General features: G+C 39.5%; 52 protein-coding genes (2 of these 52 cut by a window edge). 1 reads left to right on the forward strand and 51 read right to left on the reverse strand.

Annotated features, from left to right (window positions below; all coding sequences use genetic code 11):
* The 22 genes from M3226_RS09325 to M3226_RS09430 all read right to left on the reverse strand — a co-directional run.
* Window positions 1–764 carry the 5' portion of an FAD-binding protein gene (locus M3226_RS09325; RefSeq protein ID WP_251564653.1) on the reverse strand. Its footprint begins 658 nt before the window's first position, so only the first 764 of its 1,422 coding nucleotides appear in the window; it begins with the start codon at window positions 762–764; the stop codon falls past the left edge of the window.
* 26 nt (window positions 765–790) lie between these two features.
* A complete protein-coding gene (locus M3226_RS09330) occupies window positions 791–1,678 on the reverse strand; it encodes an isocitrate lyase/PEP mutase family protein (RefSeq protein WP_251564655.1) in 888 nt (295 codons plus the stop codon).
* A 203-nt stretch (window positions 1,679–1,881) separates the two neighbouring features.
* Window positions 1,882–3,231 carry an MmgE/PrpD family protein gene (locus M3226_RS09335; protein WP_251564658.1) on the reverse strand — a complete coding sequence of 450 codons (1,350 nt, stop codon included), beginning with the start codon at window positions 3,229–3,231 and terminating at the stop codon, window positions 1,882–1,884.
* A 102-nt stretch (window positions 3,232–3,333) separates the two neighbouring features.
* Entirely contained in the window at window positions 3,334–4,122 is a 789-nt protein-coding gene (locus M3226_RS09340; RefSeq protein ID WP_251564660.1) for an ABC transporter ATP-binding protein, read from the reverse strand.
* A gap of 252 nt (window positions 4,123–4,374) precedes the next feature.
* On the reverse strand, window positions 4,375–5,244 hold the full coding sequence (locus M3226_RS09345) for an FAD synthetase family protein (protein ID WP_251564662.1): 870 nt from the start codon (window positions 5,242–5,244) through the stop codon (window positions 4,375–4,377).
* Window positions 5,245–5,276: 32 nt separating this feature from the next.
* Complete coding sequence (locus tag M3226_RS09350) at window positions 5,277–6,449, reverse strand: acyl-CoA dehydrogenase family protein (protein WP_251564664.1); 1,173 nt, start codon at window positions 6,447–6,449, stop codon at window positions 5,277–5,279.
* A 56-nt stretch (window positions 6,450–6,505) separates the two neighbouring features.
* Window positions 6,506–8,005, reverse strand: coding sequence for an FAD-dependent tricarballylate dehydrogenase TcuA (gene tcuA, locus M3226_RS09355; protein ID WP_251564666.1), 1,500 nt, complete (start codon window positions 8,003–8,005; stop codon window positions 6,506–6,508).
* Window positions 8,006–8,064: 59 nt separating this feature from the next.
* Complete coding sequence (locus M3226_RS09360) at window positions 8,065–9,018, reverse strand: VOC family protein (RefSeq protein ID WP_251564668.1); 954 nt, start codon at window positions 9,016–9,018, stop codon at window positions 8,065–8,067.
* Window positions 9,019–9,032: 14 nt separating this feature from the next.
* On the reverse strand, window positions 9,033–9,872 hold the full coding sequence (locus tag M3226_RS09365) for an alpha/beta fold hydrolase (RefSeq protein ID WP_251564670.1): 840 nt from the start codon (window positions 9,870–9,872) through the stop codon (window positions 9,033–9,035).
* A 215-nt stretch (window positions 9,873–10,087) separates the two neighbouring features.
* On the reverse strand, window positions 10,088–11,404 hold the full coding sequence (locus M3226_RS09370; RefSeq protein WP_251564673.1) for an MFS transporter: 1,317 nt from the start codon (window positions 11,402–11,404) through the stop codon (window positions 10,088–10,090).
* Between the two features lie 193 nt (window positions 11,405–11,597).
* Window positions 11,598–13,454 carry a XylR N-terminal domain-containing protein gene (locus tag M3226_RS09375; protein WP_251564675.1) on the reverse strand — a complete coding sequence of 619 codons (1,857 nt, stop codon included), beginning with the start codon at window positions 13,452–13,454 and terminating at the stop codon, window positions 11,598–11,600.
* 262 nt (window positions 13,455–13,716) lie between these two features.
* Complete coding sequence (locus tag M3226_RS09380) at window positions 13,717–14,199, reverse strand: flavin reductase family protein (protein WP_251564677.1); 483 nt, start codon at window positions 14,197–14,199, stop codon at window positions 13,717–13,719.
* A 46-nt stretch (window positions 14,200–14,245) separates the two neighbouring features.
* Window positions 14,246–15,199: a VOC family protein gene (locus M3226_RS09385; protein WP_251564680.1), complete on the reverse strand. Its 954-nt coding sequence runs from the start codon at window positions 15,197–15,199 to the stop codon at window positions 14,246–14,248.
* 93 nt (window positions 15,200–15,292) lie between these two features.
* A complete protein-coding gene (locus M3226_RS09390; protein WP_251564683.1) occupies window positions 15,293–16,486 on the reverse strand; it encodes an acyl-CoA dehydrogenase family protein in 1,194 nt (397 codons plus the stop codon).
* Between the two features lie 33 nt (window positions 16,487–16,519).
* Window positions 16,520–17,173: a GntR family transcriptional regulator gene (locus M3226_RS09395; protein WP_251564684.1), complete on the reverse strand. Its 654-nt coding sequence runs from the start codon at window positions 17,171–17,173 to the stop codon at window positions 16,520–16,522.
* 120 nt (window positions 17,174–17,293) lie between these two features.
* Window positions 17,294–18,139, reverse strand: coding sequence for an alpha/beta fold hydrolase (locus M3226_RS09400; protein ID WP_251564686.1), 846 nt, complete (start codon window positions 18,137–18,139; stop codon window positions 17,294–17,296).
* A 275-nt stretch (window positions 18,140–18,414) separates the two neighbouring features.
* Window positions 18,415–19,614 (reverse strand): MFS transporter, encoded by a 1,200-nt coding sequence (locus M3226_RS09405; RefSeq protein WP_251564688.1) that lies wholly within the window; start codon window positions 19,612–19,614, stop codon window positions 18,415–18,417.
* Window positions 19,615–20,032: 418 nt separating this feature from the next.
* The gene (locus M3226_RS09410) at window positions 20,033–20,497 is read right to left on the reverse strand and encodes a flavin reductase family protein (RefSeq protein WP_251564690.1); all 465 of its coding nucleotides are present in this window, start codon (window positions 20,495–20,497) and stop codon (window positions 20,033–20,035) included.
* Window positions 20,498–20,512: 15 nt separating this feature from the next.
* Window positions 20,513–20,800: a hypothetical protein gene (locus M3226_RS09415; protein WP_251564692.1), complete on the reverse strand. Its 288-nt coding sequence runs from the start codon at window positions 20,798–20,800 to the stop codon at window positions 20,513–20,515.
* Window positions 20,801–20,811: 11 nt separating this feature from the next.
* A complete protein-coding gene (locus tag M3226_RS09420; RefSeq protein WP_251564694.1) occupies window positions 20,812–22,236 on the reverse strand; it encodes a radical SAM protein in 1,425 nt (474 codons plus the stop codon).
* Complete coding sequence (locus tag M3226_RS09425) at window positions 22,229–22,972, reverse strand: prolipoprotein diacylglyceryl transferase (protein ID WP_251564696.1); 744 nt, start codon at window positions 22,970–22,972, stop codon at window positions 22,229–22,231. The genes M3226_RS09420 and M3226_RS09425 overlap by 8 nt, the downstream gene beginning before the upstream one ends.
* A gap of 65 nt (window positions 22,973–23,037) precedes the next feature.
* Window positions 23,038–23,691: a serine/threonine protein kinase gene (locus M3226_RS09430; protein WP_251564698.1), complete on the reverse strand. Its 654-nt coding sequence runs from the start codon at window positions 23,689–23,691 to the stop codon at window positions 23,038–23,040.
* 173 nt (window positions 23,692–23,864) lie between these two features.
* Between M3226_RS09430 and M3226_RS09435 the strand changes: the two genes are divergently transcribed.
* Window positions 23,865–24,416, forward strand: a complete 552-nt coding sequence (locus M3226_RS09435; RefSeq protein WP_251564699.1) for a GNAT family N-acetyltransferase — start codon at window positions 23,865–23,867, stop codon at window positions 24,414–24,416.
* Window positions 24,417–24,427: 11 nt separating this feature from the next.
* On the opposite strand, the gene M3226_RS09440 is transcribed toward M3226_RS09435, so the two are convergent.
* The 29 genes from M3226_RS09440 to dapG form a co-directional block, all read right to left on the reverse strand.
* Window positions 24,428–24,628: a hypothetical protein gene (locus M3226_RS09440; protein ID WP_251564701.1), complete on the reverse strand. Its 201-nt coding sequence runs from the start codon at window positions 24,626–24,628 to the stop codon at window positions 24,428–24,430.
* A 149-nt stretch (window positions 24,629–24,777) separates the two neighbouring features.
* Window positions 24,778–25,323: an outer spore coat protein CotE gene (locus M3226_RS09445; RefSeq protein WP_251564703.1), complete on the reverse strand. Its 546-nt coding sequence runs from the start codon at window positions 25,321–25,323 to the stop codon at window positions 24,778–24,780.
* Window positions 25,324–25,796: 473 nt separating this feature from the next.
* A complete protein-coding gene (locus M3226_RS09450) occupies window positions 25,797–26,252 on the reverse strand; it encodes a RicAFT regulatory complex protein RicA family protein (RefSeq protein WP_098528648.1) in 456 nt (151 codons plus the stop codon).
* 1 nt (window position 26,253) lies between these two features.
* Window positions 26,254–27,798, reverse strand: coding sequence for a tRNA (N6-isopentenyl adenosine(37)-C2)-methylthiotransferase MiaB (gene miaB, locus M3226_RS09455; protein WP_251564705.1), 1,545 nt, complete (start codon window positions 27,796–27,798; stop codon window positions 26,254–26,256).
* Window positions 27,799–28,075: 277 nt separating this feature from the next.
* The gene (locus M3226_RS09460; protein ID WP_098528650.1) at window positions 28,076–28,942 is read right to left on the reverse strand and encodes a 2-oxoacid:ferredoxin oxidoreductase subunit beta; all 867 of its coding nucleotides are present in this window, start codon (window positions 28,940–28,942) and stop codon (window positions 28,076–28,078) included.
* Window positions 28,943–30,679, reverse strand: a complete 1,737-nt coding sequence (locus M3226_RS09465) for a 2-oxoacid:acceptor oxidoreductase subunit alpha (RefSeq protein WP_251564706.1) — start codon at window positions 30,677–30,679, stop codon at window positions 28,943–28,945.
* A 456-nt stretch (window positions 30,680–31,135) separates the two neighbouring features.
* Window positions 31,136–31,396, reverse strand: a complete 261-nt coding sequence (gene spoVS, locus M3226_RS09470) for a stage V sporulation protein SpoVS (RefSeq protein ID WP_003211281.1) — start codon at window positions 31,394–31,396, stop codon at window positions 31,136–31,138.
* A gap of 358 nt (window positions 31,397–31,754) precedes the next feature.
* Window positions 31,755–32,552 carry a TIGR00282 family metallophosphoesterase gene (locus M3226_RS09475; protein WP_251564708.1) on the reverse strand — a complete coding sequence of 266 codons (798 nt, stop codon included), beginning with the start codon at window positions 32,550–32,552 and terminating at the stop codon, window positions 31,755–31,757.
* Between the two features lie 200 nt (window positions 32,553–32,752).
* Window positions 32,753–34,312 (reverse strand): ribonuclease Y, encoded by a 1,560-nt coding sequence (gene rny, locus M3226_RS09480; protein WP_098528653.1) that lies wholly within the window; start codon window positions 34,310–34,312, stop codon window positions 32,753–32,755.
* 321 nt (window positions 34,313–34,633) lie between these two features.
* Window positions 34,634–35,674, reverse strand: coding sequence for a recombinase RecA (gene recA, locus M3226_RS09485; RefSeq protein WP_251564710.1), 1,041 nt, complete (start codon window positions 35,672–35,674; stop codon window positions 34,634–34,636).
* A gap of 566 nt (window positions 35,675–36,240) precedes the next feature.
* A complete protein-coding gene (locus tag M3226_RS09490) occupies window positions 36,241–37,497 on the reverse strand; it encodes a competence/damage-inducible protein A (protein ID WP_251564713.1) in 1,257 nt (418 codons plus the stop codon).
* A 35-nt stretch (window positions 37,498–37,532) separates the two neighbouring features.
* Window positions 37,533–38,117, reverse strand: a complete 585-nt coding sequence (gene pgsA / locus M3226_RS09495) for a CDP-diacylglycerol--glycerol-3-phosphate 3-phosphatidyltransferase (RefSeq protein ID WP_251564714.1) — start codon at window positions 38,115–38,117, stop codon at window positions 37,533–37,535.
* Between the two features lie 53 nt (window positions 38,118–38,170).
* On the reverse strand, window positions 38,171–39,076 hold the full coding sequence (locus M3226_RS09500; protein WP_251564716.1) for a helix-turn-helix domain-containing protein: 906 nt from the start codon (window positions 39,074–39,076) through the stop codon (window positions 38,171–38,173).
* An 11-nt stretch (window positions 39,077–39,087) separates the two neighbouring features.
* On the reverse strand, window positions 39,088–39,879 hold the full coding sequence (locus M3226_RS09505; protein WP_098528658.1) for a DUF3388 domain-containing protein: 792 nt from the start codon (window positions 39,877–39,879) through the stop codon (window positions 39,088–39,090).
* A gap of 195 nt (window positions 39,880–40,074) precedes the next feature.
* The gene (locus M3226_RS09510; protein ID WP_098528659.1) at window positions 40,075–40,326 is read right to left on the reverse strand and encodes a DUF3243 domain-containing protein; all 252 of its coding nucleotides are present in this window, start codon (window positions 40,324–40,326) and stop codon (window positions 40,075–40,077) included.
* Window positions 40,327–40,409: 83 nt separating this feature from the next.
* Window positions 40,410–41,132, reverse strand: a complete 723-nt coding sequence (gene ymfI, locus M3226_RS09515) for an elongation factor P 5-aminopentanone reductase (RefSeq protein ID WP_251564718.1) — start codon at window positions 41,130–41,132, stop codon at window positions 40,410–40,412.
* 225 nt (window positions 41,133–41,357) lie between these two features.
* The gene (yfmH, locus tag M3226_RS09520) at window positions 41,358–42,650 is read right to left on the reverse strand and encodes an EF-P 5-aminopentanol modification-associated protein YfmH (RefSeq protein ID WP_251564719.1); all 1,293 of its coding nucleotides are present in this window, start codon (window positions 42,648–42,650) and stop codon (window positions 41,358–41,360) included.
* Complete coding sequence (gene yfmF / locus M3226_RS09525) at window positions 42,650–43,930, reverse strand: EF-P 5-aminopentanol modification-associated protein YfmF (RefSeq protein ID WP_251564722.1); 1,281 nt, start codon at window positions 43,928–43,930, stop codon at window positions 42,650–42,652. Before yfmF ends, yfmH begins: the two co-directional genes overlap by 1 nt.
* A gap of 286 nt (window positions 43,931–44,216) precedes the next feature.
* Window positions 44,217–45,176, reverse strand: a complete 960-nt coding sequence (locus tag M3226_RS09530; protein WP_251564725.1) for an ABC transporter permease — start codon at window positions 45,174–45,176, stop codon at window positions 44,217–44,219.
* A 1-nt stretch (window position 45,177) separates the two neighbouring features.
* A complete protein-coding gene (locus M3226_RS09535) occupies window positions 45,178–46,224 on the reverse strand; it encodes an ABC transporter permease (protein WP_251564727.1) in 1,047 nt (348 codons plus the stop codon).
* On the reverse strand, window positions 46,217–47,752 hold the full coding sequence (locus M3226_RS09540; protein ID WP_251564730.1) for an ABC transporter ATP-binding protein: 1,536 nt from the start codon (window positions 47,750–47,752) through the stop codon (window positions 46,217–46,219). Before M3226_RS09540 ends, M3226_RS09535 begins: the two co-directional genes overlap by 8 nt.
* A gap of 200 nt (window positions 47,753–47,952) precedes the next feature.
* Window positions 47,953–49,029 (reverse strand): BMP family lipoprotein, encoded by a 1,077-nt coding sequence (locus tag M3226_RS09545; RefSeq protein ID WP_251564732.1) that lies wholly within the window; start codon window positions 49,027–49,029, stop codon window positions 47,953–47,955.
* A gap of 88 nt (window positions 49,030–49,117) precedes the next feature.
* A complete protein-coding gene (locus M3226_RS09550; protein ID WP_251564734.1) occupies window positions 49,118–49,843 on the reverse strand; it encodes a GntR family transcriptional regulator in 726 nt (241 codons plus the stop codon).
* 358 nt (window positions 49,844–50,201) lie between these two features.
* Window positions 50,202–52,565 (reverse strand): DNA translocase FtsK, encoded by a 2,364-nt coding sequence (locus M3226_RS09555; protein WP_251564737.1) that lies wholly within the window; start codon window positions 52,563–52,565, stop codon window positions 50,202–50,204.
* A gap of 116 nt (window positions 52,566–52,681) precedes the next feature.
* Window positions 52,682–52,918 (reverse strand): YlzJ-like family protein, encoded by a 237-nt coding sequence (locus M3226_RS09560; RefSeq protein ID WP_251564740.1) that lies wholly within the window; start codon window positions 52,916–52,918, stop codon window positions 52,682–52,684.
* A complete protein-coding gene (locus M3226_RS09565) occupies window positions 52,915–53,667 on the reverse strand; it encodes a ClpP family protease (RefSeq protein WP_251564742.1) in 753 nt (250 codons plus the stop codon). Before M3226_RS09565 ends, M3226_RS09560 begins: the two co-directional genes overlap by 4 nt.
* Window positions 53,668–53,927: 260 nt before the next feature.
* Complete coding sequence (locus M3226_RS09570) at window positions 53,928–55,595, reverse strand: ribonuclease J (protein ID WP_251564745.1); 1,668 nt, start codon at window positions 55,593–55,595, stop codon at window positions 53,928–53,930.
* 233 nt (window positions 55,596–55,828) lie between these two features.
* The gene (gene dapA, locus M3226_RS09575) at window positions 55,829–56,701 is read right to left on the reverse strand and encodes a 4-hydroxy-tetrahydrodipicolinate synthase (RefSeq protein ID WP_251564747.1); all 873 of its coding nucleotides are present in this window, start codon (window positions 56,699–56,701) and stop codon (window positions 55,829–55,831) included.
* An 84-nt stretch (window positions 56,702–56,785) separates the two neighbouring features.
* A protein-coding gene (gene dapG, locus M3226_RS09580) for an aspartate kinase (RefSeq protein ID WP_251564750.1) crosses the window boundary here: on the reverse strand, window positions 56,786–57,671 show its 3' portion. It continues 350 nt past the right edge of the window; only the last 886 of its 1,236 coding nucleotides appear in the window; its start codon lies beyond the right edge, outside the window; the stop codon is at window positions 56,786–56,788.

Here is a 57,671-nt window from a genome sequence, read left to right on the forward strand (position 1 = left end):
TCCCGCTTACTTCTTGGGTCGACTGGTTCAGCATGGAACGAATCAAACTGGCCAGCTGTTTTGGCCCCGATTGCCATCGCCATCCGAATGCCTTCCCCCTTATTGAATAATCCGCCCTCGGCAACTGTCCGAATCTTATGGGCATCTCTGCCAACATATTGGGCCATCATCTCCTGATTTCCCTGGAATCCACCGGATGCTAATACAACTGCTCCGACTGTTAATTGAAGGGATGTCCCGCCTTTTACACGAATCATTAACCCATTGACAGCACCTTCATCATCAAGAAGTAATTTCCAGGCAGTAGCTTCGTAAATAATTTCAACACCGAGTCCACCAGCACGGCGGGCTAAGGTGTCAACAATCGCCCGACCGCCGCCCACAGGCAATAATCGCGGCTTTGATGCGGTTAAAAACATCGTTGGCAGGTAGTCGAATTCAACCCCTTTTTCCTCTACCCACCGTAGTGTACTGCCGGCATTTTGGGCGAGAGTTTCTATGTACTCCCGATCGGAATAGTTGTCTGAGAAAGCCAGCATATCTTCTACGAAGTTGTCGGCTACTTCATCGAGATTTTTCATCCGCATATAAGAGGCAGTCCAACGGGAGTTTCCGCCCCTATGATCATAATCAGCTCGTTCCAGGATGGCGATTTTTAAGTTTTTATTGGATTTCTTCGCCGTTTCTGCAGCAGATAAAGCTGCTGAGGTCCCAGCCACTCCACATCCAATTACTACAATGTCATAATCTACTTCTCTCACCACTTCAAGTTCCTCCTCTAAATAAGTTTTTACTTGTTAATTAATGACTGATTTTCAGAATACTTGTTTTCCCATTCTTTAATTTGGTTGAGTTTAAAGAGGGATTGGCGCTCTTCCCATGTACAGATCAACTCGTGAACATTCTCTTGTGAACCCTCTGCTTTTAAGATTTTCAGGGACTCCGTAATACCCTTAATCGCTGAACGAAGAACGGTATTGGCGCAAAGCATGATCTTAAAGCCAATCTCTTCCGCTTCTTTTAAAGAAACGAGCGGGGTTTTACCGCCCTCTACTAGATTAATGATCTGTGGGATGCCTGTTAAAGAACTGGTTATTTGCCTAAGTTGTTCGATTGTTGTAGGCGCTTCCACAAAAATGATGTCGGCACCAGCATCCTTATAGGCATGCGCCCTTTCTATTGCATCATCAATCCCATTAACAGCTAAAGCATCTGTTCTAGCAATGATGGCTAGATTTTCGTCATGTCTTGTGTCCACTGCTGCCTTGATCTTTCCTATCATTTCTCCCTTTGATATGACATCTTTTCCGTTGAAATGGCCACATTTCTTCGGCGACACCTGGTCTTCCATTTGAATAGCCGCAACACCTGCTCGTTCAAACTCACGAACTGTCCGCATAACATTAATGGCATTGCCAAACCCTGTATCGGCATCCACAACAATCGGAACTGTTGTCACATCTGCCATTCGGGCAACGATATCGACCACTTCTTTTAAGGAAGTCAAACCGACGTCCGCCCATCCTAATTGGGCATTGGAAATGCCGGCGCCAGTCGCATAAATGGCGTGAAACCCGATTTCTTCTATTAATCTAGCTGACATCGCGTCATACGCACCCGGCACGATAAATGATCCCCTTTGTTTCAAAAGTTCCTGGAACTTTTTTGTTTTATTCATTTATTGGGTCTCCTTTTTTATTAATGCATATTTAAATTTTAGAAAATTAAAACATTAATTACAAAGGTAAAAATCATTGAACTTTTGGCAATTTTCCAATAATTTTTATCAGTCTTTCTTTAGAAAATCAATTTAATAGTTTTTGAAAATGGTGAAAAATTATTAAAAAGTGGTAAATTGTTTCTTACTGATTAATTTCCAAATTAATGGTGAATGAGAGGTAATTTATTTAATAAGTCATAATCAAGACTATTACTTATCGTTTTCCATACCTCTTCAGGATCATCTATGTTTGCAAATAAACAACAATCAATAAATTTATTCTTAACTTCATCAAAAGTCACTATAGGAAGGCAACGTTCTATATGTCTTTTAGTTCCTTGAGCAGTTATTATCTTAATATCACCTTGAGGAAGCCCAAGAGTATTAGGTTGTGTATTTTCAATCCTTACAAGCTTTGACAATTCTAATACTTGCGAATCCATAAGCGCCTTATCTGTTAAATTATTCAAATTGACATTTCCATGTACAAATGTAAATGCAACCATAAAAGGGATACTAAATTTAGCATCTTGTAATGTTTTGGGGTGGCAACGCTCCGGCATTGGATGACATAACATACTTGCCGTTTCATTTACTCCGATTACAAGGTTTTCGATTTGATTGTGTTTTACTTCATTACGAAGGACTAGCGTCGATTTTATGTAAGGGTGTGAATAACGACAGCTAGGGAAAAGTTTTATTGATGTATCTGAAAATGCCCACGTTTCAGTATCTAATAATATTTTTCGTTGACCTTCGCTTAGATTTTTTCCAAAATAGTTTCGAAAAAGACCTGTTTTACCATCCAAGCTACTCGCTGGAGCCGACACTCCCTCTCGAGCCAAAAATGCTGCTTGAACACCTCCCATAGATGCAAAGGCAGGATAAATCGACCTAGCTTTAGAACCTACACCAACTCCTGGCTCTTTTCCACCAGCTAATTGCATGTAAGCTAGACCCAAGGCATGAACTAATTTAGAATCATCTAACCCAAGAACAAGACCGGCAGTGATTGCGGCACCAAGATAACCAAAAAGTTGACTTAAAAACCATTTGGAATCAACGCCTGTACCTCTAGGTTCAATCGCATATCCAAGCCGGCAAATTAACTCATTTCCTAGTCCTACCGCAGTGACAAGATCCGTAGTTCTAGAATCTTCAATGTCAGCAGCAGCTAATGCAGACGCTAAAATAATTGGAGTAGGATGTATTCTCGCTAAATCATTTATATCGTCAAAATCTAGTGCATGTGCCAAAGCAGTATTGGAAAATGCTGCATAGGCAGGAGGTAATTGATGTCCACTTCCAATTACTCGGCCAGCGCCACCTTCTACTCCCACAGATATCCCAGATATCGATTGTAAGGCTATAGGTGCTCCTTTATGAGCCGCCAATGAGATTCCTATAGTATCAGAAATATGAAGTATTACCTTTTTACGGACTTCCTCTGGCAAACCACGTTTTTGTCTTTGGCGAATGGCATTAATAATATCAAAGCTCAATGATGACAAATATAAGCCCTCCCAAATATTTCTCAAAATAGTTTTCCAAATAAAAAATCCTTCCTGCTTTCATATCTAAGGGAGTAGATGAAAACTTTAATTTCAGTATTATTAAGTTGCGATCTGCTCCTTTTTTGGTTCTTGAACTAATAAACAAGCTGTCAAACTGTTAATGGACGTTTGTAATAAAGCAGGCTCAATACTTTTGCATTTTTCCATCGCCACTGGACAACGAGTATGAAAATGGCAGCCTTGTGGGGGGTTTGAAGGACTTGGCAAGTCTCCCTGTAAGATAATTCGTTCTCTTTCTCTCATTTCTGGATTAGGTTGAGGTACAGCCGAGAACAGTGCTTTAGTATAGGGATGACGTGGAGATTCAAATAATTCCTCTGTCTTGGCATATTCAATAATTCTTCCGAGATACATCACAGCAATTTTATCACTAATATGTTTAACAGCTTGGATTCCATGAGCAATAAAAATATAAGATAATCCAAAATCTTGTTGAATTTCTTTTAATAGATTTAAGATTTGAGCTTTGGGCACGTCCAGCGCTGAAACCGGCTCATCACAAACAATCAGTTTTGGCCTTAAAGCAAGCGCACGTGCAATCCCAATTCTTTGCCTTTGTCCACCGGAGAATTCAATAGGGTACCGAGTGCCATGGTAGGAAGCGAGCCCAACTCTTTCGAGTAATTCATCCACCCTTTTCTTAATTTCTTTTTTTGAGCCAATTTTATGCAGAAAAAGCGGTTCAGCAATAATATTGGCTACTGTCATTCTTGGATTCAATGACGAGTAGGGATCTTGAAAAATCATTTGTAGATTTTTTCCTAATTCCTTTTTGTTTTTGTAATCACTTAATCTTTTTACATCAAATAGGATTTCACCACTGGACATTCTCTTGTAAAAAAAAGAATCCTCTGAACCCGAAAAACTTCAGCAGGAAAATCGCTTGTTGAGAATCGAAAATGAGTACCTAAAAAAGCCAAAAGCCTTAATACAGTTCCCTCGATACCGATAAAAGCAATCGTAAGTAGTCACTGAATTAAGGCGGAAATATCGGTTGTCTGAAATCTTAAACATTGCCGTTCTACCTAAATGTAAAAGTCTAACGCGTTATGCAGATGCTGCCGTAAATTCTTATCAATATCATCCATTCCATACAAAATTGAATTTCGAAGAATGTAACCAATCCCTATCGCAAATAGTATCTCTTTTATCTTCCGTTAACCGCTGGTGCCAAGTAAGCGAAACCGCTGTATCACTATTCAGGAATAGTTCCAAAACATTTAGTAGCGGGATCATTTCGTTTTCACCTGTCACAAGTACCTCTATTTCTTGTGAATGACATCCACTTGTTAACGTAACAGCATATTTGCCCTGCCCTGGCAGGGTATAGTAAGGTTTAACTTTTAACGCACTTCCGTCCCATTCACAGCCAACTTCATAAAAACGTCCTAAAAAGTCAGGTAAATCTTCCACATTTCCCTTTGATAATTTTTCTCTAATGCTTGTTGAGCTAATTTTCTCTCCGCGGCATTCAACTTTATTTACTTTCGTAACTTCAAGGATTCCGCCTGAATCTCTTTTCAATCGATCCATATTCCCTTCACCACGAAAGCCATACGTATAATCAAAACCTGCAACTGCATGGACGACACCGAGATCGAGTAAATATTTAGCAGCAAACTTTTCTGGCGACAGCGATGCGAACTCCCGATCGAATTCAACAATATAAAAAATATCGACACCAAGTTCAGAGAACAGTTTCTCTTTATCAGGTAACGGCATTAGATATTCTACTTTTGTTTTCCCATTCGATAAAACGGTTTTGGGATGTGGAAAGAAACTCATTACCGTTAAGAGTAGATTTTCCTCTTTTGCCTTCCTAAAAGCTGTTTGAATGACTTTACGGTGGCCGATATGAATACCATCAAAAAATCCTAGCGCCATGATACTTGATTTTGCTTTTTGCTGCCAGTGCATCAGATTATCGGGATTCAAATAAATCGTTTCCATGCAGGTGCCTCCTTCTTATTTCACATTAAGCTTTACCCATTAATCGATACGTCAAAGCCAAATTGTGTCTTTCCAAACGCTTCAACCGAGTCTTCGTAGAGATTGGATCGATGTGTACATACTGCCAAAAGATCGCGTATGAACATTTCGATCGGATCTCCTTTGAACATCGAAAATCCGCCAAGTGTCAACAAAACTTTCACCGCAATGTCCGCTACGTTTTTCGTGATTTTTGCCCTAATTGCAGCAAATTCACCACGTTTATCTTCTTTTCCCATTTCATAGTTTTCTAATAAAGAAATATATTTTTCTAATAGACCTTCTGATTCGTAATATTTAATCGTTAATTCTGCTAATACCCCCTGATGACGGGAATCTTTAGCAGAATTTCCTCCTAATCGAACCCGCTTTTCCGTCCGTTTCTTAAATTCCTCTAGTAAACGCTCCGCTCCGCCTAGCGCGACCATAGGGAATCCGATACAAAAGGATGAGAAAAATGGAACATCATAAAGAGGATAGTCTTTATCATAACCTTCAGGAGGTCTGCCTGTACGATCTGCAACAGTAAGTCGTATAAGATGGTGCTTTGGAACGTAGACATTATCTACAATTACCTGGTTGCTTCCTGTCCCCCTAAGGCCTAACGTATCCCAATTTTCCACTATTTGCACATCAGATACCGGTAATGTCAGCATGCATAGTTCATTCTCTTCATTGCCGTCTATTTTTATTTTCACTGCAAGAGACACCCAGTCGCTATATAAGATACCACTTACAAAACTATACTTACCGGTGATCCGAAAACCATCCCCATCCTTTTCCACTTTGCCTATAGGAGCAAAAATATCTGCAATTAACCCACCCTGTTTAATAACTTCTTCTGCTCCCTTTTTCGTCATAAAAGCTACTAAACTATTATGAATGGAATAAAGAAAAGTTAACCAAGCAGCAGAAGTATTATATCTTCCAACGGTGCGGATAACCTGGGAATACTCTCTTAAATTTACTTGAGGCTCTCCATATTTTTTCGGCAGTAATAACTTGGATAATCGAGCTTCTTTCATCGCATCAATGACATTTTTTGAAACGGTTTTATTCTGATCTGCTTCGAGCGCCTCCGATTCTGCAATTTGTCCAACCTTTTCTGCCCCTTTTAATAACAAGCTCAAATCAATTTTGTTTTCATCCAATAAATTGCTTACCATATTTCGCACCCCTTTTTAATGTTATCTCATAAAAAGAAAACAACTAATCTTTACTGTTAAACCATCTCTTCTTTTCCTAAATGGACAAATCGTGCAGCATTTTCGCCTGCAATTTTCCCAAAAACAGCGCCTGCCATTAAGCCTGCACCACCAGGATAATTAAAGTAGAATAAGCCGCCCACTAGCTCACCGGCCGCATATAACCCTGGAATCGATTGATATAAAACGTCCTGCACTTCTCCGTTCAAATTTATTTTCAACCCGCCAAAAGTAAAGGTGATACCGCATGTAACAGCGTAGGCTTCAAACGGGCCTTCATCCAGGGTATTTGCCCAATTGGATTTCCTAACCGCCAGCCCTTCTGTACACCTGCCATCCTTGATATTAGGATTAAACGGAATATCAGCCCGGACCGCCTCATTGTACTCCTTCACTGTTTGTAAAAATCCTTCCGGGTCTACCCCGTCAAGTTTCTTGGCCAACTCCTCCAATGTATCTGCTTTCACTTTTGTTACTTGTTTGCCACGATATTCGTCCCGTAATAGACCGGACACCTTTTGATCGAAAATCTGCCAGGCAAATTGGCCAGGCTGTTCTAGAATCAGCTTGCCGTATTTTGCATACGTATAGTTTCGAAAGTCTGCACCTTCATCAACAAAGCGTTTGCCTTCAGCATTTACGATAATGCCAAATGGATAGCTTAGCCTTTGAAAGCCTTCCGTGAATTCCGGCAGGTACCGGTCCCCGCCAACCGAATGGCACCCTGACCAGTTTCCACTGGCAATGGCACCGATATTTAATGCCATTTGAATTCCTTCTCCGGTATTAAAACGGCTGCCTCGTGCATGAGCTAAGTCCCATTTCGGTCCTAAATACCGTGTCCGCATTTCCGGATTGGCATGGAAGCCCCCTGAAGCCAAGATCACTGCTTTGGTGCGCACTTCCGAAGTTCTTCCTTTATATTTAAATATAACCCCATGAACTCCATCATCATCATGAATAAGTTTGGTCGCCATGGCATCGAATAATACATGTACACCTAGTCGCGTGGCTTCCTCATGCAGTGACCCGACTAAACCTGGACCACCGCCCACCGATTCAGCAATCATACCGCCCCAAAATTTGAATTTACCATCCACTTTAAATGCTTGTCGGCCATAAATCGGCACAAATCGTACCTTATGGGATACCAGCCATTTCATCGTTTCAAAACTATTGCCGGTTAGGAGTGACGCGAGCTCTGGATCGGTACGGTATTCCGTCATTCGGCACATATCATCAAAAAATTCCTCTTCCGGATAGGACCCGAAGTCTGTGATGGCAAAATCTTCTGCAGTTAGATCAGGCATGATTTGTTGTAAGTCTTCATTGCCGTCATAAGCAAACCGAATGGAACCATGGGTGAAGGTGCTGTTTCCGCCTTTTTCGGATTCAGGTGCCTTTTCCAGCACCATAACCGAAGCGCCGTTTTCTCGTGCGGATATGGCAGCACACATAGCAGCATTTCCTGCTCCAATAACCACTATATCTGTTTCATATTTTCGTATTTCAGTCACAGACCTCTCCCTTTCTTTTAAAAAAGCTGACTCAATATGGTGATGAGTCAGCACTTTATTTAAGCTTCAATGGTTGGCTTATTCATTTCCTTATCCATCACAGAATCACCCCAGTAGGTATTACCAATCGAGTGCTCTTCTTCTGTCCACACAACCGGCTCCCAATCGGGCTCAAATATTAGATAGGAACCGCTAAACAATTCCACTCGGCAGCCGCTGCCAGGATCCATTACATAGAGATAAAAAGCTTGAGATACACCATGCTTTCCAGGTCCGATAAAATTAATCCCATTTTCTTTTAAAATATCAGCAGCTCTTAAAATGTCTTGGGCGTTATCATGCCAATACGAAATATGATGTAGCTGATTTGGAGTTTGCGCCTGTGGTCTTGAAATGACAGCAATATCATGAACCAAAGGAGTGACACTCATCCAGCCTGCAACGATTTTATCATTATTGTATTTAACGTATTCACGAAGCTTAAAGCCTAACTGGCTTCCCAAGTAGTCAATAATTTCACCAACATCCATCGAAGTAGCAATATTGACATGGTCAAACCTTCTAGGTGAGCAGCCGCGGGCCCAAGCTTTATAGGTCTGGTTTTTCAAGACGGATCGTCTCTTTTCATCCGCTTTTGGCTTTTCAACGTCATAATAGATTTCGAAAGAATGCTGACTTGGCAGTTTAAAACGGATTGCCTGTCCTTGTCCCGTCTCTTCACCTACTTCAATCCATCTAACTTCTGTACCTGCCTTTTCTAAAAGCTGGGCAAATCCTTCGACATCCTCAGGCCGTTTCGTTCTCCAGGCGATGTGGTCGATATAACCACGATCACCTGCTGTTAATGATAGTGAGTGATGCTCAAAATCCCCCCAAGCCCTCATGTAGTAAGTCCCGTTTTTTTCTTCGGTAACTTCTAAACCAATAACATCTCGGAAAAACCACAATGACTTTTCAAGATCAGGTGTCACAAGAGCAACATGCCCCAATTTCGCAATCTCTGGTAAACTCATCCCCTATACCCCCTTTAGATTTTGCTAGAAAAATAATCTTGGATTAACTGATTAAAGCTTTCCTTCTGTTCTATTTGCGTCCAATGACCAGTCTGGCCATAGACATGGAGCTGGACGTTTGGCAAATAGGATAGCAGATAATAGCTTGACTCAATCGAGCAAACCATATCGTCTCTTCCGTGTACTAATAAAATAGGGTGTTGAATTCGTTTTAAAGCCGTAACAGGTACCGGAACAGCAGCAGTTGCAAAGATGGCATCATTAGAGCGTTGAATTTCCGGCCGCATAGCTGTTTCATAACGGGTTTCGGCAAGTGCATCAATTTCGGGTGCTAGTTTTTCAGCATCATAGACAAACCAACTCATAATTTGGCGCATTTTCTTTTCCGATGGATTATCATAGAATCCTTTCGCACGGGCAAGCTCAGTACTAAGTTTGGTATTAGGTGTCCCGCCCGGTCCCATTAATACAACCCTACAAAACCGTTCCGGGTGTTCTAAAAGTAATTCAAGGGCAATCGAACAGCCTAATGAATTCCCAACAACATGGGCCTTTTCAATTCCAAGTTCGTCCAACAGTTCAATCATTTGATTGACCCATAGATCGGTCCAGCCCTGCCGGTTCTTTGGCAGCGTTTCGGGGTGGCTGCTGTTTCCGAAACCAAGGAGGTCCGGGGCAAGGCAATCATATTGCTCCCTGCACGCATTTAATGCATAACGCCAGTTAGCCCATGCAAACACACCTGGCCCAGATCCATGTAAAAATAAAATCACGTCAGCGTTTCCTTCCCCTGTACGATTAAGAAAGGTTTCAAAGTTTTTGGTTTTAATGATGTTTTGCTTTATTTGTTCCAATTAAATTCTCCCCTCTTTGAATAAAGAGTCGTGAAACCCCTTACATCAATTTGTAATCTGGTTCTTAATTAAATTCTAGAAAATTGAATAGTTTAATTCTAGAGAAAAAATCTTTTGATTTAGTTCAATTTTTAGCTAGTTTTTATTGGTTTTAGTCTATAGCTGTCCGAAAAAATAATGGTTTTACACCGACTTCACCAATCAAGATGATCCTATTAATTTGGTACTTCTGTTACACTGTCGTCAATTATATCTGTCTTGTTCTTTGGAATTAATTTAAGAGTTGTAAGAGTAATCAAGCTGATGAGAAGGAAGCCTGCAATAATGAACATTGCTTGAGTAAAATTGAAAATACCCATAATCATAGGCCCTACGAATCCCCCTAATGAGGAAAGAGTGCTTACTAACGCAATGCCAACCGGTGCCGTTGCTTCTGAGAAGAAGAATGTAATATAGGCATAAAAAGTGCCGGAAATCCCATATAGTCCTGCAGAGGTAATTGAAAGCATTAAAACCATTAGTGGAACGGTTGATACGAATGCACAGCCTAAGAACCCGAGCATAGCAATCGTCACACACGCTCCCAAATGCCATTTATGTGAATTGGTTCTATCAGCGTTCCAGCCGGTAAAAAGGATCGATGGAATAGCTATAATAGATGGTATCATGGCTAACCAGCCAATCTGCATATTGGTCGTGGAAGAAGCGGATAAAGATTTAATAATAGTTGGCATCCAATACGATAAAGCATTCACGGCAATAAAACCAGCAATATTAAATAAAGCTAACTTCCAAACTTTCGAGTCCTTTATCATGTCAAGATGAGAGGTTTTATTTAATTTCGAACTTAAGGCTCTCTCCTTTTCCAGCTCCCCATTAAGCCAAGATTTTTCCGTTTGTGTTAACCATTTTGCATTGGCAGGTTTATTGGACAGGTAAAATAGAACCACAATCCCCAAAATAACGGCGGGAATTCCTTCCATAATAAACATCCATCTCCAGCCTGCCAAACCAGCCCACGAAATGGTGTCCATAATCCAAGTTGATAGTGGTGCTCCAATTAACGCACTTAATGGCAAGGCGACGAAAAATAACGCGGTTGCTCGCCCCCTCTCCCGACTTCGAAACCAATAAGTTAAGTAAAGGACGATTCCAGGAACAAAGCCTGCCTCGGCTGCTCCCAGTAGAAAGCGTAAAATGTATAAGTGAGTGGCGGATTGAATAAACCCTGTTAAGATCACCACTATTCCCCATGAAATCATAATTCTTGAGATCCACAATCTTGCTCCTACTTTGTGCATAATTAAATTACTCGGTACTTCAAAGATAAAATAGCTGATAAAGAATAAGCCTGACAACAAGCCAAATGCCTCTGAAGTTAATGCCAAGTCAGCATTCATTTCTAAGGCGGCATACCCCATATTAACCCTGTCCAAGAAAGCGACAACATATAAAACTAAAATAAACGGTAAAATTCTCCTCATTGTTTTCTTAACAGTACTTTTTTCAATAGTTTGAACTTGATTTAACATATTTTCCCCCCTTTTTAGTATTGAAAGCCCTTACATTTACTAATTTTAGAAAACTCAATTATTTAAATCTAGAATAAACATTATTTAACTTTTAGGAGTTTTTAGGCAGTTTATATTGGAAATGATTTTCCGGTAGTTTTTATTGGTTTTTAAAACAAAAAAGCACTCCTGATAGTGGAATGCTTAGCATAGCTTATATCTCCAGTTCTCCTAATGCAAGTAGTGAATCTAAAATTAACTGCAAATGATAGCTTTGCGATGAATCACGTAAATCCTTTTGGAGCAGGCTCTCAATTTTATTAATTCGATACATTAAGCCACTCATGGATAATGCCAAGTCATCCATGGTTTGCTGCAGCTTACCTCCGTTCGATAAAAAAACATAGAGGGTTTTAACTAATTCCTTTTGCTTTGCTTCACCTAGCTTAAAGAGCGGTCCTAATTCTTGTTTGGCTATTTTTTTAATTCCGCTCACATTTTTGGAATTAATCAACACTCCGACAATCCCTAAGTCTTTAAAATGAATAATTTTCCTTCCAGTTGCCATCCTTAAGGCAATCAATGATTCCTCTAAATTTTCCAACACACCTTCAATATCATCGGTTTTATCACTAATCCCAAACTTATATTCATAGGTTGAATGAGTCGTTTCAACATGCTTAATAATTTTACCTAAATGACTTAACAGTTTAGCTGACTCAGGGATTAGCATGATAATTTGACTCTCATATTGAGCAATCAATACCTTATACCCCTGGATATCTAAATACTTTGCAATAGTCTCGAGAATTTGCTCGTATTGATCTTTCCTTATATCTTCCTTATTTCCTTTATTCTTAATGTCTAATGCGGCCACATAAAAGGGCTCTGCTAAATTGATCCCCATATACCTGCCACGATGAATAATCTCTTCTCTGTTTGAATATTGGCCCTTTAGTATTTGTTCCAAAAAGTAACCCTTCATTTTTTCAACGGCTTCAAAGCTGGTTTTTTCATTCAAAAGATACAAGGATGCCGCATTGGCAACCCGTTCAATGAACATAATGTTGTTCTCGATACTATTGTCAAAGCCCTTTGGGTATAGGAATGTACAATAACCGATTACCTTCTTTTGGACAATTATGGGCGAAAGAAGACGCTCCTGGTTTTCCGTTTTTAATCGTGTTGTTTCATTGAATAATGGGAGAGCTGTATTGTTTTTCCTATTCTTTCGAATCAAGCTTTCTTTTAATTCCTTACTCAATCGGCTGTATTCTTCTTGATTGATACCTGAAAAGACAATTTTTTGAAAGCCTAAATCTTCAATCGAGATCGGAATCTTTAATAGTTTAAATGTTGCATCTGCTATATCTTGTAGATTATTGCCATTTGAAATACTTTCCGTTAATTTTTTGTGAAATCTGCTAACCTTTTCAACAAGCTTTCGCTGTTCTAATAGTTGCTCATAGGTGTACTCTAATTCTTCAATGATATTAATTTCTTTATAAAATTTTAGCTCTTCTTGAATCTCAATGCCCCAATCATCTTGAAGTCTAGCTTCAAAACAACATTCAGCATCTCCTTTGGCAATACAGCATATTTCTTTTACAATGACACTTTTTTTACAAACCGTTGACATATAACCACTTGCATATCCTGTTAACGTGTGACAGGCAGGAATATCTGATTCACCATGATGTTTAAGGTGCTCGTTAGCCTCAAAGGAGTCAATCCATTTTCCTCTACCAAGAATTGATTTTATAGTGTTAGAATCACTCATTTCGATAATTCGTTCCGACTGAATATCTTTAATATGTCCTGTATTTAAATGGAGGATGGAAGCTTGTTGAAGGAGCTCATTAATATTTGCAGTTTGTTTCATAGCTTCCTCTGCATCCGTAACCCCAAGACTCCAGCCGTAACGAAGTAGAAAGCTCTTAGCTCTAGTAGTTCCTAGATTTTCAATGATTCCTTTACGTAAAAGTCCAAATGCGGAAGAAGTGGTGATAATTTTTTTAGCTTCTCCTTCATTGGCACTTAGTTCCAGTAAATTTGCCATATTCCCCTTCATGGCCTCACCCCTTTATACCAAGACTATTTAGGTGAAAAGAAAAGCGCAAGCGCCCTGGTCAGCGGCGTATGGCCTGGAGCGCTCCAACTGAGATAAAGGAAACACGAAGAGCGTTAGCGATTCGATGTTGACTTATCGTAGGGCGGAGGGCGAAGGGCACTAGCCGCTAGGGCGCTGGAGCTGGACAAGTTTCAGAGCAAATTTTATACTTTATCTTGAAATAAAGACTCCTTTTCTTTTAAACAAGGAGTCTTCTACTTTGTTATTTTAGATTAACAACTTTGTCTTCAGCTAATGAACGATAACGGCCGCTGTAAAAAATAAGTGGTTCTACATCTTCGAGCTGGATATCTGTTACCTTGCCGATAAAAAGTGTATGATCACCCTCAACATGTTCTGCTGTAACGTCACAAGCGATTTGGGCAACGGCACCCGCTAATACAGGCTTCCCATCCAGGCGGTCAAAAACAACCTCTCGATGGTCCTTCAGCTGGCCGGCAAATATCATGGAAAGTTCTTGTTGGTCCGCCGCTAAGATATTTACAGAAAACGTTTTGCTCTGCTTCATTTTTTCGAGAATCCGTGCTTTTTCCCCAATTGAAACCACAACCAGCTTCGGGTCCAGCGAGACAGACATGAAGGCGTTAGCTGTCATTCCATGTACATCCCCATCCACATCAGTGGCAATAACTGTAACACCAGTTGCAAATTTCCCCATGGCTGTACGAAATTGACGATCATCCATTCTATAGTCCCCTTTCTATCCTATCACTTTTATACTTGTAAAAAATTTATGCTTCAATCGTTGGGTTGTTTTCTGGCTTATTGTCCATTTGGTCGCCCCAGAACGTAAAACCGATGTCCATCTCATCTAATGTCCATTCAATCGGCTCCCAATCAGGTTCAAAGATTAAGTAACCGTTTGTAAACATTTCCACTCGTAAACCGCTGCCCGGATCAATAGCGTAGATATACATGGCTTGTGAAATTCCATGCTTACCAGGTCCTTTAAAGAAAATCCCATTCTCTTTTAAAATATCTGCTGCTCTTAATAGGTCCTGAGAATTATCGAGCCAATAAGAAATATGATGTATTTGGTGTGTGGTTGGTGAAAATGGATCATGACTGACGGCAATATCATGAACGAGTGGTGTCACACTTAACCAAGCCCCAATTAAAGAATCATCTGGTGCTTTTACGTATTCACGCATTTTAAAGCCTAATTTCTCTTTTAAGTAATCTGAAATAACATTTGCCTTAAGAGAAGATAAAAGGTTGACGTGGTCGATTCGTCTTGGCGAAACTCCGCGTGCCCAAGACTTATAAGTCTGATTCTTCAATACAGAGCGCTTAGATGGTTCTGCCAGCGTTTTTTCCATATCATAATAAATCTCAAACCGGTGTTCACTCGGTAATTGGAATCGGATGGCTCTGCCTTGACCTGCCTCAACTCCGGCCTCGATCCAGGTTACTTCTGTACCCGCCTCTATTAATAGATTAGCGAATCCTTCTACATCCTCTGGGCGTTTAGTTCTCCAGGCGATATGGTCAAGATGATTTTTCTCTCCTGCTGTAACTGAAAGGGTATGGTGTTCAAAATCTCCCCATGCCCGTAAATAATGGGTCCCGTCTACTACTTCTGTTTCTTCCAACCCAATTACTTCCTTATAGAACCACAGTGACTTCTCTAAATCTTCCGTAACCAATGCGACATGCCCTAACTTAGCAATCTCTGGTACACTCATTTTGAATCCTCCTAAACTATTAATTGATAGGAAAGCCCTTACATTTTTCAGAAAAAGTTAATTAGCACCTTGCGAATTCTCACTACACTAAAGTTATACAAAATAAGTGTTAGGTTCCTGTCCGCACAGTACCCTGCCATAGGTTTCGATTAAACTGGATGGGGTGATAAAGCCGTGTAAATGCATGGTCAGAAAATCCCGATAAACCCTTTGCAGCATGTTCGTTTCATAGGTGAACATAGAGCCTACTCCGGCAACAAGGAGATCAATAGCTTCTTTACATAATTGGTTCACATAACCAAAGTCTGCTTTCACTTTTACAATTTCAGCTTTATCCATGATGATTCCTCGGTCTGCATATTCATCAATCTTGTCAACAGCCCGGTAAAGATGAAGTTCAGCCGAATCAATTTTAAGCTGTGCTTGCGCAACCTGAAGATGAGTAATCGGTGCTTCGTTTTGCTTATTATAGAAGGTATTCCCAATTCCGGCCTTTGGAAGTCTTTCCATATATAAATCCATGGCCGCCTGGGCAAGGCCTAATGCCGGAGCAACGATGGATAATGTTAGAGACGGCACAAAGGAAGAACGGTATAGTGCAACATCCTTAAGCGGTTCAACTAAATAATGACCTTTACTAGCCAATCGATCTAACGAAACACGATGCTCAGGGACAAATACATTCTGAATCCTGCAGCTATTACTTCCTGAGCCTTTAAGACCCATTACATACCAGTCATCAAGTACTTCTAACTCATCCCGTGGAATGACCATAATCGCCATCTCAACACCGCCGTTATCATCCGCGATTGGGAACCCAAAATAGCACCAGTCGGCGTGTGGACTGCCCGAAACAAACGGCCATTGTGCTTCTTCAATAAAATAGCCGCCATCCACTTTTTTAATATTACATTTGATGGGTTTAAAGTTACCAGCCAGCACAACATCTTTTCCTGGAGGATAAATTTCGCTTAGAGCCTTTTCACCAAACGTATAAGATATCATATAATCCCTAATATTACTCAATGCACAAAACCAGCCTGCTGATCCATTTCCTCTTGAAATTTCCGTAACAACCTCTGTATAGGTTCTCATATTCGTTTGATAACCGCCAAATAGATGGGGACGTAAAACTTTTAATGTGCCTTTATTTTTCATTTCTTCGATAACAGCTGGGGGTAACGTATTGGTTTTCTCAATTTCCTCACTATGCTCTCGTAATGTTGGGATCAGGGACCGAGCATTTTCCACCAATTCTCTCTTAATATCTAATACACTTTGCTCCATAAACTGTACCTCCTAGATTAGTGGTTTTTTGGACTAGTTTAGGACACGCAGGTTTAAATTGATGTCCTGATATTTTTCACCAACTAGCTGGGCTACCCGGCGCATATGTTTTTCCATTAAATTTTTAGCAAGCTTGCTATCTTTTTCTTTAAGATAATAGAAAATCATCCAATGCTCGATTTGTGATTGTTGTCTACGTTCTTTTGTGAATAAGTCCTCTGGGTTTCCAACAAAATTGAGATAATCCCAAAGTTGCTTTGCCAAGTTGAAGGTATAAGTTAACTTAGAGGCTTCATAAATTGTGCGGTGAAAATCAATGTTGAGGCTGCTATACTCGTCAGCAGTCAAATCGGGAATATCCATTCTTTCTAGAATAGACTCCATATCAGTAATGTCCTTTTGAGTTAATAGAATTGCTGCCTGCTCAGTCATTAAAGCATCAAGGTTCGCACAGACTAGCAGACGTTCGATTACTTCTTCAGGGTTAGGTCTTTTCACAAAGACCCCAACTTGGGGAATGATGGTGAGAAAGCCTTCTTGTTCTAGCTTTGATAGTGCCTTATGAACCGGTGTCCGGCTCATTTTTAATGTTTCAGCGATTTCGTTGACATTTACAGCTTTATCCGGCTCTAATATCCCTTCGATAATTAATCTTTTTATATAACGGTAAGCCTTTTCTATTTTCATCACATACACCTACTATTTTCCAAGAATTTAGTTACCCCTATATTATTGTAATTCCTTTGTGAAGTCTATCATCATCTAATCTATTAATGATAGGGGCCAACGGTGTATGGAATACTTACTTTAAATTTCCCCGTTGAAAAAATCCGATGTTAATTTAATAAATCTTTCTTTTTGCTCTACCTGTGCCCAATGACCGCAACGTTTAAAAATGTGAAGTTGTGCATTTGGCAAATAATCCATTACATAAAGACTGCTTTCTAGTGGGACAAATCTGTCACCATGTCCGTGGATTAGTAATATTGAATGGTCCATTTGTTTTAATGCAGAAGGCGGGATTAGCATATCTGAAAGATGCGACTTGGTGAAATTTTCCTCGTATGATCTGCGTACTTCCGGTTTTAGGAACGTTTCTAATCGCTCCGCCACGATTGCGTCGAGTTCATCTTCAAGCACGCTCTTATCATATAAGAACCAGCTTAATAAGTTTTTAAATGCCACCGGGTTTGGATCCTTATGGAAGTTTGCTAGTTTGGCAAGCTCTGGAGTTGGTTCCGTTAAGCCGCCACCGGCACCCATTAGGACCACACGATCAAATCGATCTGGAGCGTACATGAGGAGATTAAGGGCAATAACACCTCCAAGGGAATTTCCAACCAAGTGAGCTTTTTGGACCTCTAAGGAATCCATTAAAGCTAAAACCTGCTGTACCCGCTCACTCATCCATTCAGCACCATTTTTTGGATATTCCTTCGGATGATCGGTCTCACCAAATCCGTATAGGTCAGGTGCGACGACATGATACCTTTCCTTGTAATGGGGCAGTACATGTTTCCAGTTTGTGTTTGCACTTGCACCTGGTCCGCTGCCATGAAGAAAAATAATCGTTTGAGAAGCGTTTTCACCACCCTCATGGATATAAGTTAGATAGTTTCCAGTCTGAATCTTCTTGGTTTCAACAAATGTCATTCTTTTACCTCCTTTACCGGAATCATTATCATTTAGCTGTAACTAAAATTTTAGCATTAGATTTTTTTACTGTTTTTAGGTTAAATATCCCTAAATAAAGCGCTTTCTCTAATTAACTATAATTTTACCTTCATACACATTTACTTGTCAATAAATTCTAAATATTTTATTTTTTAACCCTTCTACTGATTTAAAGTAAAAAATTAAAGCTAAAATAATGAAAAAGAAATTATTTCATCATTTTAGCTTTATTCTTACAACTTTGGTTTTTAAGTTTACTGCCCGATTGTAACCTCTAAATCCCGTTTTGGAGCTCTTACTGTCAATGCCCAGATTAACGCCAAAACAATTAAGCCAATCGCACTTACCGCTAATGGGAATCGGCCAATTCCTTGATTAAACAGGTTTTGAACTACTTGGAACCCAAATGGTCCAAGGATTCCACCCAGTCCTTGACCGACAACGACTAAACCAGCACCGGATGTGGCTCCAGTTGGTGTGAGCTCGGTAACCTTTGTAAATACTCCCGGCAAACCAACACCCATTGCAAAACCACCAACTAAACTTCCAGCAAAAATAACTGGTAAGGAAGGAGAGAAATAACAGATTGCCATACCAATCCCTGTCACTAAAACAGCAATCGGCAAGTAATAATTAGGCAACTTATGTTTGATTTTCCCAAAAACTAACCCTGCCAGCAGTGTTCCAAACGTGAAAACTGAAATAGCCAAGCCCGCCTCCGTTGCACTTCCTAATTGATCGGCTTGTATCACAACAGAGATATTAGTCACGTATCCAAATATTAATGCGGAGTATAAAACCTGTCCTAGACATACCCAGTATATTGCTTTTGGTAATTTCACTTTGAGATGGCCTTCATTTCCTGCTAAATCTACCTGCTGTTTCTTTTCAGGCTCAGGCAGATATAGAATGGTTACAGCCAATATCCAAATTGGGAAAAGATAAGTTAAAAATCCATATTGCCAGCCATAAGCATCTGCTAAAATTCCACCAACTAATTGGAAAAAGATTGCTCCAATGCAAGCTATCGTTGAGGTTCCAAATCCAATTAAGAAGTCTCTTTCTCTGCCATCAAAGAAATCAGTAATAACGTCTACTGATAATGGCATGGTAATCCCTACACCTAACCCTAGAACACCCCTCATCAGAATAATTAATGGAAGATTATCAATAAAGGTAGGAAGCGTTCCACCGATGATGAAAAGGCCTAGACCAACAAAAAGAAGTGTTCTTTTCTTAAACGTTTTGGAAAGTTTCCCATAAAAGAGGGCTGGTAATATTTGAATTAATCCTGGAAAGGTAGCGACTAACATGACAATGGTCGGGTCGTAGTCTGGAAATGCTTTAATAATATCTGCCATAATGGATCCTGCTACCCCTGCAGCTACATCTTGAAATGCAAGAATTACAACCAAAAACTTCAGAAAATTTCTACTGATTGTCTTCATTGCCATTGTGGAACCTCCTATAATCAATAATAGTTGAGAAGATGTTACCCAGAGGAGAAGAACTGACCTCGAACACAGAATAGCTTTCTGTCATCTTTGTTGGCCACCAAGAACAACAGACTAAAGGCTTCAGTTAAACCAGACTAAAATTTCAATTTTGCAGATTTTGAATAATAAATGTGTAGATACGGTAAAAAAAGCGCTTTCCTTTACTAACTGTAATTCTACATAGGTCAAATTTACTTGTCAATGTATTCTGAATATTTTTTATTTTAAAATTAAAGGACGTTATATCACAAAAACACAAAAAAATGCGCTGAATTTTTCAGCGCATTTTCCCTTTATACTTTCTAATAAAATTATACTATTAAACTGTCCATCTTCATCTTTTTTTGGGGTACTAACTAAAAAATTAGCAATGAGATTATCCTTCTGCCAGCTTACGGTATTTTCCACTAAAATAAATGAGCGGCTCAAAATCTTCGATGTGAATGTCCGTTACCCTGCCAATGAACAAGGTATGGTCTCCCTCAATATGTGCAGCAGAAACTTCACAAGCAATTTGTGCAACAGCACCGTCTAAGACGGGAACCTCCCCTAAACGTTCAAACTTTACCTCATGATGATTTTTCTGCTGTCCGGCAAAAATCATCGATAAGTCTTGCTGTGAACTACTGAGGATATTAACTGAAAATTTTCCGCTTTGGTTGATTTTTTCAAGCATCTGAGCTCTTTCAGAAATCGAGACAACCACTAGTTTCGGACTCAGTGATACTGACATAAAGGCATTAGCCGTCATGCCATGTACACTGCCTTCCACTTCTGTAGCCACTACTGTTACCCCGGTAGCAAATTTGCCCATCGCATTGCGAAATTGACGATCATCCATCCTTACAACTCCTCCTCATCCACCTAGATTAGTAATCATGATTCCAAAGCAGGCTGAAAATAACAATATATTTAGCGCTAAGCCAATTAATGCCCCCTGCCCCATACGAATCTTTCCATTTGTAAAACAGACAATTGGAATAACAATCAAAGCAATCGCGGCTAGTAATAGATAAGGAAAAAATATACCTGAGAATACTAGTAAGATCAATAATCCAAGCAAATATATTCCAACTGTAATCCCAATCCCCACCCAAAGTTCCTTTAAGGCTCCTTTTGGTTTATTTCCTTGATTTGGATTCAACTAGAGGCCCCCTATCTCTCATTTTCAACAAAGATTTTCCCTTCGAGTTCCACTTGGATCTTTTTTAATTCCAATTCTTTCTCATCCCGATAAAATAAATTATAGGTATCAAACGGAATAATTCTGCCATCAGGGTGTGCAATATGAACACAGGACTTTTTCACAGAACGAACATCAAAGTTGTAGGCGTCTAAAAACTGCATGATTATAACCCGAAACACATTATCATAACCAATCTGTCCAGGCATTGACACCTTTGGGAGACAGCATAATAGATCCTGCAGTGATAATGCCGAAGAATCCGGTGAATGATTAAGGGAGAACAATTTAAAAATCATATTTTTAATATGATCATCCTGTTCAAATACAATCGTATTTCGTTCGCCCTCTAGCAGGATGTTCGGATCTATTAAACCTGTTAATGGAGTAACTGTATCGTTTTGTTTTAACGCATATCCCATCGCCAAACAATCGGGGTGGCATGGGACAGGTATGATGTCTTTTGATCCAAATACATTCGACTGGTCAATAATCATTTGCCGCACTTCACTTAAAGTTAGACGGTTTGTCGATGGGTCGTACTCTTCCAATCTGCCGGCCGCTTGAATGGGCTGAAACGTAACCCCTCTCACACATTTCTGTTTCAAGCCGTATTGAATGATTTTTCCAACCTCGTGGTCGTTCAACCCCTTCTTCAGTGTTACCACAAGCGTAGTCGAAATGTTGTATTCATTCAAATTCTCGATGGCCCTTTGTCTTACGTCTCTCAGGTCCACACCTCTTAATTCTTCAAGTGCTTCTTTTTCAAAACTATCGAATTGAAGATAGATTTCAAATCCAGGCGAATAAGCGGCAAGTCGTTTTACAAACTTTTTATCGGCCGCAATTCGAAGACCATTCGTATTAACCATTATATGCCGGATTGGCCTTGATTTTGCCAAGTCAAGAATGTCAAAAAACTGTGGATGGATAGTAGGCTCCCCGCCGCTGATTTGAACAATATCCGCATGCCTTTCATTTTTAATGATATTATCGAGCATAAATTCAATTTGCTCTAAGCTCCGGAAACTTCCTTTTTGCGGCGAGGATTCTGCATAGCAGATGGGACATTTCAAATTACAGCGTTCCGTTACTTCTAGGAGCGTTAAACAGCTATGCTGCTCATGATCGGGACATAGGCCGCAATCATATGGACAGCCATACTTAATCGGGGTATTCCAGCGATAGGGCATTTCAGATGGTTTTATAAACTCTCGGCACCATTTATAATAGGCAACATCTGTTGAAATTAATACTTTCTCTCTTCCATGTTTCATACAATGTTTCACTAAATATACTTTTTCATTTTCAATGATAACTTTTGCTTCTACTTTTCTTAAACAGGTGGAACAAATACTGTTCGTTAGTTCATAAAATACATAGGGACGGTTAGGCATGGATTTCCCTCCTTTTATCTGATTGTTTTTTTGAGACAAGCCATATGTAATAGAGGATGCCTAGTAAACTAGCAAGTTGGATATTATTAAGTATCCAATACGGGTGTGGAGTTGGTTTTATAAAATCAATCATCAAACGGAAAAACAAATAGCCAAGCATAAATAATTGGAACAACAAACCTTCCCAGCCCAGCTGCTTTCTTTTTAAATAAAATAAAACTACTACAAGTAAAAGTAAGAAGCAGATTTCATAAAGTTGGGTTGGATGCCGTTTCACACCATCCCCAAAATCTACTCCTATTTTCCAGGAAGTGGGAACGCCATAAGTATGATCATCTAAACCTGTTAAAAAGCAGCCAATCCTGCCAATCATCATCCCTACTGCTAACGGCAGGACGAAGTCATCTCCGGTTGAACGAGTCCAGCCAATCAGCTTTTTGGCCGTTTCTACGCCAATCAATCCACCTAATAATCCGCCTACGATGGTCTTTCCTTCTGCCAGGTAAACAAAATTATTCCAGTTTTCCACTGTCTTTACCGGATCTTCAAACCAATAAAGGACCTTTGAACCTATGGCAGCCCCTAATGTAGAACCAACAACTACCCATATGGCCTTATCTAATGGGATTCTTCCCTTATTCCTTGTATAAAGATAAACACGGAACCCGATAAAATAAGCTAACGCTTCAAATAGCAGATGCGGGTGGATCCCAAAAATATAGAAAGGGAAATGCACCAATATCCCTCCTTCCAATAAATGCAGGTCTATTCTATATTATCAGAAAATTCAGCCCAACAGTTTTATTTTTCCAATTTTCTTTTTACTTTCCTGTATATTCGATAGCCTTTACGGATACCGTCTACAACAGGAAAAGGAATCGGGGGATGATATCTAAATAGAAAAGGCCGATAAATTTTGTGATAAGCTTTTTTCAAATCATCCCACTTTCGGCAATAACCCGGTTTATAGAAATCAGATACGTCCACAATATAGCCTCTTCCTTTAAACATGACGACGTTTTTTCCATGTACATCAAAGGGATTTAAACCAACTGATCGGGCATATTCCAAGCCACGGTCGATATCCTCAATTACAACCTTAGGGATTTGAACTCCCTTTATCACTGCGTTAAATAATGTAATGCCTTCGAGTTTTTTTAAAATCAAATAATTTTCTCCATATGCATAGAGCCTGGAAAAGGATTCATGGTTTCCTAGTTTTTTATATACTTCAATTTCCTTTACTAGCTCCTCATGATTACGCCCATACACTTTTACGACCAATTCAGGGTAAGACTCATGTAAAAAAACCCCTGCATAATTGCCACAGCCAATCGTCCTCCAGGAATGGGAGCGGTTCTCTACAATGATTGGATCAAATGGACTTAAGACCGATAAGTTTACGTAGGGCAGTAATTCAGTTTCAATTAATTTTACATACTCATTTATATTCATAAATACACCTTCTAAAAAAATTTGTACACCTGTAAAAAAAGACTCTTAGTCTGAATTCTATCAAATATTTTTCTTAATTCTAGATATTTCTTTTTGACCAATATACAATAAAAGAAATAATTGCTCTGAACTGCTATTCTAAAATGAAATGGTGAAAATAAAGAGGTGTGTCGATGACTTTTCCGAATTTAGAAACCAAAAGATTAAAATTAATTGAACTGACCCATCAACATATGAATGCGGTTTATGAGATACTATCATTAGATGAAGTGACCCGTTTTTATGGAACCAGCAGCTTTACATTACAAGCAGAAGCCACTCGTCTAATTGATATTTATTACAAAAACTATATTGATAAGCGGGGGATTCGCTGGGGGATCAAGTTAAAGGAAAATCAACGAATTATTGGTACCGTTGGTTTAAACATGTTAAATCTTAAAAATAAACGAGCTGAAATCGGGTATGAATTACACCCTTATTTTTGGAGAAAAGGATTTGCTACAGAGGCTTTAAGTGAGGTACTAAAGTTTAGTTTTAAACAGCTGGGTTTACATCGCATGGGTGCAGTTGTTTACCCAGAAAATGAGGCATCGCTAGCATTACTTGATAAATTAGGTTTTACAAACGAAGGGTTACTGCGTGGCTATATGTACCAGGATGAGCAGTTCCATGATACGTTTATGTTGTCTTTATTAAAATTAGAATGGGAAAAAAGCCAGGAATAATCCTTGGCTTTTTATTCTTCAAAGTAATTCTTAACAGCTTTTGGATTTTTTACATCCCCATCTTGATAATAAGGATTATTTTCAATCCCATCCTTCGGGTCAAGATTTGTTTTGATCACGATCATTGGCGTTGGTGTGCTTTCAAGTATGATCCGATCATTTAATTGATCAAAATCAGGCATTTTTTTATTTCCAGGTTGTTGCGGCTCCATATTAGCACCTCCTAGAATCTAGCATGCCCTGAGTTTTTTAGGTATCATTCATTAAAAGCACATTTATTGGCAGTAATTCTAAATATAAAAATACATCATATAATCATAAGAAAAGAAAAAAACTAGGAAGTATTACCTTCCTAGTATCTTTATTCTTCTTCCCCGCCGACTAAGAAATCTGGGTTTAATTCCTCAAACTCTTCGTCATCTACGTCTAATCCCCAATCATCGTCATGGTCTTTGCAGGCTTCATGGCTTACTTTGACACAAATCTTTGTTTCACCAATTATTTCTACAAGGAATTCCCTTTCGACATGGACGATGATGCGGTTACCATTAGGGGAGATGACAGCTTCACAGCAGTTAGGCTGCTGCAGCACTCGAGCACTAATTTCATTGTCATCGAGGCAATCATGGTCACGATACTTTAACTTAATGACATCTGTGTACTGAACACGTTCAGTCACCACTTCTGTTTTGGTATTATCATTAAATGAGTACCAAACGTTGATATCATACGAGCCGTGTATCTCTACCGTTTTGCCAACTTTTTTCGCATTGTATTTATGGTTGATGATCCAACAGCCAAGAATACTTGTTGGATTATGCGCCGGGCTAATCGTATGATTGGACTGGGTGAATTTACGTCCTTTCGCTACTACGGCCTTCGTAATTATCTCTCTATATTCTCCCATTTCGCGCGAACCCTCCTCATTCATTTTCATTTCATCGTATGCTGATATATAGACTAGTGTGATATATATTTTTGTGATTACTGGTTAAAAGTTTAGTCATGCTTCATTTTATGCGGGATTTATAGGTGTGTGCCTTTCATGCCTGTACTTTAACAGGAAGGTGATCGTGTTTATTTTTCGAGGAAAAATAATCGAGGGACAAAAAGAAAACCAGACTTCATTTAGAAGCCTGGTTTTCTTTTTGAGAAATTATAAAAGTTTTTGACTTTGAGAATTGTCTAGCTTCAGCGCCTAGCCCCTCGATGGTCTACAGCCAACAAAAAGCAACCCATCGGCCGGCTCGTCTTATGCTTGGCTACAGAAAGCTATTGCTTTCTGTACGCATTAAGGGCGACTAGTCTCTGGCCCTGCTTTCGCTGGCCAGTCGACAAGTCGCCCTATATCGGGGCTGACCAAGGCGCTTCAAGCTTATCTTAATGCTCGTGATCGCAGTCACCATGATTATCACAGGCTCCGCCGCCATTTTTCAAGCTAGCGCCTGTTTCCCCTAATAATACGTCTCCACCTGTTGAAAGGATGATTTCATCAGTTACCGTATTTGATATTGTGGAAGCAATCAATTGAAGTAGTTCATTGACATCTACTTGAGATTGTTTGAAATCCTGAACCACTGGAATTTCATCTAATTCCTTTTCGATTGAAGCAATTTTGTCTTCGACTTTCTTCAATGCTTCCGATTTACCATAATGTTGTAAGTTCACAGCCTGTTTTTGCAGCCCTTTAATATCAGAAATTAAGGTTTTAACCTTTTGATTATCGTGAATATGAGCTTCTGCTCGTTTAAAAAAATCTACTTCGTCTGTGTCCGCAATCATTCGAGCAAGTTCTGCTGCACGAGCGACGATATCGTCCTTTGTATACTTCGCCACTTTATTTCACCTCAACTGGTTCTAATTCTTCCACCATTTCTCCATTTAATGACCATGTTTTTGCATCTGTAATCTTTACTTTAATAATTTTTCCAATAGCTGATTTTGGTGCGATGACGTTTACAAGCTTGCTTCTAGTCGTATAACCAGCAAGGACGTCCGGATTGTTCTTGCTTTCACCTTCAATCAGTACATCAAGGGTTTGACCCACATGCTTTTTCATTGCTTCTAACGAAAGCTCATTCACCAAATTGTTTAAGCGTTGAAGCCGTTCTTTCTTCACTTCGATTGGAACATTATCCTCCATTTTTGCAGCTGGTGTCCCTTCACGTGGTGAATAAATAAAGGTATACGCTAGTTCATACCCTACTTCTCGGTAAAGAGATAAGGTTTCTTCAAACTGCTCGTCTGTCTCATTAGGATAGCCCACAATGATATCGGTTGTAAGAGCAACATTTGGGATGGCCGCCTTAATTTTTCTAACTAGCTCTAAATATTGTTCTCTTGTATATTTACGAGCCATAATTTTTAAGACATCTGTTGAGCCTGACTGAACTGGCAAATGAATATGATCCATTAAGTTGCCGCCTTTGGCAAGAACCTCAATTAAGCGGTCGTCAAAGTCTCGTGGATGGCTTGTGGTAAAACGAATTCTCGGAATATCGATTTTACGTAATTCATCCATAAGGTCTCCTAAACCATAGTTCAATCCTTCTAAATCTTTTCCATACGCATTAACGTTTTGACCTAGTAAGGTAACTTCCTGGTAGCCTTGTGCTGCTAAATGGCGCACTTCTTGGATAATCTCCTCAGGGCGGCGGCTTCGTTCTTTACCACGTGTATATGGAACGATACAATAGGTACAGAATTTATCACAACCGTACATAATATTAACCCATGCTTTGATTTTTCCACGACGGACCTTAGGAAGGTTTTCGATAACGTCGCCTTCTTTTGACCATACCTCGACTACCATTTCTTTCGACATGTAGGCTTCATGCAAAATATTGGGAAGACGGTGGATATTGTGTGTTCCAAAAATCATATCTACATGGTGATAGGTTTTTAGAATTTTTTTAACAACCGATTCTTCTTGTGACATACAACCGCAAACACCTATAAGTAAATCTGGTTTTTCCATTTTAAGAGCTTTTAAATGACCAAGCTCACCAAAAACCTTGTTCTCGGCATTTTCACGAATCGCACATGTGTTTAGAAGAATGACATTCGCATCCTCTGTACTGTCTGTGGGTTCATAGCCTAATGCTAGGAATATTCCGGCCATTACCTCGGTGTCATGCTCATTCATTTGGCATCCATACGTACGGATGTAAAACTTACGGCCTTTACCCATTCCCCGAAACTCTTCAGGTATTGCAAAGTCATTATGATACTTTACTTCTTCTTTACCACGTTTTTTCGCATCTTTTAATGAAGGCGCCGTAATGACTTGTTCGAAGTATTTGCTGTAATCCTTGGCGGATTTTTTGTCCGAAGAATTATCAGCTGCTACTTGCTGGCCTTCTAATCTTTGTTTTTCATTCATTGTTCATAACCCCTTTCTTTAAAAATAATCTCGAAATGTCTATTAATTTGCCAATTGTTATTTATTACCTGTGCTCAATATAAAAGTCCGCACATTATTATAGTATAAGGGTTTACATGTCTGAAAACAATAGAAATCCCTGTCAACACACATGTTATCCTGGTAAAGAATGCATAAAAAATATTATTGAATAGATTTTTCCGAAATAAGCGATTGTCCCATATTAGAAGTCGTAAAAAACCCGTGGATTAGACATCCACGGGTCAGTTTACATACATTACATAAATTCTGCAACTAGTTTATCAAAATGTGCCTGGTCAAGGTTTAATTCTGCCTTGGTTAATGGTTCTTTAGAGTAACTAGGAATTAATTCTTGGTAAGAAGGACGCTCAGTGTTTTGGTAAATAAGGCCGGTTACTAAGCCGTTATGCTTCATTAATGTCTGCATGGCCTGTTCACGGTTAGAAGGATCATAACCTTCAATTGTGCTTAATTTTGTTAGATTTTCCTTAAACCAATCATATGTGTTCACTTTATTATAAGTTACACATGGGCTGAATACGTTGATTAAGGAGAACCCTTTATGTTTGATTCCAGCCTCAATTAGTGCTGTAAGATCTTTTAGGTCCGTAGAGAAACTTTGTGCCACAAATGTAGCCCCTACAGTTAATGCCATTTCCATTGGAGAAATCGCTTGTTCAATCGAACCCATCGGTGTAGATTTAGTTTTAAACCCTACAGCCGAACGTGGGGATGTTTGACCTTTTGTTAATCCATAGATTTGGTTATCCATAACAATGTAAGTAATATCAACGTTACGACGAATGGCATGAATCGTATGCCCCATCCCAATTGCATAACCGTCTCCATCACCACCGGAAGCAATAACAGTTAAATCTCGGTTAGCCATTTTAACACCTTGGGCAATTGGAAGTGAGCGGCCATGAATTCCATGGAAGCCGTATGAATTAATATAACCAGAGATACGGCCGGAGCAGCCGATCCCTGAAATTACTGCTAAATTTTCTGGTTCTAAACCACAATTTGCTGCTGCCCGCTGCATTGCTGCTTGTACGGAGAAGTCGCCACAACCAGGGCACCAGTTCGGTTTAACATCATTTCTAAATTCTTTAAAAGTGGCCACTTAGAACAACTCCTTACATTTTGAATGAACTTCGTGTGGTAGGAATGGGTTCCCATCATATTTAACATATTTTGTAATTTTCTCAGCATGACCAATATTCATTTTCATAATGTTTGCTAATTGTCCTGTCGCATTGTTTTCTACGACAATAACTTTTTTCGCAGCTTGTACTAATGGAAGAACTTCTTCCGTTGGGAATGGATGAATTAGACGAATTTGGGCATGATTTACTTTCAAGCCGTCTTTCTCTAATCGAACCATTGCTTCCTCTATGGCGCCGCGTGTAGAGTTAAATCCTACAATTAATAAATCTGGATTTTCATGTGGTGCATTTGTATAAACAGGTGTGTTAAAGCGGATCTTTTCCACTTTACGCATACGTTTATCCATTTGCGCAATCCGGTTTGATGCAGATTCTGATGGCTTCCCAGTTTCAGCATGCTCAACTCCAGTAACGTGGTGGATTCCGTTTTTCATACCAGGAATGGTACGAGGTGAAATGCCATCTTCTGTTACTTCGTAGCGCTTGAAATAGCCTTTATTTTCAATCTCTGGAAGCTCTTCTGTTACAAGCTTTCCACGTCTAATTTCTACTTTAGATACATCTAGAGGTTCAACGGTTTGTTTACCTAATGATAATTGAAGGTCAGATAAAACAATGACCGGACATTGATACTCTTCAGCAAGGTTAAAGGCTTCAGCAGTATCATAGAACGCTTCCTGAACTGTACTTGGCGCTAAAACGATTTTTGGAATTTCACCATGTGTTCCGTAAATCATTGCCATTAAGTCCGACTGTTCTTGCTTTGTCGGAAGACCAGTTGAAGGACCTCCACGCTGTGTATCAACAATAACTAGCGGAGTTTCAGTAATACCTGCTAGACCGATTGCTTCCATTTTCAATGATAATCCAGGGCCTGATGAAGCAGTTAAAGCACGGATACCACCATAGCTTGCGCCAATTGTCATTGTACATGCGGCAATTTCATCTTCCGTCTGAATAACGGTTCCGCCTACTGCCGGTAACTTCTTAATTAAATATTCCATGATATCTGAAGCTGGTGTAATTGGATAAGCAGCCATGAAGCGGCATCCGCCTGCTAAAGCTCCTAATGCAATTGCATCATTTCCAATCATATACATACGGTGCTTTCCATCTGCTTTTTCTAATACCATAGTCGGTACAGAAGCATCCATTTTTTCTTTCATATAATCGTAGCCGGCTTTAATTGCATCCATATTCTTAGCTACAACCTTGTCACCTTTTTTACCAAAAATCTCTCGAACTACTACTTCAAAAACTTGAATATCTAAATCTAGAACAGCAGAGGTAGCCCCAATGGCAACCATGTTCTTCATTAAGGAAGTCCCTAGTTCTGTTGCAATTTCAGTGAATGGAACCGCATACAACGAAGCTTCAGTGTCTTCTGGCTTTTTTGGATTAAATTTCGCATCAGCTAAGATTACTCCCTTGCTGTGCAGTTCTTGGTAGTTAACATCAATAGTTTCTTGGTCGAATGCTACAAGGATATCCAGGTCATCAGAAATAGAACGAACTTCTGTTGTGCTAACTCTGATTTTATTATTTGTATGACCGCCTTTAATACGAGATGAAAAGTGACGATAACCATACAAGTAATATCCTAGGCGATTCAATGCGATAGCAAAGATTTCCCCAGTACTTTCAATACCTTCCCCTTGTTGTCCGCCAACTTTCCACGAAAGTTGATTGATCATTCCCTTACACCCCTTTGGATATGTATAAAATAAGTAGTCTAAATCATGTTAATTATAGCACAATTCCAAGTAATCCACTAGAAATTAGTCTATGAAATCGGTTAAAGACTAAATAGTCAGAATTAGAATATGTACTAAACGCTTACAATTCTAGACCTAAGAAGTTAAAATTGCAACCCTTTGGCTCGAAATATTGTCTAAAATATGAATATTTTTTTATTATTAAAAAATGGCTATTACATCACTGGGAAAATTAAGTTAAAATATACATTTAAACGTGGTAATACTAGATTTCTTCAACATAATTATTATTCCTTCTTTTGGTTGTGTTATATAGCAGTATAGTATTTTATTAATTCTTATATACTTTTAAACACAAAAAACCTGCTCGGACTAATTCCGAAAGCAGGTAAGTATGTGATAATCATGCTGTTTTTTTACTGATGGCTATCTCTTTCAGCGCGGCTCTACAATCAGCTTTATCGCTGTGCGTTCTTCCCCATCAATTAAAATATCGGTAAACGCAGGGATACAGATCAAATCAACTCCGCTAGGTGCTACGAATCCTCTTGCAATTGCTACTGCCTTTACGGCTTGATTCAATGCACCCGCACCAATTGCCTGTATTTCTGCTGCACCTCTTTCACGCAGAACTCCGGCAAGCGCACCAGCTACAGAATTAGGATTAGATTTTGCTGAAACTTTTAATATTTCCATTCCTAGCTCCCCCTTAGAAAAATCCCGATCCCGCATGAGCATTTCATGAACAAATCAGGTTATAACATTCCACTGCTACTATATTCATCTGTGAAAAGACATATTCCGGCTTGGACGAAAAAAGTCAAAAGAAAAGCGGAAGTGCACGTTTAGCGGCGTATGGTCTGGAGCCCTTCGACGGAGATAAAGGAAACACGAAGAGCGATAGCGATTCGATGTTGACTTATCGTAGGGAGAAGGGCGAAGACCACTAGCCGCTGTGCACTGAAGCTAGACAACTATAAAAGTTATTTACTGCTTTGGGAGCAAACAAAGTCGATAATCACCCAATTGAAAAAAACTTCCAATGCGGAAGTTTTTAACTATAAAACGGATGGTCATCATTGATTAGGATTGGAACCATCTTTTTAGAAAATCCTGTTTTTCGATCTAATTCTATATAAACGGCACTCAACTGGTTCCTTCCGGACGTCGGCACTTCAAATCGAACTGGCAGACTCGTTAGAAATCTTTTTAACACGGCATCCCGTTCTACACCAAGGATACCATCGTAAGGGCCTGTCATGCCCACATCTGTTAAATAGCCGGTACCGCCTGGCAAAACCCTGTTGTCAGCCGTTTGAACATGTGTATGGGTACCAACAACAGCTGATACTCTTCCATCTAAGTACCAACCCATAGCCTGCTTTTCACTTGTAACTTCCGCATGAAAGTCCACAAAGATAAACGGTGTCCTTTCCATGGCAATATGGACTAATTCATCTGCTTTTTTAAATGGACAATCTAATGGCGCCATAAAGGTTCGACCCTGTAGATTTATGACGGCGATTTCGAATTCATTTATTTTGAAAAATGCAAGCCCTTTTCCAGGTGTTCCTTCTGGAAAATTCGCAGGTCTTACCATATTTTTGGCCGAATCGATAAATTCAAATATTTCTCGATTATCCCACGCATGATTACCCAGCGTGATTGCCTGGGCACCATGACCCAAAAACTCACGATAGATTTTTTCTGTTATACCCTTACCGCCTGCGGCATTTTCACCATTAATGATTGTAAAATGGGGTCGATATTTTTCCTTTAACTTTGGCAGATATTCTTTCACCATGTTTCGACCCGGAGAGCCGACCACGTCACCGATAAATAGTAGGTTCATTTTATTCCCTTTCGTTTTAAGAAAATGTTTTGTTTAAATTGTATCACATGTGGTTTACCTTTAATCAAAGTAAAGCGGAAGCGCCTTGTCGAAGGGGCTAATGACACTTAACCCCTAGACAGCTGGAGCTGGAGAATTCTCAAATCCTTTATACGTTCTTATCTTCATGCAAAAAATAAAGCAGTGCAATGTGCACCGCTTTATTTTGCATATTCAACAGCCCGTGTTTCACGGATTACTGTCACTTTAATATGTCCAGGATAATCAAGTTCCTCTTCGATACGTTTACGAATATCACGTGCTAATCGATGGGCGGCAAGATCATCTACTGCATCTGGTCTTACAATAATACGGACTTCTCTACCAGCTTGAATTGCAAAGGACTTTTCAACACCTTCATAAGACTCTGAAATCTCCTCAAGCTTTTCAAGACGGCGAATATAGTTTTCGAGTGTTTCACTTCGAGCTCCTGGTCTAGCCGCGGATAAAGCATCTGCAGCAGCAACAAGGACGGCAATAATCGATGTAGGTTCAGTATCACCATGATGGGATGCGATACTATTGATTACCACTGGGTGTTCCTTGTATTTGGTTGCAAGTTCAACCCCAATTTCCACATGGCTTCCTTCTACTTCATGATCAATTGCCTTACCGATGTCATGAAGCAATCCTGCACGACGGGCCAGTGTTTCATCCTGACCAAGTTCAGCAGCCAATAAACCAGAAAGCTGAGCCACTTCCATTGAATGCTTAAGGACATTTTGACCGTAGCTGGTACGGAATTTCAAACGGCCAAGGATTTTGATAAGATCCGGATGTAAGCCATGTACACCCACTTCAAAGGTTGTTTGTTCCCCAACTTCACGGATATATTCATCCACTTCCCGACGGGACTTTTCAACCATTTCCTCAATTCGGGCTGGATGGATTCGTCCGTCTTGAACTAGCTTTTCTAAAGCTAGGCGTGCTGTTTCTCTCCGAATAGGATCAAAACCTGATAGAATGACAGCTTCCGGAGTATCATCAATAATCAAATCAATTCCCGTTAAGGTTTCAAGTGTACGAATGTTTCGTCCTTCACGGCCAATAATCCGGCCTTTCATTTCGTCATTTGGAAGGTTGACGACAGAGACAGTCGTTTCGGCCACATGGTCAGCAGCGCAACGCTGGATTGCTAAGGAAAGGATTTCCTTTGCCTTCTTGTCGGCTTCCTCTTTCGCTCGGTTTTCACTTTCTTTAATCATTATGGCAGTATCATGGGTAAGTTCTTGTTCCATTCTGTCGACAATGATTGCTTTTGCTTCCTCGCGAGTTAAGCTCGAAATACGTTCGAGTTCAGTTTGTTGTTTGCGTACCAACTCGTCCACTTTGCTTTCCATCTCTTCAATATGCTGTTGTCTTTGGTTTAGAGAATCATCCTTCTTTTCTAAAAGATTTTCACGCTTGTTTAACGTTTCCTCTTTTCGATCTAAATTCTCTTCTCTTTGCAGTAAACGGTTTTCTTGTTTTTGCATTTCATTTCTTCGTTCACGAACCTCACGTTCAGCTTCAGTTCGAAGCTTGTGAATTTCATCCTTTGCTTCTAGCAAAGCTTCTTTTTTCAATGAATCAGCATCACGTTTCGCATCTTCAAGTATCTGCTCTGCAGCATTCTTTGCACCTGCTACTTTTGCATCAGCAATGGATTTATGAACAAAATAGCCAACAACGGCACCGACGATAAGGCCAAGCAAAATGGAGATGATAGTAATTAAATCCAATCGTTACACCCCCTCTTGCTATGAACTTTTGTTCTTTTTTAAGTGTCGGCATGTACATTGTTTAGACTCAACATACAGCAAGCACCAAGGCTTTTCACAATGTAATATTTCCAAAAATGTAAAATATACATGTTAATTGTAAAGCTGTGAATATTTATTGTCAAGGCTTTGTCCAATTAGCTTTTTCAAATATTTAGAATTTCCTAATATATAATCAATAGTTCACTATGTCCAAAATGTATATTTATTAAAAAATACGAATAATTATGCTTTTTTTATAAAAAAAGCAAAACCCAGTCACAGGCTTTGCTCTATTATGAACTAATCTAATAAATTAATCTGCTCATCATCATCTGTTTCCGATACTACTTTATCACCATCTAAGCCGTAATGTTCACGGATTTTTTTGTTGATATCTTCACGGATTTCAGGATTTTCTTTTAAGAATAATTTCGCATTTTCACGGCCTTGGCCTACTCTTTCATTGTTATAGGAGTACCATGAACCGCTTTTTTGAACGATATCTAATTCAGAACCTAGATCGATGATTTCGCCTTCTTTAGAGATACCTTCTCCATACATTATGTCGACTTCAGCTGTACGGAATGGCGGTGCCACTTTGTTTTTTACGACTTTAATTTTAGTTCTGTTACCAACCATTTCATTTCCTTGCTTTAATGTTTCTGCACGGCGTACTTCAAGACGAATAGTGGAATAGAACTTTAAGGCACGACCACCAGGGGTTGTCTCAGGGTTTCCGAACATAATTCCCACTTTTTCACGAATCTGGTTAATGAAGACTGCGATTGTTTTTGATTTATTGATAGCACCTGATAGTTTACGAAGGGCTTGTGACATTAAGCGAGCTTGTAGACCTACGTGTGCGTCGCCCATTTCGCCTTCGATCTCTGCTTTAGGAACTAAGGCAGCAACGGAGTCAATTACAATAATGTCAACGGCACCGCTTCGAACTAGAGCTTCAGCAATTTCAAGTGCTTGTTCACCTGTATCTGGCTGTGATAATAGTAATTCATCAATGTTAACACCAAGTTTTTGTGCATATGTTGGGTCAAGCGCGTGTTCAGCATCGATAAACGCTGCTTGTCCGCCTTTTGCTTGTACTTCTGCAATAGCATGAAGGGCAACCGTTGTTTTACCCGAACTTTCTGGTCCGTAAATTTCTATAATACGGCCTCTAGGGTATCCACCCACACCAAGTGCTGTATCAAGTGCTAAGGAGCCGCTCGGAACAGTTGATATTCTTGTTTCAGTTTTTTCTCCCATCTTCATAATGGAGCCTTTACCAAATTGCTTTTCTATTTGTTTTAACGCCATTTCTAAGGCGGCCTTACGGTCACTCACAAATAGTTCCTCCCTTTTTCTATATAAAGAATTTGAATTATTACGTATTAGTCTATGAATATAATTCCTATAACTACTATACCTTCTTTTAATCTATTTGTCGAGTAAAAAAGCGAACGTTTATTCGACCTATTAATTAACAATTTATCCTAAGAAAACAGCCCTATTACCTCTTTATTTGTGTTTTTACTGCTTAATGCTAGCTGATAATCACTTTTTCCTCTTTTGTATGAAAAATCAAACTTCCACGGTAAATAGTATAATGGACAAAATTCTTCTGGACTCTGGTAATTGTCTAGTAATTGGACTTTATAGAAAAATATTCTCTTGTGCCTTAGCCTAAACTGTCCAATAGAGTAGCGTCCTATTGGACAGTTGTTATGCGATTCTAGTAAATAGTCCAGCAAAAATAGTGAAGAAGGACTAATGAGTGTTTTCAATAAAGCCTTTTGAGGACAAAAAGGATGAAGGAAGGGCTGGACGTGTCTAAACCTGTAAAAAGTTATCCACAAGTAGTAATCTATAATTACCTGTAATTTCCTAGAGCACTAAAAAACCACAGAATGCTATATTGCATTCTGTGATTCTTTTAAATTCTGTAATATAAAATAACAGCCGTATTTGACCGCACGATTACGAATGGCTTCCCTCGTTCCCCCAAGAGTAAGCTTCTCAACGACCGTCGGCCTTCCCTTAATAGCAATCCCAATATAAACTGTGCCGACTGGTTTCCCTTCAAGCTCATCCGGACCGGCTACACCAGTGAAACTCACACCTATATCGGCTGCTAACAACCGGGACGTATTCTCCGCAAGCTCAAACGCACATTGTTCACTCACGGCACCATCATTATCAAGTGTTTCTTGTTCAACTTGCAAAATTTTATGCTTCACTTCATTCGAATAACAAACCACGCCACCTTTAAACACAGAACTAACGCCAGCAATCGAGGTTAATTCCTTCTGGAACAAGCCCCCAGTTAAACTTTCAGCAGCAGTAATCGTTAAGTTTCTTTCTTTCAATACTCCGGTTAGCTCTGCTAATAGAGAAGTATCATTATAACCATAAATATACTGACCCACACGTTGACGGATCACTTTTTCCACTTCATCCAGCATTGACTCCGCAACATTCTCATCCACGTGTTTTGCCGTCAGGCGCAGTGTTACTTCACCATCACCGGCAAGCGGGGCAATCGTAGGGTTACTTTGTGCATCAATAATATCCATAATTTCTGTTTCCAATGCCGCTTCGCCTATTCCAAAAAAACGCAGCACCCTAGAAACAATTTTTTCATTCACCGTATCCTTAGAGGCTAGGACCGTACAGCCATATTGACGAAACATTGGTTCCATTTCCTTTGGAGGACCAGGTAAAAGCATATAGGTGTTACCGTTCGTTTCCAACACCATTCCAGGAGCCATCCCATAATTATTTGGAAGGATGTGAGAGCCTTCTAACACTAATGCCTGCTTACGGTTATTTTCCGTCATCAAACGTTTTGTACGAGTGAAATAAAGCTCGATCGACTCTAATGCATCTTGGTCCAACACAAGATTTTTACCGAGATGTCGGGCAATCGTTTCCTTTGTTAAATCATCCTTGGTTGGTCCCAATCCGCCTGTAAAAATAATGATATTTGCCCGCCTTTCGGCCGTTTTAATGGCAGAAAGCAGCCTGTCAGGATTGTCCCCTACAACTGTATGAAAATAAACGTTAATTCCAAGCTCAGCTAATTGCTGTGAAATAAATCGCGCGTTGGTGTTAACAATTTGACCGAGCAATAACTCCGAACCTACTGCAATAATCTCAGCATTCTTCAAACCTATCCCTCCATTATAGTATACTTTCGGCTGTACTACTTTGAATTTTTTAACACGTGACTATTCTTAGCGAAATAATCCCAGCCAGACCAAATAGTAAATATCATAGCTACCCATAATGACAAAATATCGAAACGAAACGAAATCATTTCAAAAATAAAATTATGTAATAATAGTGAAGAAATGGCGATAATTTGCGTCCATGTCTTAATTTTGCCAAGCATATTCGCAGCCACTACTTCACCTTCACCTGCAAGAAGTAAGCGAAGTCCGGTAACAGCGAATTCTCTGCTGATAATAATGATAACAATCCAAGACGGTGCATAGATATCATTAAGTTCAACAAGGACAATTAAAGCCGCTGACACGAGTAACTTATCAGCCAGTGGATCAAGGAATTTCCCCATGTTGGTCACTAAGTTATATTTACGGGCATAATGACCATCAACCCAGTCCGTAGTTGAAGCTAGGATAAAAATAAGTGCACCAACAAAATGGGTAACAGGCATATCTGCCCCAAGAAGATGCATGTTACCCCAATCAAAGGGTACAAGCATAATTAGTAAGAATAATGGGATTAAAAGAATCCTTGATACCGTTATTCTATTAGGAATATTCATAATATTTTTCTCCTTATCATTAAAAAAAGTGAAAAATAGCCATCAGCAGATGACTATTGATTCTTCAGAACATGTTGAATCTTGATGTTCTGAACATTGGCTGTTGCTGGAATGGCATATTCAAGCTTTTGATCGTTAATATAAATATCTGTATCTGCAGCATTACCGACCGTAATCACAGCTATATTTTCTGCGGATAAATCTTGTGTTTGGCTCTCCGTTGCCCCTTTTCTGAGAGTTCCTTGGAAAAAGGTTTTCTGTTTTCCATTTTTAATGCTTACCCATGTTTGTCCTTTTGAAACTAACTTCACGACAAATTTATCAGTATTCTTCAATTCATAGGTTGTGGTACGCCCCTGTGATTGAACAGCAGTTAACTCCTGCTTTGGTGTATCAGCAGGCGGGGGTGTTTCGGTTTTGGGTTTTGCTGCTTCTTTCTCTTTTTGGGTCTCGTCTTCTTTTACTACTTGATTAGCTTTAACTTTCTCAAGTTCGGTTGATTTTTCAATTTTAACCTGCTCACGATCATTACTGACCGTTTCATTATTATTATTACCGGCATGGTTGGCAATAAAGTAATATAAAACACTAGCAATGCCAACGACAAATACACCTATTAAAACTTTTGGCAAAACATCAAATACTTTAGAATCTCCCTTTGAGATCGCTTTGTGCGTTTTCACTCGAGATAAATGATGCAATTCATCATTATGGGAGGCTGGAATTTCGTTTTTATAGGTTTCAAAAATTTCATCAGGATTTAGATTTAGTGCTTCTGCATATTGCTTAATAAAGGCCCTTACATAAAAATTCCCGGGCATACTTTCATAGTTACCTTCTTCAATCCCAACTAGATATCGCTTTTGAATTTTGGTTATGGTTTGAAGATCGTCTAAGCTTAAATTTTTAGCTAATCGGGCTTCCTTTAATCGATTCCCTAGTTCCGTCAACTGTAACACCTTCCAATTTATTAAAAATCAAAATCCCCAAAATCTGAACCGGAGAACATATTATGCTGGTCAACGACATCGTAGGTTATTTCTTCATCGGCATCGTTGCGAAGTTCAATAATATAATCAAAATCGTCTAGAGTGTATTCTGAATTTTGCACAAAGATATCAGGATGCTCTATCACCTTAACTGAAGGCAAGCGCATAATTTCGCGAACAAGCTGCCAATGACGTTCGTTTGCACGTCTAGTAGAGACAATTCCATCAAGGATAAACAAATTGTTGGCATTATATTCATCCTCAATCAACTGATTACGAATTGTTTGTTTTAACAATGTGGATGAAACAAACAACCACCGCTTATTTGCACAAACACTTGCGGCAACGAGTGATTCTGTTTTACCAACTCGAGGCATCCCGCGAATACCGATTAGTTTATGGCCCTCCTGCTTAAATAATTCTGCCATAAAATCAACTAATAATCCAAGCTCATTTCTCACAAACCGGAATGTTTTTTTGTCATCAGCATCCCTTTGAATATAGCGGCCGTGTCTAACTGCTAGTCTGTCACGCAGTTTTGGCTCCCTTAATTTTATTAGTTTTATTGTGTCCATTGTATTTAAAATTGACTCAAGCCGTTTTATTTGATCATCATCTTTTGCTAAGATTAACAATCCACGCCTGCCTTCATCCACACCATTAATGGTAACAATATTAATAGCCAGCATCCCTAATAAAGAGGAAATGTCACCCAAAAGACCCGGGCGGTTCTTCTGAATCTCATATTCTAAGTACCATTCTTTTTTCATAATAAAAAACCCCCCAAAAAGAAGTTTCGACATTTTTTTACACCGTCACATCTAAACCTTATAATAAATGATTTTGATAGAAGATGAAAGGAAAAACAATGAATATGATTGATTAATTAAAAAATCCTATAATTAGTAGAGCAAGAAGGTTTACAAAAAGCGAAAAGAGAGGAGACCTTTAGTCCCTCTCTCTAAGCATTAGCCGTTATTTGAAATCAGTTTTACCATCATATTGGCAATGGCCTGCTGTTCTTGTTTGTCAGCAACGGACCAAAGATCGGCAAGAATTCTTTCTTGTTCATTTTTTGGTTCAACTTGATTGGCTAAATAGTCACCAATTTGAAAAGCAAGGTTACTAATAGCACCTTCACTCATGCCTTCATTTTGTGCATGATGAAGACGGTCCGCTAAGAAGTCTTCCCATTGTTTCCAGTTTTCTAAAACAGACATCGTATTCCCTCCTTTAGAATGGTACAAGGTTATTTTGCGATGAAGCATCAAGAACTATTCATCCCCTAACCATGAAATTTTCATCATGTGTACCATCCGCCATTCACAGACAACACTTGTCCTGTAATATAAGAAGACTCATTCGAAAGTAAAAAAGTTACACTTGCAGCAATTTCTTCGGGTTTCGCCATTCTCCCCATTGGGATATCGAAAGAAATCTGCTCAAGTTCTTCATAAGTAAAGCCTTCCATCATCGGGGTATCCACGGCGCCTGGGGCAATGGCATTTACGCGAATGCCATTTAAAGCCACTTCTTTACTAAGTGCTTTTACAAAGGCAATTTGCGCTCCCTTTGCAGCGGAGTAGGCCACTTCACATGCTGCGCCGGTCTGTCCCCATATAGAAGTAATCACAATGATATTGCCTGAACGTTTGGTTAAAAATTTAGGTAATAATTCTTTGGTCAGCATTAATGGATTTAAGACATGAATATTGAATAACTCTTGGGCTTCGTTATGTTTTAAATCCACTAGCAGACCATAATGACTTTTTCCACCGCAATGGATAATTGCATCTAAAGAAAAAATTTGCGGCAGTATGGACTGGTAACCATTTGCTGAGGCAAAATCAGCCTGAATGGGTATGTACTCACCGCCAAACGGTTCGAGTTTATTCCTAAGCTCCCGGATTGTTTGTTCGTTTTGATTGTAGTGCAGGTATAAATGGTAGCCTTGCGCTGCTAAATGTATGGCGACCGCTTGTCCGATTCCCCCGCTTGCTCCCGTTAATAATACATATTTTCTCAATTACATCACTCTTTCATTGATATAGACCATACTCCACTGCCAGTGATTTCAGGATTCCCCCCAGTGAGCGGCATTACGTCCGTAAAAATTGCCTATCCGCCAGCAAAATTGGAACATCCGACACTAGTTGATCGCTATCCGCCAGTACCTCACATCCGCCACATCCAGATGCCTTCCGCAAGTAATTCGACAGCAAAGAAGCGCCGTGGTCCGACGCTTCTTCGCCTACTTTTGTTTTGGGATAACTTGGCATACAGAGAAACGTTCCTCAGAAATGACTTCAGATGCTAACTTTTGAACGTCCTGTAAGGTGATTTTTTCGAGCGTTGGCACCACATCGAATAAATTCATATCATTAAACGCATACCGAGTAAACTGATTGGCTATATATTCAGGAGAGTTTACAGCCCGTAAAAAGGCGCCAATTTTCTTCTTTTTAGCTCTTTCTAACTGTTCTTCATTAAACACACTGCCCTGCTTTGCATCAAGGAGCACTTGTTTAAGTCTTTCAGCAAGTTTATCCGGTTCTCCTGTGTCTCCCCCAACCATAGCAAATCCAAAGCCTTGCTCTTGTGTATAGTCGTAGGAGAAGGTTTCATCGACAAGACCCTCGTCATAAAGCTTATTGTAGTTTTCCGAACTTTTTCCAAACAATAAATCAAGCAATACATTCATGGTTAACTCATTTTTCAGCAGCACTTCACCCGTTTGGTCAACATGAAGGGCTTTAATTCCAAGCAGAGTTTTAGAAGTCTGGACATTCATTTGAAGAACTTGTTTCTTTTCAGCAGCCTGCGGCGGCTCTTCTTCAAATTTCCGTTTAATTTCCGGCATATCCTTATAATCTTTTTTAGCTTGGTTATTTCTCACCTGAGTCATTATTTTATCAGGATCAACAGGACCAACAATAAATAACAGCATATTACTTGGGTGATAGAAGGTATTGTAACACTCATAAAGCCAATCTTTATCAATATCCGCAATCGATTCAATCGTTCCTGCAATATCGATTTTCACTGGATGATTTTGATATAAGTTCTGGATTAAGCCAAAGTATAACCGCCAATCCGGATTATCATCATACATAGTAATTTCCTGACCGATGATCCCTTTTTCCTTTTCCACTGTTTTCTCGGAGAAATATGGGCTTTGAACAAAATCAATCAGTGTTTCTAAATTTTTCTCAACATCAGAGGTACTTGAAAATAAATAGGCTGTACGGGTAAACGATGTAAACGCATTGGCAGACGCCCCTTGACGGCTAAACTGTTGGAACACATCCCCATCTTCTTTTTCAAACAGCTTATGCTCTAAAAAGTGGGCAATCCCATCCGGGACCTTTACATACTTCTCTTTGCCGAATGGTACAAAGGTATTATCAACCGAACCGTATTTGGTTGTAAAGGTGGCATATGTTTTATTAAATCCTTTCTTTGGCAGGATATAAACATTTAAGCCGTTTGACATTTTTTCGTGAAAGAGCTCTTCCTGAAGCTGGTCAAAAGTAATTTTCTCCATTATTTGCCCGCCTCCGTTCCCGTTAAGAAATAAATCGTATCAAGCTGAATCTTTTCTGCCACTGCTGTGATTTCTTCCTTTGTGACATTATTCATTTCATTCATCCACGTATCAAGAGAAATAGTCGTACCTGCAACCACATTATGATATAGGATTTCTGTTAAACCCCTGGCCGTGTCAACCGTCTCCATAATTTGATTTTGGATAACCGCCTTTGTTTGTTCCAATTCTTGATCAGTAAAATCTCCTTTTTTCATCGCATCCATTTGTTCATGAATAATTCCCACCGCTTGATCATAGTTTTTCAAATCAATCCCTGACATGACCATCATTAGCCCTTTATGACTCTCAAGCCGGCTCGCTGCATAGTAAGCAAGACTAGCCTTTTCACGGACATTAATAAATAGTTTAGAGTGCGAAAAGCCCCCGAAAATTCCATTAAAGACTTGAAGAGCAAAATAATCAGGATCTCCATAAACAATATTGGTTCTATATCCAATGTTTAACTTACCTTGTTTTACATCCTGTACTTCTTTTACCTCATTCACTTCAGTTCTATCTGTTGTTTTTTTAGTTTGATTTTTTTTCGGAGTGCGGTTTTCAAACTGCAGTAATTGGCCAGCTAATTGTTTTACTTCTTCTTCTTTCACGTCACCAATTACATACAGATCCATTTCATCTTCTAAAAAGGCCTTTTGATAATATGCGTATAAATTTTCCGGTGTGATTGCATCCACATCGCCCGCTTCACCATTTACCTGGAGGGCATATGGTTCTCCTTTACACATTTCTTCTAAAAGGCGGACATTGGAATAGCGCATTTTATCGTCGAAAACAGATTGAATCCGTGATTTGAGTACTCGTTTTTCCTTTTCCACTGTGTCCTTATCAAAGGAATTTCCAGTAGCATTTGGATTAGTCAAAATCTCGGACAATAGTTCAAACCCTTTTTTTAAAAGAGGGGCCGGGTCGCTTAAAAATTTTTCATTGGCTATTTCTAAGGTTACACTCATCACGTGGTACTCACCTTTTTTAGCCAAATCAACAAAAAGAGTGGCGCCATATAGCTCATCTAAATAAGAACGTAATGCTGTTGTGGAAGCATATTTTGCTGAGCTGCTTTGTAAAACATGCGGGAGCAGGGCCCGTTTTGTTACATCTTCTTTTGTTAAAGGGGCTTTCATTCTCCAGACGAATGTATTGGTCTTATACTTTTCAGTTTCAATAATATGGAGTTTATATCCCTGCAATTCTGTGATTTTTTCTGCAGTTGAGTCCATTGGTAATCCTCCTTTTTCCTAAAGGGCCTACTTATAGCATATGTAAACATTTTTCTTTATATCTTTTCCTTTTTGATAAAACCTATACTTCTTACTATAATTTGCCATGCCCATACAACACAAGAAATACGTTTATTTATTAAAAAAGAGCTCTCATTTGCTGAGAGCTCTTTACTTGGATTATTGTCTAGCTCCAGCGCCTAGGGGCTCGGGGTCATAAGCCAATCCGTCAAGAAGGCTCGTCTTATGCCTGTCGCCCCTTGTCAAGGCGCTTCCACTTTTCGTATTATCTGCTTCCTTTAATATAATGCGTACCACTTGCCTTTGGAGCATCAGCACGGCCGATGAATCCGGTTAAAGCGAGCACCGTTAACACATACGGAGCAATTAACAAGTAGACATTTGGAATTTCTTTTAAGAACGGTAAACTTGATCCGATGATACTGATACTTTGAGCGAAACCAAAGAATATTGCCGCACCCATTGCACCAAGTGGATGCCATTTACCAAAAATCATCGCTGCAATAGCCATAAAGCCTTGACCACTAATTGTAGAGTGGCTGAAGTTAGATGTAATTGATTGAGCGTATACTCCGCCGCCGATACCACCTAAGGCTCCTGAAATAATCACACCAAGATAGCGCATTTTTGTAACATTAATCCCCATCGTATCTGCTGCCATTGGATGTTCCCCAACTGAACGAAGACGAAGACCAAATGGTGTTTTAAACACTACATACCATACGATAATGGATACGATAATAGCAAGGAAGGATGTCCAATAAGTGTTTTGGAAGAATATTTCACCTATAATAGGGATATCTTTTAAAACCGGAATATCAATTTTGTTGAAGCCTTTGCTGATAATATCTGTTTCACCTTTATCATAGATAAGCTTAACTAGGAATAAAGTTAAACCTGTTGCTAGTAAGTTAATCGCCACACCTGAAACCGTATGGTCAGCACGGAATGTAATCGCAGCAACAGCATGCAACAAGGAAAAGATTGCTCCTGCAACCATGGCAACCAAGATTGCCAGCCATGGAGTTAAGCTTCCAAACGTGTCAACAAACGTAAGGTTAAACACAATCGCAGTAAATGCACCGATGACCATTAAACCCTCAAGACCAATGTTTACAACCCCAGAACGCTCAGAAAATATACCGCCTAATGCAGTGAAGACAAGTGGAGCTGCCCATAACAAGGTGGATGGAACAACGATTATTAAGATTTCCATTAGGCTCAACTTACTTCACCTCCTTTTTACTGAATCGGTCAAGAAATACTCTTATTATATAACTTGAAGCAACAAAGAATACGATCAAGGCAATAATGATATCAACCAGTTCATTTGGAACACCTGCTTCGAGTGGCATGTTCAATGCCCCTACTTTTAATGCGCCAAATAATAAGGCCGAGAAAAACACACCTAAAGAGGTATTGGCACCAAGCAAGGCTACCGCAATCCCATCAAATCCAACTCCGGTGAAACCGCCTTTTACAGTTGCATATCCGAAAGTACCTAAACCTTCCATGGCCCCGGCCAATCCGGCAAATGCACCCGCAATAACCATAGAGAGGATAATATTTTTATTCACATTCATCCCTGCATAGTGTGCTGCATGCTGATTAAAACCGACTGCTCGTAATTCAAATCCTCTTGTCGTTCTTTCGAGTAAAAACCACATCACAATACAAGCAATAATGGCAATAACAACCCCCCAGTGGAGCCGTGAATAATCTGTAATACTTTGTAACCAATCAGATCTTAATGTTGCCGTTTCCTTAATCATATCGGTTTTATCTTTATTATCGGTGATGATATTTTTAATAATATAGTTGGACACATGTAATGCAACATAGTTCATCATGATGGTAACAATTACTTCATGAACGCGAAACCTAGCTTTTAAGAGACCGGGAATGAATGCCCATAAAGCCCCTGCAGCCATAGACGCTAATATGGCAAGCGGTAAATGAATAATTTTTGGAAGATCAAAGGCTACTCCCACCCAAACTGCCGCAAGCCAGCCGACTAGAAATTGTCCTTCTACCCCGATATTAAACAGCCCAACACGAAAGGCAAATGCCACCGCTAAACCAGCTAGAATATAAGGAGTAACTTGTCTAATCACTTCCCCAAAATAATAAGAATCACCAAATGCTCCATTCCAAAGTGCCGTGAAAGCTGCTAAAGCATCATAACCGCTGACAACCATGATAATGGTTCCAACGATAATACCTAATAACACGGCAATAATGGGTGTTAAAATACTATTAAAGCGTTTAAGCATTGGAGTGTTCACCTGCTTCCTTTCTATTTGACCCAGCCATCAACAAGCCAAGTTCCTGCTCCGATGTTTCCTTTGGATTGACAATGGCAACGATTTTCCCCTCATAGATTACAGCAATTCGATCACTCACATTTAAAATTTCATCCAATTCAAATGAAATAAGTAAGACTGCTTTACCATGGTCACGCTGCTCAATGAGACGCTTATGAATAAATTCAATTGCCCCAACGTCCAACCCGCGTGTAGGCTGTGCTGCAATTAACAGATCTGGATCTCGATCGATCTCTCGTCCGATAATGGCCTTTTGCTGGTTTCCACCGGAAAGTGCCCGAGCCAATGTATACTCGCTTGGTGTCCGAACATCAAACTCACTAATTAAGGTTCTTGCCTTTTTATATATTTCTTTAAAATTTAAAACGCCGCTTTTTGAAAATGGCTTTTTATAATAGGTTTGCAGAACCATGTTCTCGCCAATTGGGAAGTTTAAGACTAGACCGTGTTTATGACGGTCCTGTGGAATATGGCCAATACCTGATTCTGTAATCTGCCGCGGTGTATGGTTGATTAGTTCTTTTCCGTTTAATTTGATGCTGCCATTTTCTGACTTGCGTAATCCGGTAATGGCTTCAATAAATTCAGTTTGTCCATTCCCGTCGATACCCGCGATACCGACTATTTCACCGGCTTTAACCGTTAAATTTAAGCCATTTACTATATTTATCCCGCGAGGATCTCTAACCACTAAATCCTGGACATCTAGAACATCCTGTTGTGGTTTAGCTTCTGCTTTTTCTGTTTTAAAGGTTACTTCCCGTCCAACCATTAAGCTCGCAAGTTCGTTAGGATTAGTTTCACTTACATTAACGGTACCAATCCCTTTACCTTTACGGATAACAGTACAACGATCCGCCACTTCCATAATCTCTTTCAATTTGTGGGTAATGAGAATAATAGATTTCCCTTCTTTTATAAGCGTTTTCATAATTTGCATAAGTTCTTTAATTTCTTGTGGCGTCAGGACAGCAGAAGGCTCGTCAAAAATGACAATCTCAGCCCCACGGTATAATGTTTTTAAAATCTCTACCCTTTGCTGCATTCCCACGGAAATATCAGAGATCTTTGCCTGAGGGTCAACGGCCAGACCATAACGTTCAGAAATTTCACGAACCTCTTTTTCAGCCTTTTTAAGATCAATTCGACCGCCAGTTGTCACTTCTCTGCCGAGTATAATATTTTCCGTAACCGTAAATGTGTCGACAAGCATAAAGTGTTGGTGTACCATTCCGATACCTAGATCATTTGCAACATTTGGATTGGTAATATTAACAGGCTTCCCTTTTACACGAATTTCACCTTGTTCCGGCTGGTATAAACCAAAAAGTACATTCATTAAGGTGGATTTGCCTGCACCATTTTCACCAAGTAATGCATGAATTTCGCCCTTCTTTAATTGAAGGGTAATGTTATCATTCGCAACGAAACCGCCAAACTCTTTACGAATGTTGAGCATTTCAATTACAAAATCCATCTTTCTCACTCCCTGTATTAAGATAAAAGGAAATTTTGACCAATAGTAGTAAGAGGTCAGACCTTTCAGATTTTTTAAAAAAACAGGGATTTCCTCCCCACTAAAATCTTCAATGAAAAGTAGAATGAATTTCTACACTTCAGTTAAGATTTCAATAAGAAGGAATAAGCAGGCTAATACCCGCTTATTCCTCTATTTTATTATTTTGCGCTGAAAGTTTTTAATTCTGCGCGAGTACCAGGAACTTTTACAGAACCAGATTTAATTTTGTCGGTCCAATCTTTTACAGCAGTTTCAATAGCGGATTTGTTTGGTGCTTTGCTATTGATTGGTGCTAATCCAACACCATCTTCAGCAAGTCCGTATAATGCTATCTTTCCGCCAGGGAAATTACCATCTTTCGCTTTTGTAGAAACGTCGATAACCGCATTGTCTACACGTTTAAGAGCGGAAGTTAACACAACATCTGGACCCATGTTTGCTTGGTCACTGTCAACCCCGATTGCCCAAATTTCACGAGATGGATTTTTTTTCTTAAGGTCATTAGCCTCTTTAAATAAACCAACACCTGTACCACCAGCAGCGTGGAATATTACATCTGCTCCGGAAGTGTACATTTTTGAAGCGATTGATTGGCCAAGTTCAGCTTTATCAAACGCACCAGCGTATTGAATGTCAACAGTCGCTTCTGGTTTCGCAGATTTAACACCTGCTACAAATCCTGCTTCAAAACGTTCAACAACAGCACCTTCAATACCGCCAATAAATCCAATTTTATTGGATTTGGTTGTCATCGCAGCTGCAACTCCCGCAAGGAATGATGCTTCTTGTTCTTTAAATAGGATACTTGCAACGTTTGGTTGTTTAACTTCTGAATCAACAATGGCAAAGTGATGATCTTTTTGTTGTTTTGCAATTTCCTCAACAGCACCTTGCATCAAAAAGCCAATACCAAAAACTAAATCAAAATCTTGACGAGCAAGAGTATTTAAGTTAGTAGCGTAGTCGGCATCAGATTTAGATTGTACGTAATCATAACCGGCTTTACCTTTTTCTAAGCCATTGTCTTTACCAAATTTTTGAAGACCTTCCCATGCAGATTGGTTGAAAGATTTATCATCAACACCACCAACGTCAGTAACCATCGCGACAGAGAAAGTATCTTTGTTTCCACCGGTAGATGTATCGCTTTTGTTATCGCTTTTTCCACAAGCACCTAAAAGTGTCCCAGCAGCAAGAACTAGAGATAACGCCATTCCAATTTTACGCTTTTTCAAAGAATTGTACCCCCTAAGAATGTTGTTTGATTTAGTAGAAATGTTTAAAATGTGAAATTGTTTCCGTTTACAGAGTATTAACAAAAAATCAGGTTCTTTTTCTTAATACATGAAAACTAAATTTATCTGCTTTAAAATAGTTTACCGAAAATAGTACAGGTTCATCCGTTTCATCAAAATGCATTTGTTTTAACACTAACAAAGCAGTTTCTGGCTCACATTCTAAAATGGGGGAAATTTTTTCATGATAACCCAAAGGTTCGATTTGGGCAACAGCGTATGTAATTCTACGATTTGCCTCTTCATCTAAAATTCGAAAAATCGATTCTTTCTCATGGGAAAACGTTTCTGGCAGTATACTCTCCGGAACCTTATCAATACAATAGACGACAGGTTCTCCGTTTGCTGTTCTTACCCTCTCCATCACGAAAATCTCCTCATTAACAGAACATGAGAAACGACGAACATCCTCTTCGGTAGGACCCTGAGTTGATGAACTTAAGAAAATAGTTCCTGGCTTCATCCCAACTTGCTTGATCATGTCAGTGACACTATTAAGTTGTTCAATCCCAGAAGTAAACATGGGTTTCGAGTTCACAAAGGTACCAACACCATGGCGCCTAATAATGACGTTTTCCTCTTCTAGAATCCGAAGTGCTTCCCTAAGAGTTGCCCTGCTTACACCCAGTTGTTTCGCAAGATCGAATTCCGATGGCAGTTTTTCTTTTTCTTTATATACCCCATTTTCAATATCTTGCTTCAACCGATCGATTACTTGTAAATATAAGTGCCGGTTATCTGACTTAATAGACATGCCGTTTCCTCCAGCCTCTTTCCTAAGACATCAGACATCTGATATCATTCCTACTAATCGGATTTATATTAACATTTTTCTAAGGATAAATAAATAGGAATATCAAATTTCGTCGAAAAAAGAGGAAAAAAAGCTAACACTAAAGATGACGCTTACATATTATTTGAAAATATACAAGAATTATGTTGAAAAAAGTAGAAATGCAACAAAATTTAGCTTTCTAAATAACCTGGGTCCTATTACTATAGTATCAATTTTTAAAAAAATTAGTCCAATAAAAAAAGAGCCTAGCGGCTCTTTTTTACTACCATTTATCGTTCAGAGATTTCTTTCATGCATAGGAACTCTTAAAATAGGGTTATGAACTCTGTTCCTCTTTTGGTTTCGCCTGCAATACGGTACGTGGTTTACTGCCCTCATATGGACCTACAACACCGCGGGCCTCCATTTCATCGATCAATCGAGCTGCTCTTGTATAACCGATTCGGAACCGTCGCTGCAGCATTGACACTGATGCAGTTTGCATTTCAATAATTAAATCTACTGCCTCATTATATAATTCATCCTCCACAGCACCTGTGACCTCCGGAATATCATCTGGAATCATTTCTTCTTGATATTGTGCCTTTTGCTGTGAAATAACAAATTCAACCGTATCTTCTACCTCTTGATCTGAAAGGAATGCACCTTGAACCCTTACAGGTTTTGATGCGCCGACAGGCAGAAATAACATATCGCCTCTTCCAAGCAATTTTTCTGCACCGCCCATATCAAGGATTGTCCTTGAATCGGTGGCACTTGAAACGGCAAAGGCTATTCGTGATGGAATATTAGCTTTAATTACCCCTGTAATGACATCAACGGATGGCCGCTGAGTAGCGATAATTAAGTGAATTCCAGCCGCACGGGCCATTTGCGCTAATCGAGTAATAGAATCTTCAACATCTGATGATGCAACCATCATTAAATCGGCCAGCTCATCAACAATAACCACAATATAAGGCAGCAATGGCTGTTTATCATTTTCCTCAAGGTTATGTTTTCTAACATGATCATTGTATCCTTCAATATTACGTGTACCTGTGTGAGAAAACAGTTCGTACCGTCTTTCCATCTCACTTACAACTTTCTTTAAAGCCTGCGAGGCTTTTTTGGCATCTGTCACTACTGGTGCAAGTAAATGCGGGATCCCGTTATAGACATTCAATTCGACCATTTTCGGGTCAATCATCATTAATTTTACTTCATGCGGCTTTGCTCTCATTAGAATGCTTGTGATAATTCCATTTATACAAACACTTTTTCCACTTCCAGTAGCCCCGGCAACAAGCAAATGCGGCATTTTATTTAGTTCTGCGTGGACTGCTTCCCCAGTTATATCTCTGCCAAGACCAATCAATAGTTTCGCATCGGGCTTATCATTTTGAGTATTTTCTAGTACTTCCCTCAAAGACACCATTGCTACTTCTGAATTTGGAACCTCAATACCTATAGCTGATTTGCCTGGAATGGGTGCCTCAATTCGAATTCCCTTAGCAGCAAGTGCTAAAGCTATGTCATCGCTCAAGCTTACGATTTTACTAACTTTTACTCCAACATCAGGGTGGACCTCGTATTTTGTAACCGCAGGTCCTAAGTGAACTTGGGTAACACGGGCTTTTACCCCAAAGGATTGGAATGTTCGTTCAAGTTTAGCGGCATTAGCATGAATTAACTCATATTCACCACTTTGATCAGTTTTTCTCGGCGCCTTTAACAGCTTTAGTGGTGGTAATTCGTAAGCCACATTTTCCACTATCGCTCCCGTAAACGAGATTGGCGGGGTATTGTCATCGTCTTCCTCTGCCGTTTTGCTCTTTTGTTCCTGTCCTTTTGCTTGTTCTGTCTCAGGCTTATTACGGGCGGGCTCTTCTACTTCTACGTAGGCACGATCCGCAAAACTAGAAATGATTGGTTCAGGAATAATTGTTTCTTCCTGATCCTGAGCCTGATTGTTTATCACTGGTGCAGGCTCTCTTCGACGGTTTTCTTTTTCTATTTGCTTTCCGGCCATCCGCTCATTACGACGCTCGGTTTGTTTCTGTTTCCACTCGGACATATCTAATTTAAAGGCTTCCCACTGACCTTTTGAAAAATCGAAAATAGTTATGATAATTTTGCCAACGAAATCACCAATGGATCTTCCTGTAAGTAGGATAATTCCAATTAATATAAAAATAAATGCAACAATTTTTGTACCTGTCTCTGCGAAGAGATAGTGAAATAGTGCGAATAAAACCGCTCCGAGAATACCTCCTCCAAGGTCGGTTGTGCTTGTTTCTCCTCTAAGTTCCATCATAAATAACTCCCAAGTGTTACTTATTACACTCGGGTCCTTAAATTTTCCATCATTCGTAAGTAAATGAAAAAGTGTTACATGGCTTAATAGAAGGATGGCAGAAATAATAAAATATGTACCGACTAACTTAATATGAAAGAAAAAAGGAATACTTCGTTTCCACATTAAATAAACACTTAAAATAACTAGTCCTAACAACCCTAGCATGTACCATTCACCCATCAAAAAGCGGAAGAATAGAACTGTGGCTTTTCCAACTGCCCCAAGCTTGGCAATTGAAATAATTGCTAGAGCTAATATGGCGAGAGCCGATAATTCATATTGAACGGTTCGTTTTAAATGATTGTCCCTCTTTTTTGGTTGTCTTCTCTTTTTTTTGGCCATCTAATCACCTTGTACTCTTAAATTATTCAGATATTTTAATCGTATATATGTATAAAGAAAGCAGCCCAAATTTGGCTGCTCATTTTCTCCATTAATAATTATACCATAATCTACTATTACAATGCCGATAATCCTCCAAGGTTAGCAAAAGAAATTTTTGCACCCGGGCATAGCTGTTGATTTAAATAATGCTGGGGGTCACTGCTTAAGATGCGGACCACTTGGACATGATCTGAATCCGTTTGCTCTACTAACATGGAAACGCCCTGATAAGTAATCAACTTTTGTTTGCTCTCTTCCGCTTGTTCGGAGGGAAATATCAGTTCAATTGGCATCATCGTATAAAGAATCATTGAATCAGCCCCTCGTTTTTCCCCTTTTGAAGTTCAATCATTTCATTTAATTTCTTCATCGCAGGTCCTAAACCGCCAACCTCATCAATTAATCCGTATTTAACAGCATCAATACCAATGACATTTGTCCCGATATCCCTTGTTAAATTACCTTTGGCAAACATTAAATCTTTAAAGATTTCTTCTTTTATTTTCGAGTGTCCCGTAACAAAATTAACTACCCGCTCCTGCATTTTATCCAAATATTCAAAGGTAGCAGGAACTCCAATAACCAGCCCAGTCAGGCGAATAGGATGGATTGTCATGGTAGCGGTTTCAGCAATAAAGGAATAATCACAGGATACAGCGATTGGTACGCCGATCGAGTGTCCTCCTCCTAAGACAATCGAAACGGTTGGTTTGGATAGAGAAGCAATCATCTCTGAAATTGCGAGACCCGCTTCGACATCACCGCCAACTGTATTGAGTATAATCAGGACCCCTTCAATTTTCGGGTTTTGTTCAATTGCCACTAACTGCGGCAGCAAATGTTCATATTTTGTTGTTTTATTTTGCGGCGGCAAGGCAAGATGTCCTTCAATTTGGCCAATTATGGTTAAACAATGAATACTAGAATCGGCTGAGAGTTGAGGAACATTCGTTTGACCTAGCTGTTGAATTTTTTCTAATAATGGAGAAGCCTTTTCCTCTTTTTGAGGCTCTTGTCCTTCTTGTTTACCGGTATCGTTGTTACGGTAATCGTTATTCATCCTACTACTCCCTTCAAGCATGATATATTTTTAGTATTTACCTATGGATTAATTTCATGCTTTAAATATGAAAAGGCACCGGTTTATTAGAACCAGTGCCTTTTCATAAAAAATAATAGGGTATAAATTGACTTTGAGAATTATCCAGCTACAGCGCCTAGGGGCTCGGGGTCATAAGCCAATCCGTCAAGAGGGCTAAAGAACAGCCTTCTCGCCGGCTCGTCTTATGCCTGTCGCCTCTGTTCAAGGCGCTTCCGCTTTTAGATTTCCATAATTATTGGAAGTATCATTGGTCTTCTTTTTGTTTTTTCAAATAAGGAGCGATTCAATTCTTCTCTTATTTCCTGTTTTAAGCTTGACCATTCAAATGTGCTTTTCGCTGTATTTCTTTCCACAATGTCACGTACTAATTTTGTAGAATCATCCATTAACTTTTCTGATTCCCGTACATAGACAAAGCCCCTTGAAATAATTTCAGGTCCTGCTGCAATCTTCTTTTCTTGCTTTGTCAACGTAACAACAACGATTAGAATACCGTCTTGAGATAAAAGCTTTCGATCGCGTAACACGATATTGCCCACATCTCCCACACCAATTCCATCGATCAAAACATTGCCTGATGGGACTTTTCCTGTAATGCCGATGCCGCCTTCTTTCCATTCCACAACATCACCACGGTCAGGAATAACGATCTGCTGATCCTTAAGACCACACTCTAACGCCACTTTCCGGTGTGCCTTCAACATCCGATATTCACCATGAACAGGAATAAAGAATTTTGGTTTCATTAAATTAATCATAAATTTCAATTCTTCTTGGCTGCCGTGGCTTGATACATGAACGGTACGTTTGCCAGAAATAACATTTGCACCCGCTCTAAACAGCATATCAATCGTTTTAAACAAGAACACTTCACTGCCTCTTAGTGGTGAGGCCGCTATTAAAACCGTATCACCCTGTTGGATGTTTAAAAGTTTATGTGTTTGCTTGGCCATTTTTTGTAATGCCTCAATCGGTTCTCCTTGGCTCCCTGTCATTAATACAACTATTTCACGGTCTTGGTAGTTTTTAATTTCACTAACAGGAATGATTAGGTCCCCATCTACTTCTAAATAACCTAAATCGAGCGCGATATGATAAATCCGTTCAAGGCTCTTCCCAACGACCGCGACTTTCCGGCCATTCTCACTTGCGGAATTGAAAATATGCTGAATTCGGTTGATATCTGATGCAAAACACGCCGCAATAATTCGTCCTGGAGCATTATAAAAAGCATTCGACATTTCGCGTTCGACTATTGTTTCTGATGTGGTGTATCCTGGTACTTCAGCTTCTGTACTATCAGACATTAAGCACAATACTCCTTGCTCTCCAATAGATGCCATCTTTCCAACATCAGCTTTATAAAGCTTTGTTGCCCCTTGGTCAAACTTAAAATCACCAGTATAGACAATCATCCCTTCGGATGTATGAATACAAACTCCCACTGAGTCGGGAATGCTATGATTTGTTCTAAAAAAACTCGCCTGTACCGTGTCTAATTCCACAATCGTATCTGAATCTACTTCAATAAAATTAGCTGTACCATTATATTCTTGCTCCCTTAGCTTAGCATTAGCAAGAGCTAAGGTAAGCTTTGTGCCATAAACAGGGACATCAACTTGAGAGAGTACGTAAGAAAGCGCTCCAATATGGTCTTCATGTCCATGTGTTAAAAAAATTGCTTTAACCCGTTCCTTATTTTCTCTTACATATGTGATATCAGGAATGACCATATCGATACCAAGCATCTCTTCCTCGGGGAACATTAAGCCGGCATCAATAATAAATATGTCCTTGTCCACTTCAACAAGATACATATTTTTTCCGATTTCTCCTATACCACCAAGTGTAATAAACTTAATGGATGTATTCTTTTTCTTTACCAATTTCCGTTTCCTCCTATGCTGACAATAAATAGATACTTAAATAAACCCCCGCGAAGCAACTATTATGCAACAAATCTAGATATAGTTTTTCTATCGCCGACCCAAGATCAGTTATCATCATTATACTTGATACCTGAAAACCTTTACAACCAATAATCCTTTTTTTAGTTTAACAAGGCTAGTTTTAACAAAAAGAGCTAACCGAAAAGAACATTCGATTAGCTCTTGGACATTTATATACTTTTAAGGAGAGATATGAGAGTAGTCCGTTCTTGTTCAGTTAAACCAACAAGCGGAAGCCTTACTGGACCCACATCCAACCCTTTAACTTGTAATGCAGTTTTAATAGGCGCAGGACTTGGAGCCGCAAAAAGCCCTTGCATGAGTGGAAGCAAATGTTGATGTAATTTTGCTGCTTTAACATGTTCTCCATCAAAAAATGCATTCACCATTTCTTTTAATTCATTTCCGATAACATGTGATGCTACTGAAATAACCCCAGCACCGCCAATCGATAAAACAGGGATGGTTAAACTGTCATCTCCACTATAGAGTACAAAATCGTCTGCCGTATTGGCAATGATATGTGTCATTGCATTTAAGTCTCCACTTGCTTCCTTAACCGCGACTATATTAGGAATTTTCGAAAGCCGGACCACCGTCTGCGGCTGGATCGTAACCGATGATCTACCCGGTATATTATAAACCATCATTGGAAGAGTTGTGGCTTCTGCAATTGCCTCAAAATGCTGGTACAAACCTTCTTGGTTTGGCTTATTATAATAAGGGCCTACCGCCATAATAGCATCTACACCAAGCTGCTCAGCTCTTTTGGTTAACTCAATCGAGGCGTAGGTATTATTACTTCCCGTACCAGCAATTACTGGAACTCGTTTTTTTACCACCTTTACAACATGATCAAATAGAGCCAGCTTTTCTTCTTTGGAAAGCGTAGGAGACTCTCCCGTCGTTCCTGCAATCACAAGGGAATCTGTGCCATTTTCAATTAAATAATTAACCAATTGAGTGGTTTTTCCAAAGTCAATATGCCCTTTTTTATCAAAAGGGGTTACCATCGCTGTTGACACTCGCCCGAAATGAACCATTTTAGTACTCCTTTCAATACAATCGGAACCCTATCCGCTGCAAACGCATCATTCCATTAAAAACGTTGTTTCTTCTCCAAAGTCTTAGAGATCATATTCAGCTGTTTCTTCCTCTAACTGAAAGGCATCGTGTAAGGAATTAACGGATTTAACTAAGTCCTCCTGCTTAACCAGTACCCAAATAGTTGTATGACTGTCTGCTGATTGTAAAATACGTATTCCATGATTTGATAAGGCTGTTACGATTTTAAAGGTGACTCCTGGCACCCCAGCAATTCCTGCACCTACCACGGAAACCTTTGCACAATGGCGCTCAACAACCGGTTCATGACCTAATTCCTCTAAAACCTGTAAAGCTCGATCTGTCATTTCATCTGTTACCGTATAAACAACACCATTAGGAGAAATATTGATAAAATCAACACTGATTTTTTCATTTGCCATTGCTTTAAAAACTTCTGCCTGCAGGTTATATTGATCCTTTTTTGCAAAGACCTTAATTTGTGTAACATTTGATACATGTGCAATACCTGTGACAGTTCGTTCTTTTATATCACTGCCCCGATTTTCTTTATTGATGGACGTAACCAATGTCCCAAGTGAATCAGAATACGTAGAACGAATTCGAATCGGTACTTTTGCCTGCATCGCAATCTCCACGGCTCTTGGGTGAATTACCTTTGCACCTTGATATGCAAGGTTACATACCTCTGTGTAGGTCACAACAGAAAGCGGGCGAGCATTTTCAGCAATACGGGGGTCGGCTGTCATGATACCCTCTACGTCTGTAAAAATATCAATCCATTCAGCATTCAAGGCTGCACCTAATGCAGCTGCCGATGTATCACTTCCACCGCGTCCAATCGTAGTGACATCGCCATTTTTCGCAGCCCCTTGAAAACCTGCCACAACGACAACATCATTGGTTTCTAATTCCCTAAGGATCCTGTCACATTTCATTTCGATAATT

The organism is Neobacillus cucumis (genome assembly GCF_023715505.1).

Bases quoted from the DNA above. Each gene is read 5' to 3' on its own strand.
- M3226_RS09475 (WP_251564708.1), bottom strand. From the start codon at position 32,552: ATGAACCTACTATTTATCGGTGACGTGGTCGGCTCTCCGGGTCGAAAC.
- M3226_RS09420 (WP_251564694.1), bottom strand. From the start codon at position 22,236: ATGCCTAACCGTCCCTATGTATTTTATGAACTAACGAACAGTATTTGT.
- M3226_RS09555 (WP_251564737.1), bottom strand. From the start codon at position 52,565: ATGGCCAAAAAAAAGAGAAGACAACCAAAAAAGAGGGACAATCATTTA.
- M3226_RS09440 (WP_251564701.1), bottom strand. From the start codon at position 24,628: ATGGAGCCGCAACAACCTGGAAATAAAAAAATGCCTGATTTTGATCAA.
- M3226_RS09510 (WP_098528659.1), bottom strand. From the start codon at position 40,326: ATGTCTGTTTTAGAAAACTGGAAACAATGGGAAGACTTCTTAGCGGAC.
- pgsA (WP_251564714.1), bottom strand. From the start codon at position 38,117: ATGAATATTCCTAATAGAATAACGGTATCAAGGATTCTTTTAATCCCA.
- M3226_RS09435 (WP_251564699.1), top strand. From the start codon at position 23,865: ATGACTTTTCCGAATTTAGAAACCAAAAGATTAAAATTAATTGAACTG.
- M3226_RS09370 (WP_251564673.1), bottom strand. From the start codon at position 11,404: ATGTTAAATCAAGTTCAAACTATTGAAAAAAGTACTGTTAAGAAAACA.
- M3226_RS09430 (WP_251564698.1), bottom strand. From the start codon at position 23,691: ATGAATATAAATGAGTATGTAAAATTAATTGAAACTGAATTACTGCCC.
- M3226_RS09405 (WP_251564688.1), bottom strand. From the start codon at position 19,614: ATGGCAATGAAGACAATCAGTAGAAATTTTCTGAAGTTTTTGGTTGTA.
- dapA (WP_251564747.1), bottom strand. From the start codon at position 56,701: ATGGTTCATTTCGGGCGAGTGTCAACAGCGATGGTAACCCCTTTTGAT.
- miaB (WP_251564705.1), bottom strand. From the start codon at position 27,798: ATGAATGAAAAACAAAGATTAGAAGGCCAGCAAGTAGCAGCTGATAAT.
- M3226_RS09535 (WP_251564727.1), bottom strand. From the start codon at position 46,224: ATGCTTAAACGCTTTAATAGTATTTTAACACCCATTATTGCCGTGTTA.
- M3226_RS09540 (WP_251564730.1), bottom strand. From the start codon at position 47,752: ATGGATTTTGTAATTGAAATGCTCAACATTCGTAAAGAGTTTGGCGGT.
- M3226_RS09385 (WP_251564680.1), bottom strand. From the start codon at position 15,199: ATGAGTGTACCAGAGATTGCTAAGTTAGGGCATGTCGCATTGGTTACG.
- M3226_RS09445 (WP_251564703.1), bottom strand. From the start codon at position 25,323: ATGGGAGAATATAGAGAGATAATTACGAAGGCCGTAGTAGCGAAAGGA.
- M3226_RS09465 (WP_251564706.1), bottom strand. From the start codon at position 30,679: ATGATCAATCAACTTTCGTGGAAAGTTGGCGGACAACAAGGGGAAGGT.
- M3226_RS09375 (WP_251564675.1), bottom strand. From the start codon at position 13,454: ATGAAGGGGAATATGGCAAATTTACTGGAACTAAGTGCCAATGAAGGA.
- M3226_RS09330 (WP_251564655.1), bottom strand. From the start codon at position 1,678: ATGAATAAAACAAAAAAGTTCCAGGAACTTTTGAAACAAAGGGGATCA.
- M3226_RS09395 (WP_251564684.1), bottom strand. From the start codon at position 17,173: ATGAAAATAGAAAAGGCTTACCGTTATATAAAAAGATTAATTATCGAA.
- M3226_RS09360 (WP_251564668.1), bottom strand. From the start codon at position 9,018: ATGAGTTTACCAGAGATTGCGAAATTGGGGCATGTTGCTCTTGTGACA.
- M3226_RS09350 (WP_251564664.1), bottom strand. From the start codon at position 6,449: ATGGTAAGCAATTTATTGGATGAAAACAAAATTGATTTGAGCTTGTTA.
- M3226_RS09340 (WP_251564660.1), bottom strand. From the start codon at position 4,122: ATGTCCAGTGGTGAAATCCTATTTGATGTAAAAAGATTAAGTGATTAC.
- M3226_RS09390 (WP_251564683.1), bottom strand. From the start codon at position 16,486: ATGGAGCAAAGTGTATTAGATATTAAGAGAGAATTGGTGGAAAATGCT.
- M3226_RS09565 (WP_251564742.1), bottom strand. From the start codon at position 53,667: ATGAATAACGATTACCGTAACAACGATACCGGTAAACAAGAAGGACAA.
- M3226_RS09345 (WP_251564662.1), bottom strand. From the start codon at position 5,244: ATGGAAACGATTTATTTGAATCCCGATAATCTGATGCACTGGCAGCAA.
- M3226_RS09400 (WP_251564686.1), bottom strand. From the start codon at position 18,139: ATGACATTTGTTGAAACCAAGAAGATTCAGACTGGAAACTATCTAACT.
- yfmH (WP_251564719.1), bottom strand. From the start codon at position 42,650: ATGGAGAAAATTACTTTTGACCAGCTTCAGGAAGAGCTCTTTCACGAA.
- yfmF (WP_251564722.1), bottom strand. From the start codon at position 43,930: ATGGACTCAACTGCAGAAAAAATCACAGAATTGCAGGGATATAAACTC.
- spoVS (WP_003211281.1), bottom strand. From the start codon at position 31,396: ATGGAAATATTAAAAGTTTCAGCAAAATCTAATCCTAATTCTGTAGCT.
- M3226_RS09560 (WP_251564740.1), bottom strand. From the start codon at position 52,918: ATGATTCTTTATACGATGATGCCAATTGAACTGATATTTCCCTCCGAA.
- M3226_RS09380 (WP_251564677.1), bottom strand. From the start codon at position 14,199: ATGGATGATCGTCAATTTCGTACAGCCATGGGGAAATTTGCAACTGGT.
- M3226_RS09410 (WP_251564690.1), bottom strand. From the start codon at position 20,497: ATGGATGATCGTCAATTTCGCAATGCGATGGGCAAATTTGCTACCGGG.
- M3226_RS09550 (WP_251564734.1), bottom strand. From the start codon at position 49,843: ATGTCTATTAAGTCAGATAACCGGCACTTATATTTACAAGTAATCGAT.